Below are 56,198 nucleotides of genomic sequence, written 5' to 3'. Positions count from 1 at the left end.
CCGCCGGATTCGCGAGTCCGCCAAGGTCTCGACCCGGACCACGGTGGTGCTGTCGACGCCGTTCGAGGGCCGCTCGCCCACTCTGTGAGACGAGGGAACAGGTGGGCTTGCGCGACGCTGGTACGATAAAAGGTATGGCAACACGTAAGGTCACTCTCTCACTCGACAGTGGTGCGCTCGAGTTCGCCGAGCGGGCCGCGAAGGCACACGGGATCTCGGTCTCGTCGTGGTTGTCCAAAGCGGCCCGCAGGGAGGCCGTACGCACCGGATACACCCCGCAGCGCGCCCCGGTCGAACCGTCCGCCGAATCGGACGAGGCCGAGCTGACCGCCGCGGAGAAGGATCTGCGTGCACAGGGGTGAAGTCTGGACGTACCACCCCCCGACCGAACCGGCACGGCAGCGGACCGTCGTCCTGCTGTCCTCGGACGGGGTGAACGAATCCGAGCGGCCGTGGCTGCTCGGCGCCGAACTGCTGGACCGTGATCCGCAGGACATCCTCGGTGTCGCCGTCGACGCGCGGTACTGGGTCTCCACGTTGAACCTCACGCGCCTGTACCGGCCGTGGTTCGACGAGAAGATCGCGGAGATCGACCAAGAGGTCCAGGAGCGCATCGACATCGCGTTGCGGGCCGCCCTCGACCTCTAGCGACGGGTGATCGGACGGACGACACGCGTGTTACGTCTCCAAGCACGCGTGTCGCGTGTCTGATCACGCGACCTGCGTCCTGGTGGTGTCGGTGCATCGGATCGAGAGGCGATTCTGCCGCTTGCGTGATCGGACTGGCCGAAGGCTGACCTGCAGAGGTCGATTGCGACCCGGCTGTCCACAGGTGGCGTGCCGCGCACCCTTTGTAGCGTGGGTCCGCGCTCACCGACGAGGGCCGACTGCGGCATGAGTGTCCACAAGGGACACTTTTCGGGATGCAAGTGTCCGGTTTGGGTAGTCTGCGCGGTTTCATGAGGGGGTCGTGCATATAGATATAAACCGGACGCCGCGCAGTCAGAAAGTGTCCCTTGTGGACACTCAGGCAGGGTTGGACGCCACCTTCGCCGCCCTCGACCTCTAGCGCGAGACCTCTAGCGCGCGACCACCTCGGGCGCGGCGTGCAGTTTGCCGTCGGGTCCGGAGAGGCACGACGCGTTGCCCGCGCGCGCGGCGAGGAACTCGTTGAGGCAGTTCGCGATCTGCGCGTGGCCGTTGGCGTTGGGGTGGAAGGACTCCTGCAGCGCGTGGCTCGCACGGTCGACCTGCCCGAGGTCGCGCAGCTGGAGTGTCAGCCTGCTGAACCACTCGTTCGCCGGGTCGCTGCTGCACGCCTCACGCCCGGCGCCCGCCCGCGAGAGGTCCAGGAACCGCGCGCTGGTCGCCCTCGACGCCTGTTTGAGCCCGTCCGACAGGACGGAGACACCGTCGCGGCGCATCCACTCCAGATCCTCGGTGCGGAACGGGCAACCGTTGAGGCTGCGCAGTGCCTCGGGGATCTGAGGGCCGACGGGCGAGGCGTACGACATGAGCACGAGCTGGTAGTCCGTCGGAACGTAACCCGCCTGCGCCAACACCTTCTTGACGTCGGCGACGGCGTTGGTCACCTTCGGCACCATGGCGTCCACTTTGGACTTCCAGGTGGTGCGAAGCGCCGCGCTGCACGGCGGGTTCTGCGGGGAGAACCACGCCTTGAAGCATTCGTTGACCTGAGCGGAGAACTTCGGCTCGTCGTTCGCGCCGACCGCGATCACCACCGCGGCGACCCGGTGATCCTTGATCAGGTTCGCGAGCTGCTGCGCCTGCGACGGTTCCGTCCACTGCTTGGCTTCGCCCAGGGCGATCTGCTCCGAAGGCGCCCCCGAACACGCGAGGTTCACGCGCGCGGTGACGTCGGGGATCTTGATCTGCTCGACGAAGGCGTTGGGGGAGCGGTGGCACCAGTTGCCGCCCGGCCCGTTGGTGGCGGGCGTGTAGTCGCCCGCGCCCTCGCCGGACACGGTGCTGTCGCCGATGGAGACGACCGTCAGCGGCCCCGTCCCCGGCGGCCCTTGGCGCGGGGACGGCTGCCCTGGGCGGCTTTCCGACCCGGTAAAGGCAATGAACCCGACGAGAACCACCACGAACGTGAGCGCGAGAGCACCCCACCACCACCGGAAACGTCGCATCGTCCCCGGATTCTACGGACCCCGTGGCCCGACCGGGTGATCATGGCGGTGTGACGGTCGCGATGCCCGGTCAGCCCGCCTCCGTCAGATCCGTCCCGGCCGCCAGCTCCGTCACGATGTCGAGCACGCCGGGGAGCGCGGGCTTGTCGTTCTCCGGCGACCAGGCCATCACCGTCCGGGCGGTGTCGCCCGTCAGCGGCACGAACACCACCCCGCTCCGGCGCAGGCTGTGCGAAGACCGGGCCAGCCTCGTCACACCGATGCCGGCGGCGACGAGACCGAGCAACCCTTGCACGGTCGCGGCCCGCTGGACGACGCGCGGCGTGAACCCCGCCGCCTCGAATTCGTTGTCATAGCGGCGATGCCAGGGTTCCCAGGAACTTCGTGGCGTGAGCACCCACGGCTCGTCGGCCAGGTCCGCGAGCTTCAGCTCGGTCGCGGCGGCGAGCCGATGTCCCTCCGGGAGGACGGCGCAGACCTGCTCGGTGATCAACGTGCGGGTCTCGAACCCTTCGATCAGTGGAGGCCGGGTGAAGATCAGGTCGTAGCGGCCGGCGCCGAGCCCGTCCACGAGCGGCGCGATCTGGGTGTCGTCCGTGGTGAGGGTGAGATCGGGAAGCCGCGCGCGGACCGCGCGCACCACCGGCGGGAGCAGATAGTTGGCCGTCGTGGTGAGGAAACCGAGGTGCAGGGTGCCGATTTCGCCGCGCACCGCCCGGCCCAGCACCGACAGCGCCTCGTCGTTGCGGGCCAGGACCGCACGGGCCTCCGGCAGGAACAGCGCTCCGATCTCGGTGAGCCGGGTCCCGCGGCTGTCGCGCCGCAGCAGTCTCGTGCCGAGAACCCGTTCCAGGACGGTGATCTGCTGCGAAAGGGACTGTTGGGCGATGTGCAGGCGCCGCGCGGCCTTCGTGAAGCTCGCGTCCTCGGCGACGGCGACGAAGTAGCGCAACTGCCGCAACTCGGGGGTCACAGGCTCTGACTGTAGCCGCACCAGGAAACCGGTGTTGGCCGCACAGGCGCGATCTTCGCAGGATGGGTCGCAGGAACTTCACTGGAGGAAACAGGAATGACGAAGGAAACCGACGGCCGCGTCTGGCTGATCACCGGCTGCTCGTCCGGGTTCGGCAGGCACCTCGTCCTGGCCGCGCTCGACGCCGGCGACCGCGTGATGGCCACGGCGCGCCGTCCGGAAGCGTTGGCCGAGCTGGAAGAACTCGGCGGGGGCCGGGTGCGCACCGCGGCGCTCGACGTCACCGATCCGGCGCACGTCGAAGCGGCCGTGCGGGCGACCCTCGCCGAGTTCGGCCGGATCGACGTCGTGGTCAACAACGCCGGCCATGGTTCGGTCGGCGCGGTCGAGGAACTGGCGATGGCCGATCTGCGTTCGCTGATGGACGTGATGTTCTTCGGTGCCGTCGAGGTGACGAAAGCCGTCCTGCCACACCTGCGGGAGCAGCGAAGCGGTGCGATCGTGCAGATGAGTTCGATGGGCGGGCAGCAGAGCCCGCCCGGCTTCGGGGCTTACTGCTCGGCGAAGTTCGCGTTGGAGGCGATGTCGGAATCCTTGGCCGCCGAGGTCGCACCGTTCGGCGTGAAGGTGCTGATCGTGGAGCCCGGCGCGTTCCGGACCGAGTTCGGCGGCAGCCGGTTGCAACGCTCGAGGGTGATCGACGCCTATCGCGAATCCACGGGCGCCATCCGGGATTTCGTCGAGGGGATGGACGGCTCACAGCCCGGTGACCCGGCGAAGGCCGCCGCCGCGATCCTGAAGGTGCTGGACAGCGACAATCCGCCGCTGCGGCTCGCGCTCGGCGACGACGCTGTCGACGGGCTGCGAGCCACGCACGAGGCGAAGGCGGCGGAGCTGGCCGCCTGGGAAGAGCTGAGCCGCTCCACCGCCCTCTGAGGGGTCAGCCGAGCCAGCGCTGGATCGCGATGTCGAGCAGCTTCCGCGTGTGGCCGGGGGTGTCGTCGGGGCCGTCGGCCCAGGCGACGATCCCGTCCGGGCGCACGAAAAGACTCGGCTGCGACGCATCGGGATCGGCAACGTACGTGATCCGGCTTTCGATCCCGGCGTACCGGCCATCGGCCGAGCGGTCCACGAGCACGAAGCGGCCGTCGTGAGCGTGGTCGGCGAGCCTGGTTCCCGACCCGAGTTCGAGGTCCCCGGCGATGGAGCCGACCGGAGCGGTGGCGTCGTCGGCAGCGTCGGCGACGTCGTACCGCTGCAGGATCCCCGACGAGAGCGCGATCATGCGGTTGGTCGCGCCGGGGACCGCGAAGAGTTCGTCGCCGACGACCTCGCGCAGCCGGGCGGTCCGTTCGTCGCCGCGCATGAGCGCGACCTGGGCCCGTGTCCAGTCCAGGACCCACGCGCCGATCGGGTGCCGTTCGGCGTGGTAGGTGTCGAGCAGCCCCGCCGGAGCGTGGCCCTGGACGGTCGCGGCGAGCTTCCAGCCGAGGTTGACCGCGTCACCGATGCCGAGGTTCAGGCCCTGTGCGCTGAACGGTGAGTGCACGTGGGCGGCGTCGCCCGCCAGGAACACCCGGCCGCGGCGGTAGGCCTGTGCCTGGCGCGCGTTGTCCGACCATCGGGTCGCCCGCCCGCGCAGTCCCGTGATCGTCACCGGAACGCCGGTGACGCCCCGTACCGCGCACTGCAGCTCGTCGACGGTCACGGGAGCGTTCTTGTCCTCGGGCTGGGGCGCGAACCTGGCGACGAGGACACGCCCCGGAACCGGGCCGTAGGTGTAGATACCGTGAGGCGTCCAGTTCCACCCGCGGCGCAATTCACTCGCGTCGTCGATATCGGCGATGGCCTGATAGCCCACCAGCTCCGGGTCGGTGCCCACGAACTCGATCCCGAGCCGCTTGCGGACGACGCTCCGCCCGCCGTCGGCGGCCACGACCCAGCCGGCGCCGAAGTCGCCCGCGCTGGTCTCGACGACCACATCGGCGTCGTCGTCGAGGCCGGCGCCGGTGCTCCGCAGCCCCCGCACCTCGACACCGCGGCGGATCTTGACGCCCAGCCGCGCGCAGTGGTCGCCGAGCAGCAGCTCGAGATCGTGCTGGGGCACCATGATCCCGTTGGCCACGGCCGTATGCGCGGCGAGCACCGGATCGTCCTGGTCGACCAGATCGTGCCGGAACATGATCCCCGCGAAATGCCCGAGGACGGGGAACCGCCGGGTGGCCCGGCCCGCCGCGTTGGTCAGCTCGCGCACGGTCCGGTTCGAGCGGCCGCCGATGAAGGCTCTGGCTTCGGCCAAGCGACGGCGTTGTACCTCCTCCGCGGCGGGCAACAGGCCACGCCTGTCCAGGATCTCGGCGCTGGCGACGTTGATCGAGCCGGATTTGATCGTCGGATCCGGCTCCTCGAGCCGCTCCAGCACGGTCGTCCGCACTCCTCGCAAGGCCAGTTCGCTCGCGACGAACAGGCCGGTGGGCCCCGCCCCGACCACGATCACGTCGGTCCGTTCCATGATGACTCCAAGCTTTACTCGATAAGCTTACTTGGTAAGGTTACTGAGTAAAGGTACGCTTGTCACATGGCGAAGCGAGGAGATCGGGGCGGTGCGAAGACGCGGGCGCATATCGCCGAAGTCGCGACAGGACTGTTCGTGGAGCGCGGCTTCGACGACGTCACGGTCGCCGAGGTCGCCGCCGCCGCCGGTGTTTCGAAGGTGACGGTGTTCTCGCATTTCGAGCGCAAGGAGGACCTCGCGCTCGATCGGCTGCCCGACGCCGTCGGCATCGCGCGGGCGGTGATCCGTGATCGACCGGACGGCGTGGGCGTCGTCGAAGCGTTCCGGCGGACGGCGATCGCCCTCGCGGAGGAGCAGCATCCGTTGTCGGGGCTGAGCGAGGCGGGCGAGCCGCTCGCGCGCACCGTCGCCGGGTCGCGCGCGCTCATTTCACGGCTGCGCGAGTTCGAGCACGAGATCGAGGCCGAGGTGGCCGACGAGCTCGAAAGCGACACCCGGTTCTCGGGTGACAGTGAACTGACCGCCGCGTTGATCGTCGCGGCGTACCGGACCGTGGCGGTGACGACGACGCGGCGCCGGCTCGCCGGAGACGATCTCGCCGGTGTGATCACCGCGCACTGCGAGCGGCTGAACGCCGCCTTCGGCGCGCTGGCCAAGGCTTGGTGAAGCCTTGAGGGCGGGCGGCGGCCCGCCCTCAAGGATCAGCGTTTACGCCAGATGGAGACCTCCAGGTCGGTGATCTCGTACCGGTGCCCGTCGGCCTTGGTCAGGCTCGGCTCCGTGCCTTCCGACAGCGGTTCGAACGCATCGCCGAGGACGTTCGCGAGCTCGGCGGACGACGCCCGGGGGAGTGCCACGAGCAGCAGCCCTCCGGCGCGCAGGAAGTTCTCCGAGCCGACGAGCGGGCGCAGGTAGCCCGCCACGCCGCCGAGCCGGTCGAAGGCGTCCGCCACGACCACGCCGTCGAACGTGCCGAGCGCCGCGGGTGGGCGTCCGGGCTCGGCGAGGGTGAAGGACACGCCGCCACCTGGCGCGATCGACGGCCGCCGCGCGTGCAGCTCCCCGCGTCCCGGCACCCGGTAGCCGACGTCCCAGCCCTCGGCCAGCCGGTCCGCCGCCGCGACGAACGTCGGCCGGTCGTCCAGGCCGACGACCTCGATCGGCCGTCCGGCCAGCGCGAACGCCAGCCCGCCCGCCCCGGTGGCGAGATCCGCGACCCGCCGCAGCTCGACCCCGGCTTCATCGGCGGCCGCGAAGAACCTCCTGGCCAGCCGGTCCGGATGGGCCGCGGTCGCGGCCAGCGGATGCCCGGCCCGGCCGAAGACCTGTTCGGCGGTGCCGTACTGGCCGAGCAGGGCCCGGTCGAGTTCCGCCCGAGCCTCGCCGTCCACAGTGGACTCCGGCACGACGACCAGTCGGATTCCCGCCTGCTGCAGGAAATGCGGCCGATAGAAATGCCGAGCCCAGATGCTGCCCAGCTCGCCGGTGCTGATGTAGGCGCCACCGAGGATCAGCTGATGCTGACCGCCGTAGCTGGGCACCGAGAAGTCCTCGTAGTACGGGTGCGGGGTGAAGCCGTCGAGCGGGTTGAAGGTGTCTTCGCTCCACGCCCACAGGTTGCCGCCGGCGTCGTGCAGACCCTGCGACGTCGTCGGCGAGTGGTCGACCGGGCCTTCCGAACCCCAAGCCAGGCCCAGGTTGATGCCCGCCGCACGCAGCTGCGCACCGTCGAGCCGCATGACGACGTCGTCCGCGACACCCGGGCGTTCCGGAAGGTCGCGCAGCAGGAAGTACTCCGCTTCGGTCGGCAGCCGGTACTCCCGTCCGTCCTTTTCGGACCGCCAGGCGGCGAAGGCCTTGGCCTCGTGGTAGTTCACCACCACCGGCCAGTCCCACGGCATGTCGATCTCGTCGAACAGCGTGCGCAGCCGGAACGCGTGCAGCCCGGTCGGCCCGGTCGGCACCCAGAACCGCGGCCACTTGGTGTTGCGGAAGCGACGCCACGCCTCGCCCTCCGCCGACCACAGCTCCGGGCGCCGGTAGCCGCCGTCGGCGACGAAGCCGTGGAACTCGCCGTTGCTGACCAGGCAGCGGGCCGCCTCGAAGTCCGGCAGCTCCTGGCGGCGTGAGCCGTACGCGCTGTCCCAGCCGTAAGACGGGAAGGATTGTGGCTTGCCCAGCCGGGCCGTACGCCCGGGCACGGTGACGGTGCCGTTGGCGGGCACGGAACCCGGTTCTGGCTTGCCGGTCTCGGTGGTGCGGCGCAGCGGTGACGGCGCGGGCCACGCGGCGGGCCGCTCGACCAGGCTCGGCCGCATCTCGCGGACCAGCACCGAACTGGTCTCCAGATGGATGCGGTCGTGCTCGATCGCCAGCAGCAGGGCCCAGGCCTGGTCGTCCATCGTCACGGGACGCCCGAGATCGGGTGCGAACGGAGTGGTCTCGATGATGCCGACGACCGTTCGGTACACCTCGGCCCGGTAGTCCTTCACCTCCGAAACCGACGGCCACACCATGTCGTTCTTCGACATGTCGTCCCACGAGTTCTCGTCGACGCCCATTTCCAGGACGTGTTCGAGATAGGCGTCGATCGGCGCGTCCAGCAGCCCGGAGACCCGCAGCTTGTTGACGTACAGCGCGGTCGTGTGGCCGTAGTAGAAGATCATCGGGTGCCGCAGGTTGTGGTCCGGCGGACGGTAGAACGCTTCCGCGCCTTTCAACCCGGCGAACAGCACCTCGTGCAGGGTCCACGCGTTGTCGAAGTAGTCCAGCACCTCTTCGCGGCTGCAGACGGAGAGATCGGGCAGCGGCAGCGCTCGGATCTCGCCGGATTCGGCCACACCCGGACAACGGCCGGGTTCGGGACGGACCCCGGTGTACCACCACTGTGGATCGCGGGCTCCGTTCAGCCGCTCGTCGGAGTGCTTTACCGCGTTTCTCTCCCAAGGTTCCATGGTGACCGTCGACGTCATGTGACCTCACTTCAGTTCTGGGGCACTGGGGGCGGGTGCCGAAACCGTCGCATCTTCGAAAAGGTCATTTCCTCTCCTTTCGTGCCCTGAATCGCGCATCGGAAGAAGCCCGGCGCGAGAGCGCAAGCGGGGAGATGCCCGGTGATCGCGGCGGTGGCACCGTCGGTGTTTCCGATCCACCGGTTGAGAGGTGAACCCGTTGTCGACGAACCCCTGTGTCGTGCTCGTGGACACCTACGAAACGGCCGACCACGGGTTGCCGCAGACCGCCCGGCACATCGCGCCGACATTCCTGGCGCTGGGCGCGGACTGTGTGCGTGTGCAGAGCGCGCCCGACGCACCAGGGCAATACCGGAAGTCCTCGCCGACCATGAGCAACTACCGCGAGAACATCGTCCACGACGGCGACCTCGCGAAGACACTGGACGCGCTGGCGGCGCACCGGCCGGTCGCGGTCGTGGCCGGTGGCGAATACGCCGTCGCGTTCACCGACGAACTCAGCGAGGCGCTGGGAGTGCCGTCGAACGGCACCGCGCTTTCCCTGGCCAGGCGGGACAAGTCCGCCATGGGCGAGGCCGTCGCCACGGCAGGTTTGCCCGTCGCGCGGCAGTTGCCGACCGCGGACGAGGCCGAACTAGCCGCATGGCACCGAGAGGTGGGCGGACGGATCGTCGTCAAGCCGAACCGCAGCGCCGGCGGCGATGGTGTGTCCTTTTGCGACACTCCGGAGCAATCGGTCCGGGCGCTGCGCACGATCACCGGCCGCCAGAACGTGTTCTCCGAGGACAACGACCTCGTCATCGCGCAGGAGTACCTCGCCGGCACCGAGTACATGGTCAACACGGTGAGCATGGACGGCCTGCACCAGGTGTGCGACATCTGGAAGACGTCGCGCTTCGCCGTCAACGGAGTGTCCGACCTGCTCGGTGCCTGCCAGATCGTGCCGAGGCGCGGGCCGGGCCACGACGAACTGGTGAATTACGCGTTCGCGGTCCTCGACGCGCTGGGCATCCGGCACGGCGCCGCGCACGTCGAGATCAAGCGGACTCCACAGGGGCCACGGCTGATCGAGGCAGGTTCGCGGCTCTCTGGCGGTGACCTGCCGCATCTGGCGCGGCTCGCGATCGGCGAGTCCCAGCTGGACTGGATGGCCGACGCGGTGCTCCGGCCGGAGCGGTTCCGTGAGCGGTGGGGCGAGGACTACCGGATCCGGCGGCATTACGCCTGGTCCGCGCTGCTCTCGCCGGTCGAAGGCACGCTCCGCCGGTACACGGCGCTCGACGAGATCCGGCGGCTGGAGAGCTTCCACGAGATGTTCGTGCTGACGCAGCCGGGGAAACCGTTGCGCCGCACCATCGACGACACGACGTTTCCGGTGGTCGTCACGTTCATGCACGAGATCGAGGAGTACGTCCTGCGCGACCTCGGCACGCTGCGGTATCTCGACGGCGTGGGCTGCTACGAGCTCGAACCATGACCGCGCCGGGGTTCCTGAGGACCCGGCTCGGCGGGCTGCCGAAGTCGTTCTGGGTGCTGTGGACGGGCACGCTCGTCAACCGGCTCGGCACCATGGTCCTGCCGTTCCTGGCGCTGTACCTGACCAGTGAGCGCGGCCTTTCGGTGGCGACGGCGGGAACCGTGCTGGCGCTGCTCGGCATCGGCCAGGTGTTCTCGCAGCTGATCGGCGGGATGCTGGCCGACCGCATCGGCAGGCGGGCGACGCTGACCGGCGGGATGCTCGCGACCGGCGCCATCATGCTGGTGCTGGGGTACGTCGAACGCCTCGAACTGATCGCGGTCGCCGCGCTGCTGCTCGGGCTGGCGCTCGACGTGTTCCGCCCGGCCACCCAGTCGATCGTGGCGGATCTGGTGCCCGGCGCCGATCGCACGCGGGCGTTCGGGCTGCTGCTGTGGGCGATCAACCTGGGCTTCTCGATCGCGATGGTGCTGGGCGGCACGCTGGCCCGCGCCGGCTTCACGACGCTGTTCTGGGTGGACGCGGCGACGTGCGTGCTGTTCGGGCTGCTGGTCTGGCGGGCGGTGCCGGAGACCCGGGGCGGCGGTGGCGCCCGGGAACGGGGCGGCTTCACCGTCGTCCTGCGCGACCGGGCCATGGCCGGGCTGATGCTGGTTTCCCTGGTGGTCGCGTTCGTGTTCCTGCAGAGCCTGGCCACGTTGCCGCTGGCGATGCGCGAGGACGGTCTTTCGCCGGCGGGGTACGGGCTGGTGATGGCGGTGAACGGGATCGTCATCGTGGTCGTGCAGCCACTGGTGGGGCATCGGCTGGGACGCTGGGATCCTTCGCGGGTGCTCACGTTCGGGATCCTGCTGACGGGCTTGGGTTTCGGAGCCACGTCCTTCGCATCGACGACGCCGGCGTACGCGGCGTGCGCGGTCTTGTGGACCCTCGGCGAGATCGTGATCCAATCGGTGGGCGTCGCCATCGTGGCCGAACTCGCCCCACCGCATCTGCGCGGCCGGTACAACGGCGCTTACGGCACGGCGGCGGGCCTTGCCGCGTTCGTCGCGCCGCTCGGCGGCACGCAGCTGCTGGTACTGGGCGCACCCGTGTTGTGGACCGTCTGTCTCGGCCTGTGCCTGGCCGCGGCCGTGGGGCAGCTCCTGCTCGGCAACGCGGTCCGCCGCCGGATGGCCACCACGGCCGTTCCCGTGGCGGTCGGCTGACCCGGCTCATCCGTCCATTCTGGACGCGAGGATCGCCGCGCCGGGACCGGAAAGTTCGTCCAGTGCCACGTCCCGGCCGGCGATCGACAGCAAGAGCGCTTCGCCGGGGCCGCGGACCTCGGGTCCGGATCCGGCCGACCAGTCCAGGTCCGTGGCGACGAGCCGGAGTCCTCGTGCCCGCTTGCCCGCCTTGATCGGCGGGGCGTAGCGGGCGAAGGCCAGGGCGTGACGCAGCCGATCGGGCGGCACCTCGCGGGGAAACCCCAGCGGACGCCGGATGTCCTGGTGATGGAGGAGCCCGTCGAGCAGCGCCACCCGCCCGCCGAACGCCGAGGTCAGGCCGCGTGGTTCGAGGTGGTCCTCGATCCTCGAGATCAGCTCCTCCGGTGTCCGGCCGGGCTTTCGAGCGACGCCGAGCGCGTTCATCCGGTGCAGCCGCAGCCCGCCGCGGACGGCCTGTCCGACCACATCACGGAAGCTCTGGGTGTCGTAGTCGACGACGTGGGCGACCACCTCGCGGACCGTCCACTCCGAACACAAGGTCGGCGCGTCCCAGTGCTCCGGAGACAGTGTTCGGAGGAACGCGGCGAAATCCGCCCGTTCGTCCCTGGCGAGTCGCGCGACCGGGTTCATCGGCGGCCTCCTGTGATCATTCGTAGTCGAGCCACCCGCAAACGTAGTAGTTCGTGTCCTCGTTCCGCTCGACGTTCCAGGAATAGACGACCTCACCGGCGAGTTTGCCGGTGCGTGCGTTCCGCTGGGTGATCTTGGCCTGGACCGTCACGAACTCCTGTCCCGACGGCACGGAGTGCGGCAGCATCTCCCAGCGCTCGACGTAGTGCCCGTGGAGTTCGAACCCGAGCAGGGTCGACCTCAGGCGGGGGCAGGTCCCGCTGCGCAAGGCGGTCATGTCGCGATTGGCCAGCCCGTTCATGTAGACCTGGAACACCCGATCGATCGCCGCGGGTTCGCGGCTCGGCGCGGATGACGCAGATGGCCCAGCCGGACGCGCGAAGTCAGAGGTCTCACGCCGCCGACGCTAAGCGGCCTTCATGAAATTCTGATGATGCGTGTTCAGGCAGCGAACTCGCGTGATTGGAAGGCGAACTCGTGTGATTGGAGACGGAACACGGCCGGCTCAGCAGTTTTCGAGGAAGTGCCGCAGCACCCGCGTGCCGAAGCGCAGGCCCTCCACCGGGACCCGCTCGTCCACGCCGTGCGCCATCGCCCGGTACGGGAAACCCTCCGGCAGCAACAAGGGCGCGAAGCCATAGCAGTCGATCCCGAGGGGACTGAACGCCTTCGCGTCCGTTCCGCCGCCCATGCAGTAGGGGACGACGACGGCTTCGGGGTCCTCCGAACGCAAGGCGTCCGCCATCGCGTCGAACCACGGCGAGTCCACCGGAGCCTGGACCGGCGGCTGGTGCGCGACGAATTCGCGGGTGACGCCTTCACCGAGCATCGCGTCGATCTCGGCGAGCAACTCCGGCTCGGCGCCGGGAAGGACGCGGACGTCCACCTGGGCCTCGGCCGAAGTCGGGATCACGTTCACCTTGTAGCCGGCGTCGAGCATGGTCGGGGTCGTACTGTTGCGGACCGTCGGCACCACCAGCGCACCGGCGGGCCCGAGCCGCGCGATCGTTCCGTCCACATCGGACAGATCGACCGGGACGCCGAGCGCTTCCCCGGTGCGTTCGAGGAAGGCCTGGACGGTCGGGGTCAGCTGGACCGGCCAGCGGTGCGCGGCGATCTTCCCGAGCGCGGTGACCAGCCTGGTGACCGCGTTCTCGTCGTTGGGGCGCGAGCCGTGTCCCGCGCGGCCCTTGGCGGTCAGCCGCAGGTGCGCGGTGCCGCGCTCGGCCGTCGCCACCGGATAGAGCCGCACGCTCCGGCCGTCGGCGGCGGGGACGTGGTAGGTGTACGCGCCCGATTCGCTGATCGCGGCCGCACAGCCGTCGAACAGGTCCCGGTGCGCCGCGGCGAGCCAGTGCGCGCCGTACTCGCCCTTGTCCTCCTCGTCGGCCACGAACGCCAGGACGATGTCCCGTCGTGGCCGGACGCCGGTGGAGAGGGCGGCGAGCACCATCGCGCAGAAGTCCTTCATGTCGACGGCGCCGCGGCCCCAGAGGAATCCGTCGCGGATTTCGCCCGAGAACGGGTCCACCGACCAGTCGGCGGCGTCCGCCGGGACGACGTCGAGATGCCCCTGCACGAGCAGCGCGGGCAGGCTCGGGTCGGTGCCCGGGACCCGCGCGATCACGTTCGCACGCCGGTGCGCGGACTCGATGATCTTCGAGTCGATCCCGAGTTCCGAAAGCAGCGACGCCACGTACTCGGCGGCCTCGCGCTCGCCTTCGGAGTCCCCGTCGCCCCGGTTCGTGGTGTCGAACCGGATCAACCGCGAACAAACTTCGACGACATCCATCTCAGCGTTATCTCCGGACCCCGCGGCCGCGATCACGTCGCCAGGGCGCGGCCCCCGAAGGTCCTGCTGGTCAGCTTGAACGGCGCCCTGCCGCCGCGATAGCGGGGCCTCCGGCCTGGCGGGTTCGGTATCGAAGGGGCGGTCGTGAACCTCGCTCCGCGATTCCATGTCAGCCATAGATACCCTGCACCGCCCCGGCCGCGATCGCCGTGACGATCTTGAACGCCTTCATCGCTTCGGTCATGTCCGGCGCGTCGAAGCCGACCCGCCGCACGCCGATCTGTTCCACCGTCGGGATCACCGCCGCGGCCTGCGCGAGATGGCTCGCGTCGAACTCGACCTCGATCCGGTGGTGCGTGGTGAACCGTTCGACCCGGCCCGCCCGGTTCATCGAGTCCGCCGCGGCCGACGACAGCAGTTCGGCCGTCCTGGCCGGCGGCAGGCAGATCGCGGCGTAGCGGCTCACGCACTCCTTCACCGTGACCAGTTCTGCCTCCGGCGCGTAGTCCTGGGCGTCGTCGCAGGCCTTGTCGTCACCGGAGACGACCAGCACTGGGACGCCGTACTCGGCGGCCATCGCCGCGTTGAGCCTGCCTTCGCTCGCGGGGACGTCGTCGAGCCACACGCCGGTGATCTGGTTCTCCAGGTACGTGTGCGACAGGACGCCGTCGAACCCGGCGCCGGCGTGGTAGCCGAGGAACACGACACCGTCCACACCGGTGTCGATGCCTTGCATCATCGAGAGCGGCTTGTGCCTGCCGGTGAGCATGCGCGCCCGGCCGTCGAGGTCTTCGAGCAGAAGGTTCCGCTGGGACGAATGCGCCTCGTTGACCAGGACGTCGGTGGCGCCGGCGTCGAACAGACCGGCGATGGTGGCGTTGACGTCACCGGTGAACAGGCGGCGGAATCGTTGCCACTGCTCGGTGCCGGGGATGACGTCCTCGGTCCAGGTGACGCCGGTGGCGCCCTCCATGTCCGCCGAGATCATGATGCGCATGCGGGGCACCCTAGCCGAGGCTCTTTGCCCTCGCCGCAGGGATCAGGGCCAGGAACCGGAACGCGGGTAGACCGCCCAGGCGCGTTCCCATGCCGCGGCGCGCCGCCGGTCGAGCACCAGCCGGACGACCCGCTGCAGCAGCACTAGCGTGGCCACCACCGCGAACCAGAGCCAGAGGCCGACGAGCACGGAATCGAACACGGCCGTCGACGCGTTCCTCGGGGCCGCGGTGAGCTCGCCGCGGGTGTCGATCCAGATCGGCACGGCCGATCCGGCTGGGCTGCCGGGCGCCGCGAGGACACCGCCGGTGTGCCGGGCGCCGCGTGCGTCCGTCCAGGTCGCCTCGGTGGTGGAGTTGTCGGTCCCGACGCTCTCGCTGTCGACGATGCGGACGGGCGCGGCCTTCAGCAGGTACGCGGTCGCGGCCTGACGTCCGGTCGAGTCGGCGGCGGCCGCCTCGACCTGCCTGCCGTGGTTGGCCGAGCCGACGGCGGCCGCGACCGGGATCGCCAGCAGTGCCGCGAGGATCACGAGCTTGAGGAGGAGGGCTTCGAATCGGTCGGAGCCGCGCGCCAGTGAATTGTGACCGGGGAAGAGCCGTCGCCGGAACCGGGCGATCGGACCGCTGGACCCGTGCACGAGGAACCCCATTCCCTCAGATCGCGAAAAACCTCCATGTTCATTCTCGGTCACCGGAGCGCCGCTGTCGCGGTATGGGGACACAGACCACTCTGTGAACCCGTACACAACCTTTTATTCGTTTTACCCGCCCGCGTGCTCCCGCTACCGTCTTCGGCATGGGGATTTTCTTCACTCTGTGATTCTCGCCTTCGACGCGGCCCTGGCGTAGAGCGTTCGCTCCGCCGGGCCGCGTCCTTCCGCGTCTGCTCTTCTTCCCCGCGAGAATCAGGAGGACGCCCCTGTGCGTACCCCGCATCGAAATCCCGGAACACAACTCGTGCTCTCCGGTGTCACGAAACGCTTCGACGACCACGTCGTGCTCGACCAGATCTCCTTCACCGTCAAACCGGGGGAGAAGGCGGGCGTCATCGGCGACAACGGCTCCGGCAAGTCCACCCTGCTGAGGCTGATCGCCGGCCGCGACCGGGCGGACAACGGCACGGTGACCGTCACCGCGCCCGGCGGCGTCGGCTATCTCCCGCAGACGCTGGAACTGCCCGGCACCGCCACGGTCGGCGACGCGATCGACCTCGCGCTTGCCGACATCCGGGAGCTCGAATCCCGGCTGCGGACGGCCGAGAAGTCGCTCGAGACCCCCGAAGACCTGGCGGCCTACGGCGACCTCATGACGGCTTACGAAGCCCGCGGCGGTTATGAGGCAGAGGCCAGGGTGGAGGTCGCCCTGCACGGGCTCGGGCAGCCGGGCCTCGATCGCGGCCGACCGCTGGGCACGCTCTCCGGTGGCCAGCGGTCGCGGCTGGCGCTCGCGGCCACCCTGGCCGCGTCACCCGAACTGCTGTTGCTGGACGAGCCGACCAACGATCTCGACGACGAGGCCGTCGCCTGGCTGGAGAATCATCTTCGGCGGCATCGCGGCAGGATCGTCGCGATCACCCACGACCGGACGTTCCTCAGCCGGGTCACCACCACGATCCTCGAGGTCGACGCCGACCGCCGGACCGTGCACCGGCACGGCGACGGGTACTCGGGGTACCTCGCGGCGAAAGCGGCCGCGCGGGCCCGGTGGGTCCGGGAGTACGAGGAGTGGCGCCTGGAGAAGGCCCGTCACGAACGGCTGGCGGACGTCAACATCGACCGGTTCTCGGCGATCCCGCGCAAGGCCCCGGCGGCCTTCAGCGGGGCGGGTGCGTTCCGGGCCCGCTCCCGGGCGCACGGGGCGATGAGCCGGATCCGGTCGGCCCGCGAGCGGAGCCGGCGGCTGGAGGCGGACCGGGTCCCGCCTCCGCCGGAGCCGCTCCGGTTCACCGCGCGGATCGCCGCGGGGGAGACGGAGGCCGGTCAGTACGTGGTGAAGGTGGACGACGTGTCGGTCGACGGCCGCCTGCCGCGGACGTCGCTCAGCGTGCGTCCCGGCGAACGGATCCTCGTGACCGGACCCAACGGGGCGGGCAAGACGACCCTGATGCGGGTGCTCGCCGGTGAGCTCGCGCCGTCGACGGGATCGGCGGAGCGGGCGGGCCGGATCGGGTTCCTGCACCAGAACGGCGGGCTCGCCGCCGACGCGCGGACCGTCCTGACGGTCTTCGCCGGAGACGGTGACGCGGACGAGGCGGCCGAGAGGCTGCTGTCGCTCGGCCTGTTCCGCGCAGCGGATCTGCGCAAGCCTGTCCGGGACCTGTCGATCGGTCAGCGACGCAGGCTGGAACTGGCCAGGCTGGTGACGGCCAGGACCGACCTGCTGCTGCTCGACGAGCCGACCAACCATCTCGCCCCGGATCTGGTGGAGGAGCTGGAGCAGGCGCTCGCGGAGTACTCCGGCGCGCTCGTGGTCGTCACCCACGACCGGCGGATGCGGCGGACGTTCGAGGGCAGGAGGCTGGAATTGGTCACTTCAGCGGCATGAGCGGTCCGTCCACTTTGGCCGGGTTGAGACAACTGTTCAGTCCGTCAACGAGGGAACAGATCCCCGGACCGCGTTTGAGCCGGAAGCCCTGCGGCACGCCACCCGCCGTCACCAGACCCTGGTACGCGGGAACGGCGTCCGTGGGGCGCCGGGTCAGCGCGGGATCGGCGAGAGCGTCCACTGTGTACAGTCCGAACCGGGCACGGTAGCTGCCCCATTCGTAGTTGTCGGTGAGGCTCCAGTAGTTGTAGCCGATGAGGTTCATCCCGTCGGCCTTCGCCCGCTGGAGCCAGTACACGGTGTCGCGCACGTGATCGCCGCGCGTGTAGTCCGCGTCGCGGAGTTTCCCGTTGTCGGTCGCCATTCCGTTCTCGACGATGTAGAGGGGCAGGCGCGGGAACCGGTTGTGGTAGCTGCGCAGCGCGTAGTAGATGCCTTCGGGCTGGAGCTTCACGTCCCAGAACTTGTCGGTGGCGGCGGCGAACACGGTCCAGTTGTCGATGCTCAGGCCGTAGTAGTAGTCGATGCCGATGAAGTCGAGCTTGTCCTTGACCTGGTCGAGGAAGAACCAGTCGGCCATCCCGTTGACCCCGGTGATGTAGGCCTGGTTGCTGGTGACCTTCGAGGTCGGGTCGAGTTCGTGGATGAGGTCGTAGGCCTGGCGGTGCGCTTGGACGACGTTGGACTGCGCCGCGAAGTACCGCGTGGCGGTCAGCGCGCCGACCTTCTGCTCGTTCTTGAGGAAGATGAGCGGCTCGTTGAACGTCACCCAGAGGACGTCCTGCCCGGCGTAGCGCTGGACGATCTTCCGGCTGAACTCCAGCCACGCGTCGGCCGTCCGCGTCTCGGCCCAGCCGCCCTGATCGAGCGCCCAGCCCGGGTAGACCCAATGGTTGAGCGTGATCATCGGCGTCATGCCCGCGGCGCGGACCTGCCGGAGCACGTCGTCGTAGAAGGCCAGTTCGGTCTCGTCCCACCGGCCGGGTGAGGGTTCGACGCGGGCCCACTCGACACCGAAACGGTAGGTGTTGACGCCGAGCCCGGCCGCGAGGCGGATGTCGTCGGCGTAGCGGTGCCGGAAGTCCACGGAATCGCGGTACTCGTCGACGCCGTCCTGGCCGGCGGATCGATCCACGAACCGTTTCCAGTTGCTGTCCGGAGCGTTGCCCTCGGACTGGTATCCCGACGACGCGACACCCCAGTAGAAGTCCCTGGACCAGTCGTCATCCTGCGATGCGGACGCGTTCACAGCCGAAAGTGTCGCGCATAGTGAGACGGCGACCACCGAGGACAACACTCGGCGTAACCTTCTCCGATGCTCCGGCCACTTCGTCGATCGTTCCCCGTCGTCCGCCATCTTCCGGACGCTAACGTGGGTGAACGGCGTAAACAAGCGGCCGTCCGGGGACTTCGACGATGACGTTGGGGAGATGATCGACTTGACCGGCAGCACGGTCCGCCATGCCGTCTATCTGCCGCCTTTCGGCCCGTTCGGCGAGCCAGGAGTGCTCGTCGACCTCGCCGTGCGCGCGGAGGCGGCGGGCTGGGACGGATTCTTCCTGTGGGACCACGTGGTCGCGGACACCATGCCCATCGCGGATCCGTGGACGACGCTCGGCGCCATCGCGCACGCGACCAGCGGGCTGTTGTTCGGCCCGATGATCACGCCGCCGGCCCGGCGCCGCCCGTGGGTGGTCGCGCGGCACGCGTCGACGGTCAGCCGCCTCTCCGGCGGCAGGCTGATCCTCGGCACCGGGCTGGGCTCGGACGAATCCGGTGACTTCAGCCGATTCGGTGAGCAGACCGACCTGCTGACCCGATCGGCGATGTTCGACGAGGGCCTCGACGTCATCCGCGCGATCTGGTCCGGCAGGCGGTTCGATCACGACGGCGCGCACTACCAGGTCGCGCTCGCCGAGGCTCCGCCCGAGCCGTTCCCGATCCCGATCTGGGTGGCGAGTTCCACCGACAACCCGCGCGTCGTCCGGCGGGCGGCGTTGTGCGACGGGATCTTCCCGAACCCGGAGGACCACACGCCGACCGCCGAGGAGATCGCCGAGACCCACCGCGCGCTCGGCCTGGCCGGGCTGGAACCGGGCCGTCCCTTCGACGTCGCCGTGGCCGGGAACGCGAGCCCGGCGTGGGAGGAGCCGATCAAGGTCGACCTGCCTGCGCTGGGGCAGGCCGGGATGACGTGGTGGATGGAGTCGCTGATGCATCTCGATCCGCTGGAGCTCTCGCAGAAGATCGTGGACGCCGGTCCGCCTCGGTGGTGAAGCGGTAGTCACAGCGGCTGCGCCTTTCTATCCACAGTGGACTGACGTTCCGCCTTTCGTAGGTTTCCGTTGCTCCGAACGACTTCATCGCCCTTGTGGTGCCGCTCGCCTTTGGTAGCGTCACTGCGGCGTCCTGCGAACCAGTGACGCGAGGGGGAGGGGCCGAATGGTCGGCGAGTACCACGCGATGCGGCTGGAGACCGGGGTCATGCTGGTCAACGCGTTGACCGGGGAGCACGTCCACGGCAGGGCGAAACCGCCGCTCGATGGCCGCGATCTGGTCCGCGTCGCCACCGAAGTGCTCGGCGGGAACGGGCAGGTCGACCTGTCCACCGCGGAACGGTTGCGGGATCTCGCGTCGCGGCTGCGGGGAATCATCGAGTCGCTGTCCCGGCGGGAGCACGACGAGGCGGCGGGGCTGCTCAACCGGATGCTCGTCGACAGCAAGGCCCGCCCTTCCCTGCAGCGCCACGGCGAACAGACGTGGCACCTGCATTTCCACGGTCCCGAAGCCGACCTCGTCCAGCGGTGGACGGCCGGGCTCGCGGTGTCGGTGGCCCTGGCGTTCGGCGAGGACCTCCCGCATCACGTCGGGCTGTGCGCGGCACCGCGATGCGATCAGGTGTACATCGACGCGAGCCAGGCGCAGATCAAGCGGTTCTGCGGGCTCGCCTGCCAGAATCGGGTGAAGGCCGCCGCGTACCGCGCCCGCCGGTCAGGGTCGTGAGCCGCGCGGTGTCGCGTCGATGTACCACTCGCGGCTGAACGCGAGGCCGAAGAGCGGCGCCGGAAGCCGGGTCACGACGCGCATCAAGGGTGCCAGCCTGCCGTTTCCCGCCACCTGCGAGGAGTGGGCGGCGATCGCGGCCTGCTTCTGGCGTGCGAAGCGGCGCACGTCGAAGGCGTGCGTGATCTCCGACCGGGCGCTGTAGGCGCGGAGAAGTGCGTCGATGTCGTAGCGGAACGGGATCCGTGACAGGCGCACGATCCGCACCAGGCGTGCGACGGCGTCGCGAGGGATCGTGGCCTCCAGCAGCCGGACGTCGCCGGCGAGTTCCGCCGCCCGCCTGCCGACCTCGTGCACTTTGACGTGATCGCGGTGGCCGTAGCCGCCGTTGCGGTCGTAGCTCAGCAGTACGGACGCCTTCTCCGCGCGCAGGATCGCCACCAGCCGCGCTGCCGCTTCGTCGGTGCTCGCGCGGACGAACCGGACCCAGCCCGGTGGATCCGGGTAGAGGATCGCGCCGTGACCGCTGCCCGCGTAGCCGAGATGGACGACCCGTTCGACGCCGAGCACCTTCGCGCTCGCCTCGAGTTCGGCTCGGCGCGACGCGTCCGCGCCCCGCATGCCGATGGTGGCGACCACGAGGACGACCCGATGGCCGTCCGCGGCGGCGCGGGCGAGGGTGCCGCCGGTCAGCAGGGCTTCGTCGTCGGGGTGGGCGTGGAAGGCCACGATGGTCGTCACGCTCCGAGCATGCCCGAGGTCGTCGGAACCGTCGGTGGTCGGCTCTTGACGGTCCGTCGATCGTCTGGGTAATGTCCCCTTTACTTTCCAATAGTAAGGAAAGTTTCCTATTTAACTCCGCCGCCCTGACCGTCGGCGCGCCATCGTCGGTGCCGTCGACGCGAGAGGAGAAGCCGAATGCGTTGGGACAAGATCCGTCTCCGGGTGACGGCCGCACTGGCCGCCGGACTGCTGGCACCGGTCGGCGCCGCGAGCACCTCGATGGCGGCCGAGACCGCGGCAGGGCCCGCAACGCAGGCCGCCGCCGCGCTGCCGCCGGGGAGCCCGGCGGCGGTCAACGGACAGCTGAAGGTCTGCGGCCTCCAGCTCTGCAACTCCGCCGGCAAGCCGATCCAGCTCCGTGGCATGAGCACCCACGGGATCCAGTGGTTCAGCCAATGTGTGAAGACCGCTTCGCTCGATGCGCTGGCGAACGACTGGAAGGCCGACGTCCTCCGGATCTCGATGTACATCCAGGAAGGCGGCTACGAGACCAACCCGCGCAAGTTCACGGACATGGTGCACGGGTATATCGAAGAGGCCACCAAACGCGGGATGTACGCCCTGGTCGACTGGCACCAGCTCACCCCCGGCGACCCGAACGCGAACCTCAGCCGCGCCAAGACGTTCTTCACCGAGATCGCCCAGCGGCACAAGGACAAGACCAACATCATCTACGACATCGCCAACGAGCCCAACAACGTCAGCTGGGACCGCGTCCGCAGCTACGCGGAGCAGATGATCCCGGTCATCCGCGCCCAGGACTCCGACGGTGTCGTGCTGGTGGGCACCCACGGCTGGGGCTCGCTCGGCATCTCGGACGGCCGCGACGAGACCGACATCATCAACAACCCGGTGCGCGCCACCAACTTCATGTACACGTTCCACTTCTACGCGGCGTCGCACAAGACCGAGTACTTCAACGCGCTGAGCCGGGCCGCGAGCAAGATCCCGCTGTTCGTGACCGAGTTCGGCACCCAGACCGCCAGCGGTGACGGCGGGAACGATTTCACCAACTCCCAGAAGTACCTCGACTTCCTGGCGTCGAAGAAGATCAGCTGGACCAACTGGAACTTCTCCGACGACAGCCGCTCGGGCGCGGTGTTCAAGCCGGGCACCTGCTCGGGCAGCTCGTTCACCGGCACGGCTCCGCTGAAGCCCGCCGGTGTCTGGATCCGGGACCGTATCCGCACCGCGGACAACTTCCCGACCTCCTGAGCTCGAAAGTGGGGCGCGGGGGGGGGGGGGGGGGGGGGGGGGGGGGGGGGGGGGGGCGCGGCGCCCCCCCCCCCCCCCCCCCCCCACCCCCGGATCGTTCAAGGCGGAACTTTCGGACAGGAGACGGACGGCCCTGTCCACGGTACGGTCTGCGGCATGGGAGCTGTCGAAAGTCACCTCCGGTTTGGTCTGGACCTCTACCGGGTGCTGGCGAGCCGCGGGGAGAACGCGTGCTTCTCGCCGTACTCGATCGCGAGCGCGCTCGGCCTGGTGACCCAGGCCGCCAAGGGGAAGACCAGGGAAGAGCTGATCGCGCTGCTCGGCGACCCGGACGAGCTCGCCGACCTGCTGGGCAAGGCGTCGTCGCTGCTCGACGACGGTCCCGAACTCGCGGTCGCGAACACGCTCTGGGCCTGGGACGGGCTCCCGCTGGAGGACTCCTTCCGCGCGGAACTCGCCACCTGGCCGGGCGGGAAGGTCGAGAGCGCCCCGTTCGGCGACGATCCGGAGGCCGCGCGGCGGCTGATCAACGCCGACGTCGCCGAGGCCACCCGCGAGCTGATCCCCGAACTCCTGAAGCCGGGGACGGTCGCGGAGGACACCGTCGCCGCGATCGTCAACGCCCTGTATCTCAAAACCGCCTGGACCAACCCGTTCTCGCGTGACAACACCGCGCCCGCGGACTTCCACGCGCCGTCCGGCACCCGTACGGTGCCGACGATGTGGCTCGAAAAACAGCTCGACCACACCCACGAGGACGGCTGGCAGGTCGTCCGCCTAGGCGCCGAGGGCGGGGTGGAAGCGATCGTCCTGCTGCCGGACGGCGACCTCGACGACGCCGAACTCGACGCGGGGAAGCTGGCAGTCCTGCTGGAGAACACGCGGTCCAAGACGGTCGCGCTGTCACTGCCGAAACTCGACCTCGACGTCGACAGCCCGCTGACGGCGAAACTTCAGGATCTCGGCGTGCGCACGATGTTCACCGCCGAAGCCGACCTGACCGGGCTCGCCGACGACGACCGGCTCGAAGTGTCGGAGGTCGTCCACCAGTCCGTGCTGCGCATCGACGAGCAGGGCCTCGAAGGCGCCGCCGCGACGGCGGTGCTGATGCGGCTGACGTCGCTCATCGTCGACGAACCCCTGGAAGTCGCCGTCGATCGGCCCTTCCTTCTGCTCGTGAGGCATGCCTCGACGGGTGTGATCTACTTTCTCGCCCGCGTTGTCGAGCCGTGAGGAAGGTCAGTGAGTCTTTTCCAGGCTGAGGCGGAGGACGTGGAGGCCGGGAACACTCCCACGAGACCTCGCCGGTTCGCCGCCGCCGACGCCGCCATCATGGGCGGCTTCCTGCTGTTCGCCTTCCTGCTCTACAACGGGCTCTGGCTCGACCTCAAGGAAGGCTATCTCTGGAACAGCGCGTCGGATCAGAACCTGTGGGAGTGGTTCTTCTCCGTCACCGCGGACAACGTGCTGCATCTGAGGAACCCGCTCAGTTCGCATTTCCAGAACCATCCGCTCGGCGTGAACCTGATGGCCAACACGGCCATGCTCGGCATCGGCATCCCGCTTTCGCCGGTCACGCTCACCTTCGGCCCGACCGTCACGTGGGCCATCGCGCTCACCGGCGGTCTCGCCGGCACGGCGGCCGCTTGGTATTGGGTCTTCTCACGGCATCTGGTCACCCACCGCGTCGGCGCGGCCATCGGCGGCGCGTTCGTCGGCTTCGCCCCGCCGATGATCTCGCACGGCAACGCGCACCCGAACTTCGTCGCGTGGTTCGTCCTGCCGTTCATCGCGTTGCTGGTCTTCAAGATCGCCCGCGGCGAACGCCCGGTCCGCAACGGGATCTTCCTCGGGCTGCTGTCGGCGTACCAGATCTTCCTCGGCGAGGAACCGCTGCTGATCTTCGCGATGGCGTTCGCGATCTACGCCATCGCCTACTTCGCGACGAACTACCGCGAGTTCCCCCCGATGGCGAAACCGCTGGGGATCGGCGTCGGCATCGGGGTCCTCGTGGCGCTCGTGCTGTGCGCTTTCCCCCTGTGGTGGCAATTCTTCGGCCCGCAGAGCTATCAGGCGATCGAGCACGGCCCCGTCGGCAACGACACGGCCGCGTTCACCCGGTTCGCGACGCAGTCCGTCGCCGGGCAGCCGCAGGCGGCCGCGGACGTGTCGATGAACCGCACCGAGGAGAACGCCTTCTTCGGCTGGCCGTTGATCGTGCTGATGGTGGTCATCACGGTTTGGCTGTGGCGTGAGGTGTTCGCGCGGGCGCTGGCGATCTCGATGTTCGTGATGGCCTGGCTTTCCCTTGGTGTGGAACTGATCGTGGTGCACGAGGCGACCGGGATCCCGGGGCCGTGGAAGCTGCTTTCGGGGCTGCCGCTCTTCGAGTCGCTGCTGGAGTCGCGGCTCGCGATGGGCTGCATCCCGCTCATCGGCGCCTTGCTCGCGCTGGCGACCGAACGCGTCTACACGGTCGCGTCGAAACTCCCCGAAGTGCCGGGAGAGCGGCGATTCCCCTTGCGGCTGGTGTGGATCGGCGTCGTCATCGCGGTCCTGCTGCCGATCGCGCCGACCCAACTGATCGTGAAGGAGCGGCCGCCGACGCCCCGGTTCCTCGCCGAGGGCACCTGGCGGAGCTACGTCGCGCCCGGCGGCACCGTGGTGCCCGTGCCGTTGCCGAGTTCCGGCGAATCCGAACCGCTGCACTGGCAGATCGACGCGGGGCTCGGCTACTCGATGCCGGAAGGCTACTTCGTCGGCCCGAGCGGGCCCGAGGACAAACGCGGCCGCTACGGCGCCATCCAGCGGCCGACGTCGGTCATCTTCGACCAGATCAAGCAGACCGGCGTGCCCGCGACGATCACCGAGTCGCAGCGGGTGCAGGCGCTGGCGGATCTGCGGTACTGGAACGCCGACGTGCTCGTGCTGATCCCGCGCGAGCACCAGGACGCTTTCCGCGCCACCGTGGACCTCCTGCTGCGGAAGCCCGCCGAATTCGTCGACGGTGTCTGGGTCTGGGACGTCCGGACGATCACTCCCTGAGCTCCGCCCGGCTCGCGGACCACCGCGAGCCGGCGAACGGCTCGTCGGCGGACGCGGCCCGGTGTTCGTTGACCCGGACCGTGCCGCACCCGAGCCGCGCCGCGACTTCCGCGGCGTACTCCTCGTCCGCGCCCCACACCGATCCGCACGAGCCGGGCGCCGTGGCGTTCGCGAGCCCGACGGCTTCGTCCACTGTGGAGCATCGGACGACCGGAAGCACCGGCCCGAACTGCTCTTCGGCCACCACGCGCATCCCGTCGTGCGCCTCGGCGAGGATCGCCGGAGCGAAGAAATACCCCGGCCCGTCGAGCGGTCCGCCGGTGACGACCCGCGCGCCGCCCGCCCGCGCCTCGTCGGTGAGACCGGTGACGCGGTCGCGGCGCGGCCGGTTGTTCACCGGGCCGATCTGCGTTCCCGGCGTCCTTCCGTCGCCCACCACGACTTCCGTCGCCATGGCCGCCAGTGCCTCGACGACGCCGTCGTAGACCGGCCCGACGGCGTAGACCCGCTCGACCGCCACGCCGATCTGCCCGCAGTTGGCGAAAGCGCTCCAGAAGAGCCGTTCCGCGATGGCGGCAGGGTCGGTGCCGGGAAGGACGATCGCGGGATCGTTGCCGCCCAGCTCCAGGGTCAGCCGCCGCCACGCGGACGCGGGCGCGGCGGCCATCCGTTTCCCGGTGCCCGCCGAACCCGTGAAGTCGACCTTCCGGATCCCGGGATGGGCGACCAGAAGCTCACCGAGGGGGTCCTGGCCGGTGAGCACGGTCAGCACGCCCGGCGGCAGCACCTCGGCCAGCATCCGGCCGAGGTGCAGGGTGGTGAGCGGCGTGCGCGGCGAAGGCTTGAGCACCACCGTGTTCCCCGCGGCGAAAGCCGGTGCGAGCGTCGCGACGGCGAGTTGCACGGGGAAGTTCCACGGTGTGATCGCGGCGACCGGACCGTCGCCGGTGGCCAGGAGTTCGGGCCGCTGCCCGGCGAAGTGCCGGAAGCGCGCCGCCGCTCCGGCGAACTCGGCTTCGGCTTCGCGAAGCGGTTTCCCTTGCTCCTCGGTGAGAACGGGGGCCAGCACGGGCGCGGCCTCTTCGACGACGACGGCGCACGACATCAAGGCCGCGCGGCGGTCGGCGGCGCGCCAAGCGGGGGAAGCGACCACCGCGGCGCGTACCGCTTTGTCGACTTCGGCGGGCCCGCAGTCGGGGACGGTCGTGATCCGTTGTCCGGTGGCCGGGTCCTCGACGGCGAGCATGGTCCTCCTCGGTGGAAGGAAAAAGTGCCGATTTACCAGCGTACCTTCGATGATCGACTGGCGGTTCCGGCGAAAAGGCTAAACCGGCGGCCTTCGCAGGGTGGCGCACGTCACCGACGGTGCTGTCACGTCCGCGCGGGCCGCCTCGTCCAGTCGGTGAACGCACTCGCACGAGGAGGACACCATGCCGCGCATTCCCGCCGTGAAGACCGCCGAAGCCGGCTTCCTGCTGAAGCTGATCTACAAGTTCGCCGGAAAGCGCTTCGGCGCCGTGCCCGAGCCGATGGCCGTCTACGCGCACCACCCGGCCCTGCTCCGGGCGAACGGCATGCACGAGATGCTGGCGGAGAAGGCCAGCAAGACGCTGCCGTCGAACGTGCGCGAGCTGGCCGTGTACCGCGTCGCGACCCAGCTCGGCTGCTCGTGGTGCATCGACTTCGGGACGATGCTGCAACTGCACGAGGGGCTCGACATCGAACGGCTGAAGAACATCGACGACTACGCGAAGTCGCCCGCCTTCACCGACCAGGAACGGCTCGCGCTCGCGTACGCCGACGCGATGACCGCGAGCCCGGTGACCGTCACCGACGAGCAGGTCGCCGAGCTGGAGCGCGAGTTCGGCCGCAAGGGCGTCATCGAGCTGACCTACCAGATCGGCCTCGAGAACATGCGTGCCCGGATGAACAGCGCGCTCGACATCACCGCACAGGGCTTCACCTCGGGGGACGCCTGCAAGATCCCGCTTCCCTGAAACCCCCGCGTTTAGTCCTCTGAATGCGCTCAAAGCGCATTCAGAGGACTAAACGCGGTCAGGCGCCGACGCGGGTCCGCGCGTCGGTGAGCTTGTCCGGGTTCGCCATGTCGTAGATCGCCACGATCTTCCCGTCGCGGATGGCGAACGCGTCGACGTGCTCGTCGAGCGCCCGGTACCGCTCGGAACCGGGCTGCGGCGGGAGGTAGATCCCGAGGTCGCCGTTGACCAGCGCGAACCTCGCCTGGTCCATCCCCGCCGGGTCGTACATCCGCATGAGGCCCTGGAACAGCCGGGTGACCTTGTCGAATCCGACGACCGTGTGCACCGCCGTGCGCGCCTTGCCGCCGCCATCGCCGACGAGGACGACGTCGGGATGCAGGACCTCCGCCACCGCCTGGATGTCGCCGGTGAGCATCGCCGTCATGAACTTCTCGATGATCTGCTGCTGCTCCGCGAGCGCCGTCCGGGGCGGCGGATCGGCGTCCGCGACCGCGCGGCGGCCGCGGGAACCGTGCTGGCGCGCGGCCTCCGTCGTGCAGCCCAGGATCTCGGCGATCTCGCCGAACGGCACCGAAAACGCGTCGTGCAGGACGAACGCGACGCGCTGTTCCGGCGTCAGCCGGTCGAGGACCACCATCGCCGCCATGCGCATGCCGTCGTCGCGGACGGCGACGGTCAACGGGTCCTCCGACGACGGTGTGCCCAGCGGGCCGAGGACCGGTTCGGGCAGCCATTCGCCGACGTACCGTTCGCGGCGCACGACCGCCGACCGCAGCCGGTCGAGGCAGATCCGGCTGACGACGGTGGTCAGCCAGCCCTTCTGGTCTTCGATGGCCGAACGGCGGCGCTCGTCCAGGCCGCTGAGGCGCAGCCACGACTCTTGGACCGCGTCCTCGGCGTCGGACAGCGTGCCGGTGAGCCGGTAGGCGACCGACACCAGGTGGGGCCGCAACGCGGCGAAGTTCCCGGCGAGTTCGTCCAGGGCGGTGCTCATTCCCCGAGTGTGCCGCACAGCGTCCTGAGACGAAGAACTAGAGTGATGAGCGTGGCAGGACGGATTCGGGACAGCGACATCGCGGAGGTGCGCGAGCGCAACCGGATCGACGAGGTCATCGGTGATTACGTAGCGCTGCGCAGCGCCGGCGGGGGCAGCCTGAAGGGGCTTTGCCCGTTCCACAACGAGAAGACCCCGTCGTTCAACGTGCGCCCCACGCACGGCACCTTCCATTGCTTCGGCTGTGGCGAAGGCGGTGACGTGATCAAGTTCATCCAGAAGATGGACCTGATCTCGTTCGTGGAAGCCGTCGAGCGGCTCGCGGATCGCGTGGGATTCCGGCTGACCTACGAAGGCGGCGGCGGAAGCGTCCAGCGTGATCGCGGCACCCGCGCCCGGCTGATCGAGGCGCACCGCGCGGCCCAGGAGTTCTACGCCGAGCAGTTGCTCACCCCGGACGCGCGCGCGGCGCGGGATTTCCTGTCCGAACGGGGTTTCGACTCCGCCGCCGCGCAGACGTTCGGCTGCGGATACGCGCCGGCCGGCTGGGACAAACTCACCAAACATCTGCTCAATCGCGGGTTCGAGGTCAAGGAACTGCTCACGGCCGGGCTGGCCAAGGAGGGGCAGCGCGGGCCGATGGACCGGTTCAACCGGCGGCTGTTGTGGCCCATCCGCGACGTCGGCAACGAAGTGGTCGGGTTCGGCGCGCGGCGCCTGTACGACGACGACCGTGTCTCGGCGAAGTACCTGAACACCGCGGAGTCGCCGATCTACAAGAAGTCGCAGGTGATGTTCGGTCTCGACCTGGCCAAACGCGAGATCGCGAAGCGGCACCAGGTCGTCGTCGTCGAGGGCTACACCGACGTGATGGCGATGCACGCCGCCGGCGTCCCGACGGCCGTCGCGTCGTCGGGGACGGCGTTCGGCGAAGACCACATGAAGGTCCTCCGGCGGCTGATGATGGACGACGACGCCTTCCGCGGCGAAGTGATCTTCACCTTCGACGGTGACGAAGCCGGTCAGAAGGCGGCGTTGAAGGCTTTCGAGGGCGATCAGACGTTCGCCGGGCAGACCTACATCGCGGTCGCCCCCGACGGCATGGACCCGTGCGAACTGCGGCTCGCCAAGGGCGACACCGCGGTGCGCGACCTGGTCGCGCGGCGGATCCCGCTCTTCGAGTTCGCGATCAAGAGCATGCTCAAGGCCTTCGACCTCGACTCCGTCGACGGTCAGGTGGCGGCGTTGCAGAAGACCGTCCCGATGGTCGCGGGCATCAAGGATCGCGCCAGCCGCGACGGCTACGCGTCGAAACTCGCCTGGTGGGTCGGCTGGCAGGACGCGGCGCAGGTGGTGAACCGGGTGCGCGGCAGCGCCGGGGCGGCGGCGAAACGCTCCGCCACCGTCGAGGTCCGGCGACCGGCCACCGGGGCCACCGCTGCCGCCGCCGAGGAGGACCTGCCCAGGCCCGCGCCTGGCGATCCACGGTTCATCGCGCAGCGTGAGGCGCTCAAGGCGGCGCTGCAGCAGCCGATGCTCGCCGGAGCGGAGTACGACGCGCTGCCCGAGGACGCGTTCACCCATCCGGTTTACGTCGCCATCCACAAGGCATTGCTGTCCGCCGGGGGAGCGGGTTCCGGGCTGACGGGGCCCGCCCTGCTCGACGCGGCCACCCCGCACTGTCCACAGGGCACGGTGCGGCGAGTGCTCAGCGAGCTTTCGGTGGAACCGTTGCGCGCCAAGGGCGAGGTCGACTCGCGCTACATCTCCGCGCAGCTCGCGGCGGTGCAGGAAAGCCTGGTCGGCCGCCAGATCAACGAGATCAAGTCGAAGCTCCAGCGGCTTTCGCCGGTCGAGGCGCCGGACGACTACCGCGCGCTGTTCGGCGACCTCGTCGCGCTCGAGCAGTACCGGAAGGCGCTGAAGGAACAGGCCATCGGCGGATTGGACTGAGCATGGGCTGGCTGCGTCACCTGCTGGGTGACCGTGTCCCGGCGGATTTCGACGGCTCGCTGGACGACGGCGAGCACGTCGTCGGGAGCGCGACGGTCGAGGGCGGCGGGTATCTGCTGGTCACGCAGCTGGGGCTGTGGATCCCGGGGCCGCGCCGGGTCGGCTGGCATCTGGTCGGCAAGGCGGCGTGGTCCGCCGGGGTGCTGACCCTGACCGAGTCCGAGGAGGCGGGCATGGCGGGGGAGGCCGTGCTGCTGGCCGACAAGACCCCGGTCCGGTTCGAGCTCGCCCGGCCCGGCAAGGTGCCCATCCTGGTGCGGCAGCGCGTCGACGGCTCGGTCCGGGGCCGGTACCGCAAGGACCTCGGGACCGGGGGAGCGTGGTTCGTCGAGCGCAAGGTTCCCGGTCAGGACGGCACGGTGCTGCAGGTGCGGCCCGATCCGGGCACCGACGTCGACGTGGTCAAGGCGATCGCCGAGGAAGCGGCCCGGAAGCTGGCGAAGCCGAACGGCTAGCAGTACGCTCGTACTGTGTGGGATCCGGTCAAGTACCTCGACTACGCCGACCTGCGGGCCCGGCCGTTCCACGACCTCGTCGCGCGGATTCCGGCCGTCAAGCCCCGCCGCGTCGCGGACCTCGGCTGCGGCCCCGGGAATCTGACCGCCGGCCTGGCGGAACGCTGGCCGGGCGCGGTCATCGAGGCCAGCGACAGCTCACCCGAAATGGTCGAAGCCGCCCGTTCACGGGGTGTGGACGCGCGAGTGCTCGACGTCAACGACTGGGTGCCCGAACCGGACACCGACGTGGTCATCTCGAACGCCGTGCTCCAGTGGGTCCCGGAGCATCGTGACCTCCTCCGCCGCTGGGTGGACCTCCTGCCGTCCGGGGCGACGCTCGCGTTCCAGGTCCCGGGCAACTTCGACGCCCCGTCGCACGCCCTGGTCCGCGCCCTCGCGCGGACCGAGGAGTGGGCTCCGCGGCTCGCCGACGTCGTCCTGCGGGAGAACGAAGCCGTCGACAGCCCTCTCGGCTACGGGAACCTGCTGGCCGACGCGGGATGCGCCGTCGACGCGTGGGAGACGACGTATCTGCAGCGGCTGTCCGGGAAGGACGCCGTACTCGAATGGATCACCGGCACGTCGCTGCGACCGGTCAAAGAGGCCCTGTCAGGGCAGGACTGGGACCACTTCCGCGCGCAGATCGCCCGCGAACTGGACAAGGCCTACCCGCCGCGCGCCGACGGGACCACCTGGTTCGAGTTCCGGCGCGTCTTCGTGGTCGCCGTCGTGGGCTGAAGGGGACTTTCACCGCGTTAGACGTAGTGAAAGGGCCCTTCACCGCGTGGTACGCGGTGAAGGGCCCTTTCGGCCCAGGGTCAGCGCTGAGGCCGCCCGAACCGCTCACCGACCTTGGCGCGAGCGACCCCGGCGGCGCCCTGCACCATGGGGTGGTCGGCGATCTTGCGGTAGGTCCGCACGATCTGCTCGTACCGCCCGCGGCCGGCCTTCGCGCCCAGCACATAGCCCGCGGCCGCACCCAGCAGGAACATCTTCATCCGAGTCCACGCCTCCGTTCGATCTTGCTCCGGCTGTCATTGTCCCTCAAAACGCGAGCTTGACGAGGTGATGTCGAAAGTGGGGGGTGGGTGTGCGGCCGCCGGAGGGGATGGGCTAAAGTTCTCTCATCGGTCGGAGCGATCCGGCTGGTACGGAGCACAATCCCCTGTAGCTCAACTGGCAGAGCATTCGGCTGTTAACCGGAGGGTTCTTGGTTCGAGTCCAAGCGGGGGAGCTTAAAGCCCAGGCCTGATGGCCTGGGCTTCTTCGTTTTCCGGGGTGCGGGGGCGATCCCCGTCAGGCGGCGAAGACGGTCCGGACGACGGCCTCGTCGCCGTCGATCTCGACCAGGCCGAGAGCGCGGGCGTCTTCGAGGGTGAGTGCGCCGGCGGCGAGGCCGAGGACGCAGGCGGGCACGGCGCGGACGGTGGCGTCGAGTTCGCGGCCGTCATGCGGATCGACCTCGAAGCCGGAGCGCGTCGCGCGGAGCCGGTACGGCGGGCCACCGATTTCGAGACCGATCGTCATCGCGGAGCGGACCTTCACCCGAGCAGCGAGCAAGGTGGGGACGGCGAGAGCGAGCCACTCCGGCCGGAACGAGTCGTCGCCGGGACCTCGGGTCATCAGCGGAGTGGACCAGCGGATCAGGCTTTCGATCGGCTCACGGAGCTCGGCGCCCCACGGTGTGAGGGCGTATTCGACCACGCTGCCCGAGCCGGCCAGCCGCCGTTCGATCACGCCTGCGGCCTCAAGGTCGCGGAGCCGGTCGGCGAGCAGGTTGGTCGCGATGCCGGGCAGGCCGTCGAGCAGCGCCCGGTAGCGGGCGGGGCCGATGAGGAGCTGGCGGACGACGAGCAGATTCCACCGATCGCCCACGACTTCGAGGGAGCGGGCGAGCCCACAGTACTGGCCATAGCTACGCATCGCGTCCCTGCTTGTTTTTCTCAAGTGTGCGTGACAAGCTCAAGTCTACCGGAAGTCAGCGGAGAGGGGCCGCCATGTCGGATGTCACCGCGAACGTGAGGCCTTCCTGGGTCGACGACAGCCTGTTCCCGTTCGAGAGCCGTTTCGTCGACATCGACGGGCATACCGTCCACTACGTCGACGAGGGGACCGGCCCCGTATTCCTGTTCCTGCACGGCAATCCGACCTGGTCGTTCCTTTGGCGCGACGTGATCCGCGCGCTGCGCGACGACTTCCGGTGCGTCGCCCTCGACTATCCGGGCTTCGGGCTGTCGACACCGAAGCCCGGATACCGCTACTGGCCCGAAGAACACGCCGACGTGGTCACCGCGTTCGTCGACGCGCTCGGTCTCAAGGACGTCACTCTGGTCGGACAGGACTGGGGTGGCCTGATCGGTTTGGCCGCCGTGCAGCGCCGGGGGGAGGTCTTCACCCGGCTGGTGCTCGCCAACACCTGGGCGTGGCCGGTCAACGGCGTCTTCCACTTCGAGTACTTTTCCCGGATCTTCGGCGGCCCTCCGGGGCGTTTCCTGGCCCGCCGGCTGAACTTCGTCGTCAACATGTTCGTCCCGCTGGGGCACCGGCGGCGCAAGCCGACCGCGTCCGAGATGGCCCATTACCGGCGGCCCATGGACGACCCCGAGCGACGCAGGGCCTCCGCCGTGTTCCCCCAGCGGGTTCTCGCCAGCCGCGCCTTCTTCGCCGAGATCGAGGCCGGGCTCGCCGGCATCGCCCACTTCCCGACGCTGATCGTCTGGGGCGACGCCGACATCGCTTTCCGCCCCCAGGAACGCGAACGCCTGGAAGCGACCTTTCCCGACCACGAGACGGTGATCGTCGAAGGCGCCGGCACCTACGTGGAATCCGACGCGCCCGAGGAGTTCGTCACCGCTCTTCGCGAGTGGGCTCAGTAGACCAGGGTGTTCGCCTCAGACACGGTCGTGGAGGGTGATCTGGTAGCCGTCGGGGTCGGCGAAGGTGAATGTCCGGCCGAAGGGGCCGTCGATCGGCGCGGAGACGATGGTGCGCCCGTCGGCGACGAGAGCGTCGTGAATGGCCTGGACATCCGTGGCGTGGAGCCAGATCGCGGCACCGATGCCGGGCTGGGCGACGGAGGCGAGGTCGGTGCCGGGAATGACCTCACGCAGGGCGAAAGCGATCGGCTTCGTCTCGAAGACGACGGCGTGCGGTGGTCCGGCCGGTGAGCGGACGAGGCCGAGGTACTGCTCGTAGAACGCCTGAGAAGCATCGAGGTCGCGCGCTTGCAGCGAGATGAAGTCGGGGCCGGTGGCGGGCATGGTCATGCTCCTTTTTCGTCGTGTCAGCATCCTGACATAGATGAGCGTATGTCAGGATGCTGACACGAGTCAAGGAAGGAGCGCGATCAGTCCTCGAAATATCCCTTGAACAGGATCTCGCTGATCTTGGTGGTGGTCTCCTGGCCGGTTTCGTAACCGTTCTGGATGACCTTGGTGTTGTTCATCAAGGCGAGGGTGTACCGCTCGTGCGGCCCGACGAAGCCGACCGAGTTCATGATCCAGGAGCCGTCGTCGTTGTCGTCGGACCAGCCGTCCTTGTTGCCGGGGCGTGCGGCGGGCCCGGCGCCCCAGACGCCCCACTGCTGGTTGACGTCGACGGTGCGCATCTCGCGGACGATGTAGTCACGGTGCTGACGAGGCAGCTTCGTCAGCACGTAGTTGACCAGCCGGTCCAGGTCGTTCGCAGTGGTCAGGATCCAGCCCCAGTGATGCGGGTGCTGGTCGGTGAACCGCATGTCGGTCATCCCGTAGGACGGGAAGCGCTGGGCGAACTCCGCCTCCCCGCCGTAGCGGGTCCACAGGGTGTGGGCGGCGGCGTCGTCGCTGGAGTTGAGCATGCGGTGGATCAGGTCGCGGTCTTCGGCGGTCAGCCGGACGGCCCCGGAATCGTTGCGCAGCAACAGATCGACGACCATGGCCAGCTTCGGGGTGGAGCAGGCCCAGATGAGGGTCCCGGCGGCGGTGCTCCGGTACACGGCGCCGGTCCACCGGTCACGGAGGACGATCCCGGTGTCACCGGGCCTGCTGTCGGCGTAGGCCTGGGCACGGGCGATACGTGCCTGGAGTTCCCGGTCGAAGCGGGTCGCCGCGCCGGCGGGTGCGGCGGGTGTCAACGCGAGTACCACCAGCATCGCGGTCAGGATGGCGGTAAGTCTTTTCATGTGTTCCCCAGTTTCGGTAGCGGAGCTTCCTGAGCTACAAGGCGTTCGCGGGCACCGGAGGTTGTCACGATCCGGCGAAGGGTGACGCCGGTCACTTCCTGGCCGTCGCCTGGTCGCCGTGGGGCCCGAACAGATGCAGGATCTCCACGGCCTGCTCGTCCGCCGGGCCGAACCAGTGCGGTTCGGCGGTGTCGAACTCCGCGATCTCGCCGGGGGACAGGACGGTCTCCCGGTCTCCGATGATCAGCCGGAGCTTCCCGGCGAGGACGTAGAGCCATTCGTAGCCCTCGTGCGTGACCAGCCGTGGCTTGCGCTGACCGAGTATCTGCTTGAAGACCTGGACTCGGCCGGGGTACTGGGTCAGGGGGATCACGACGCTGCCGCGGCCCTTCCGGTGAGGCCGGAGGTGGACGCGGGGATCACCGGTCGCGGGTGCGGCGACGAGCTGGTCGAGCGCGACCCGGTGGGCGTGTGCCAGCGGGATCAGCAGATCCAGGGTGGGGCGGCGTTTCCCGCTTTCCAGCCGCGACAGGGTGCTGATCGACAGCCCGGTCTCCTCGGCCAGCGACCGCAGCGTGCGGCCGCGGTCGCGGCGCAGCCGGTGCAGGCGCGGTCCGATGCCGTCGAGGATCTCGGTCACGTCAGGGTTCATCACCCCATTTTGCGGTCTTCGCAAAAACGCTGGTCGCGGGCTGGGCGCCGGGCGCACGATCACACGCCGTCGGACCCGCCGCTTCAGCGAGGATTGGTGACTCATGACCGCGATCTCCCTGCCGCTCCCGTCCACGATGAGTACCGGCCGCCGGTGGACGGTGCTCGCCGTCTGCGCGGCGGCGATGTTCCTCGTGGGCCTGGACACCACGATCGTCAACGTCGCGCTGCCCGGGATCGGCCGGGGACTGGGCGCGGGCACCCGCGGCCTGCAGTGGGTGATCGACGCCTACACCGTGGTGTTCGCGAGCCTGCTCATCACCTCCGGCGCGCTCGCCGACCGGTTCGGCAGACGCCGCGTGTTCCAGCTCGGCCTGGTGACGTTCGGGGTCGCGTCGGTCCTGTGCGCCGTCGCGCCGTCGCTCGGTTTCCTCGTCGCGGCCAGGGTCCTGCAGGGGGCCGCCGCGTCGATGCTGAGCCCCGTCGCGCTCGGCATCGTCGTGAACGTGATGACGGATCCGCGAGAGCGGGCGAAGGCGATCGGGATCTGGGCGTCGGTGTTCGGGTTGAGCATGGCGGCCGGGCCGACCGCGGGCGGCGCGCTGCTCGCGGTCTTTGACTGGCGTGCGGTGTTCTGGATCAACGTGCCGGTGATCGTGCTCGCCGTGCTGCTCGTCGCGGTCGTCGTGCCGGAGTCACGCGGGCAGCGCGCCCGACGGCTCGACCCGCCGGGGCAGCTTCTGCTGATCGTGCTCGTCGGGCTGACCGTCGGCACGCTGATCGAAGCCCCGCACCTCGGCTGGGGCTCCGCCACCGCGATCGGGCTCTACGTTTCGATCGTGATCGTCGCGGCCGCGTTCGTGACGGTGGAGCGGCGGCGGCGTGATCCGCTGATCGATCCCGCGCTGTTCCGGGTGCCCGCTTTCACCGGCGCCGTGCTGGGCGCGATCGCGGTGTTCGTCGCGCTGAGCACGACCCTGCTGCTGACCACGTTCTCCCTGCAGGACGCCCGAGGGTGGACGCCGCTGGCCGCTGGGATGGCGGTCCTGCCGCTGGCGATCGGCGCCACCGTCTGCGCCCCGTTCGCCGGGATCCTCGTGGCCCGCACCGGCACCCGGCTCCCGCTACTGCTCGCCGGTGTCCTGATCACCGCCGGCGGATCCTGCCTGCTGCCGGTGGAGCGGCACACGAGCGTCCTCGTGCTCGGGACGGCTTATCTGCTGATCGGCGCGGGGATCGGCTTCGCCAACGCGCCCATCACGACCATCGCGGTCTCCAGCCTCCCGCCGGAACGCGCCGCCGTCGCGGGCGGGACCACGTCCACGGCGCGGCAGGTCGGCGCGTCGGTGGGCATCGCGCTCGCCGGCGGACTGGTGACCGGCGTGGCCCCGGACGCGCTCGTGGCGGCGACCCGCCCCGGCTGGCTCCTTGTCGCCTTCTGCGGGCTGGTCGTGCTCGCCACCGCGGTCACAGCGGCGGGTCGAACTTCCCGCTGATCGTGTCCATCTTCGTGCCCACCGGCGGGAACTTCGTCAGGAAGCCGTCGTTCATCCGGAAATCGATGAACTTCTGCACATCGGGCGACAGTCCCTTGTATTCGGCGTTGAGCACGAGGTGGTCCCGGATGCCGCGCTCTTCCGGATTGACGGCGTCCTTCCATTTGACCTTGTCGCTGGCGGTGACCGAGTAGTCCACCTCCAGGCCCTTGGTCTCCTGCCGGAACTGCGCCGGGGTCTTGTCGATGCCCAAAGTGTCCAGCTTCCGCTGCAGCTCCGTGTCGCTCATCTTGCCGACGGCTTCCTTCACCTGGCCGATCTTGATGTCGGCCTCCTTGAGCTTCCCCTCGAAGTTGCCCGACATCTGCGCGTTCGCCTTGCGGGACAAGGTGGTCATGTTGTCCGCGGTACCGGAACCGCCGAGCACCTGGTTCTGCAGATGTCCCTTGATGAAGTAGCCGCTGGGGTGGTCGGGTTTGTACCCGATCTTGTCGTTCGGATCGGAGGAACGCAGCTTGTCGAGCTCGGCCCGCAGGCGCGGATCGTAGTTCGCGTGACCCTTGCCGTTCAGCCCGTCGACGTCGGTGAGGTGGTTGCCCGCGGGTTCGGTACCGCCGGGGTACTCGCCCTTTCCGGAGCCGTTGAGCGTCCCCTTGCCTTCCTTGCCGCCTCCCTCCATCACCGTGCGGCCGGAATCGCCGTGCGACTTGTTGGCGTCGCCGGTGACCGGCGGTTCCCACCTGGTCGTCTTCGGCTTCTTGGCGGAACCGGCGCCGTTGCCCGCGTTGCCCACCCCCGGGTTCTGGTTCTGCGCAGGCCTCTTCGCGCCCTTGCAGGGGGCCGGGGCGTTGAAGGTCTCGTCGTCGTCGAGGAATTCGTACGGGTCTTCGGCGTAGTTGGTCTGCTTGCCCGAGTTCCTCGTCAGGCCGAGCGGGTCGGCTTCGAGGAACGGGTCGTCGACGTAGGTCAGCGGATTCGGCCCGGGGGTCAGGCCGAGCGGGTCGGGCGAGATGTAGCGGGCGTTGACCGGGTCGTAGTAGCGGAAGACGTTGAAGTACAGCCCGGTTTCCGCGTCGTGGAACTGGCCGGGGAACCGGAGCGGCGTCTCCGGGCGGGCGCCGGCGGCGACGAGGCCCCAGACGCTCGTCCGGACCGGGCTGACCCGGCCGTCCGCCGGGCCGACCAGCTCCGTCGGGGTGCCGATCTCGTCGGTGATCACCGCGGCGACCTCGGTCCGTCCGTCGGGCAGCGTGCGCGCCTGCGCCACCACCCGGTCCCCGTACGGATGGTGGATCCAGGTCAGGGTCTCCACCGGGACACCGCCGAAGGTGTGCCGGGCTTCGACGAGATCGTTGCCGTCCCAGGTGAAATCGACCCGTTCGGCGACCGCGCCCGCGAGGTCCAGCCGCTCCTTGGCCACGCGCCGGTCCAGCGCGTCGTAGCGGTACCGCCACCGGGTGCCGTCCGGCGTGCGCACGGTGACCAGATGGTCGTGCGCGTCCCAGCCGAACACCCAGGTCAGCTCGGTCCCGTCCGGCGCGGGCAGGGTCCGCCGGATCAGCCTGCCCTGCCCGTCGTGGACGTAGCGCGCCGCGCCCGCCGCGGCCAGCACGCCGCCTTCGGTGTACTGGCGTGGTCCGGTTTCGGGCCCCGGCCCCGGCGAGGAGGAGAGCAGATTGCCGAGCACGTCGTAGGCGTAGCGCTCGGCCGCGCCGTGATGGAGCGCCGCGATGACCCGGCCCGTGGTGTCGTATTCGTAGCGCACACCGCCCGCCGGATCCTCCTTCGCGGCGATGCTGCCGTCCGGCCGCCGGTGGTAGCGCTTGGTGCCGGCCGGGGTGTGCTGCGCGACGAGCCTGCCCGCCGGATCGAATTCCTGGCGCAGCAACGGGTTCGCCCCGGCGGAGAGGGCGACCGTGCGGCCGGCCGGGTCCTCGCGCAGGGTCAGCTCGGTGTCCGCGATCCGCAGCAGCTCCGCCCCGTCCCCGGTCTGTCCCCAGTGGACGTCCACACCGGACGGAGTGCGCATCGTCTTGGTGTCGGAGGAATAACCGAAGACGATGTCCCCGGCGCGGACGACCCGGCCCGCGTCGTCGTGGTCCAGCTCCAGGACACCGTCCGGGCCGGTGGCACGCACGAGACGTCCCACCGGGTCGTAACGGTAGGTCTCGGTGCCCGACGGGCCGATCCGCTCGATCGGGTTGCCGAGCAGGTCGTAACGCCACTCCACGGTCTCGCCGGCGGCGCCGACACGCCGCACCCGCTGTCCCGCGGCGTCGTAGTCGCACCTCGTGATCCGGCCCGCGAAGTCCTGCTGGGTGAGCAGCCGTCCTTCGGCGTCGTAGGTGAAATGCCAGGTCTGCCCGGCGGGGTTCGTCACGGCCACGAGCCGCAATTCGGTGTCGTAGCGCCAGCTGGTGCGCGCGCCGCCGGGATCGATCGTGGCGGTGATCGTGCCCATCGGGCCGTTCTCGGTGCGGGTCGTCCTGCCGAGTTCGTCGGTGTGGGACGTTTCCCTGCTCTCGCCGTCGAAGGTCCACTGGCGGCGGCTCCCGTTCGCGGCGACGACCTCCCGCAGGGAACCTTCCACCGTCCACGCGTACGCGGTCCGGCCGTCGGCGTCCTCGAGCGCGCGCGGCCGCCCGAAGAGATCGACCTCGAGACGGGGCACCGCGCCACCCGGGCCGGGATCGTCGCCGTAGGTGTCCTCGAGGTGCTGATCCTCGGTGACGCCGAGGGGGTCCGTGTACGGATCCGGCACGTTCGGCGCCGTGTACCGCCGCCGGAACACCCGGCCGCCGTCGGTCACTTCGATCGCGAGCTCGGTGGTGGTCCATTCCGTGAGTACCACGCGGGAGCCGTCGGCGCGGACCACCGAGCGGAGCCGCCCGTCCGCGTCGTGCTCGAACTCCGTCCGCCTGCCGAGCGGGTCGGTGCGGTTGAGCAGCACGTCACGCGGCCCGTACTCGCTCCGGGTCACGCCGCCGAGCCGGTCGATCAGCCCCGCGGTGTTCCCGTCCTCGTCGAACTCGTACACCGTGCGATGGCCGAAGGAGTCGGTGACCGTCGTGGTCCGCTCGCCGAAGCTCAGTGACGTGTCGAGGTAGCCCTGGTCTCCGACGCCCCGGACACAGCGGCCGTGCTCGTCGTAGACGTAGCGGTACCAAGCGCCGCTGTGGTCGGTCCAGCCGGTGATCCGGCCCTCGGCGTCGTGGCTGTAGCGGGCCGGATGGGGCGAGGAATTCGTGCGGGCGGCGAGATGTCCTCGCGTGTCGTAGTCGTAGCGGGCGACCGGGACTTCGGTGGCTTCCGACAGCGCGCGGATCGCGCGGATCCGGCCGTCGGCGACGTCGAAGGCGATCCAGGCGCCACCGGAGTGCCTGAGCTCCGCCGGGGCGCCGTCGTCATCGTGTTCCAGTTCGACGTAGGCGTGATCCTCGGTGCGGATCTCCTTGAGCAGGAACATGTTCGGGTCGCCGTCCGCCGGGACGAACCGGCGTTCGGTGCCGCGTCCCGGATCCGTCAGGAAGTAGTCGGCGCCCTCGCCGCGCAGACGCCGCGGCGGACCGTGCACGGCGGTGGCCTCCGTACCCGGCGCGGGCACCGGGAACCGCAGGATCATCGCGTCGGCGGTGTAGTAGGTGACGGTCCCGTTCGCGACCGTCAGCCGCTCGTCCAGCAGCGTCGCCCACGACGGGCCGAACCAGCGGCCGCCCCGGTAGGACGAGACGTGGTTGCGGACGAGGAGCTGCCCGAGCGGTCCGGGCACGACCAAATCGCTTTCGGTGACCAGCACGTCCCCGCTCTGGACGTCGATCGGGTCACCGCTGCCTTCCTTGCAGCCGGGTTCCTTGGTCTCGGACGTATTCCGTTTGCCGCCATCGCCGTTCGCGCCGGAGGCCGTGGTCGAACCGCCGCCAGGGCCGTCCAGGCCACGCGAGTTGTCCGATGGCGGGTCGTTCTTCGGCGGATCGTTCCTGGGCGGCGGGTCGTTCTTGGGCGGGTCGTTCTTCGGGGAAGAGTGGTCGCCCGACGGCGTGGTGGAGTCGTCGCCGTCCTTGTCCTTGTCTTTGGGCGGTCCCTTGGGCTTCGTGTCCAGATCCTTCGGCTTTCCCGAAGGAGTGACCTTGCCGCCTTTGAGGTTCTTCAACGCCTTCGCCGCGTCGTCGAACAGGTCCCCGGCCTTCTTCAACAGCGGGACCAGCGCCTTGAGCGCCTTCACCAGCTTGGTCGTGAGGTCGGTGATCTTCGCCGCCGTCTTCGCCACGGCCGCCACCACCTGCGGTACCACCCAGGTCAGCCCGATGCCGAGGGTGAACACCACCTGCAACGCCCACGAGATCAGGTGCCCGATCAGCTCGGCGATGATGTCGCGCACCAGGGTCCGCACCGCGGCGACGACCTCGCCCGCGGTCTTCACACCGGACGAGGCGCCTTCGGATCCCTTCTGCGCGGACTGGATCACGGTGGCGGTGTCGGTCGCCTGTTTGCGGTAGGCGTCCGCCGCCTCGCCCTTCCACGTCTCGAGGTCCTTCTTGACCAGGCCGGTCAATTCCTCGCTGACGTCACCCAGTTCCTTCGCCACGTTCGCCCACGTCTGCGACTGCGCCTGGATCTCGTCCGCGTTGCCGGCCAGCGCGTCCAGCGCGTCCTTGAGCGGACCGACGTGCTCCATCAGCCACGACACCCCGGCCGCGAGGATCGCCCCGAACGGGTCCAGCGCCATCGACAGGGCGTCCAGCGCGGTCCCGACCGCGCCCATCGCGACGCTCGCCCAGTCCCCGGACTCGATCGCCGTCTTCAGCCCGTCCGCGGTCTCCAGCAACGAGACGCCGGTGAACCACTTCGTCGAATCCTGCGTGGGCGCGACCAACGGATTCGACACGTGACTTGCCTCGCTTCAAGGTGATCCGGACTGGGTGACAACCTTGTCATTCAATCATCAAGAGCCCGTCGGGATCAGGCGGCCTGTGGCGGGATCCTCGGTGGGACGGAACAAGTCTGCCCGAAGGGGCAAGCGGCCCGGACGTCCGAAACCGCACCATCCGGTCAAAGGGGGAGTGGCGACACGGAACCGGTCTTGCGCACCAGTGCCGCGCCGAGGGTGCGGGCGGTGCGGCCGACGGGCTCGGACAGCGCGGCGGGTGGCTGTGCCGGCGCGAGCACGGCCGCGATCGAACCGACCGCCCGGCCGGTCGGCAATCTGACGGCCGCTTCGACGGCGACGAGTTCGTGTTCCGCTTGCCAGACCGGGCAGAACCGGCCGATGCGCCGCGGCACGGTCGATCCGGGCCGGAAAAGGAGGTGGTCTTCCGGCCGGGCGAGGCTGGCGGCCGCGATCAGCAGGTGACCGTCACACGGTACGGCGAGCACCGAACTGGCTCGTGTGGCCGCGGTCAAGCGCCGGAGTTCGCCGCGGGCCAGGTCCAGCAGCCGTGGATAGGGTTGCCACGATTGACCGAGCCGGAATGCCTGCGCGCCGACGCGATAGCGGTTTTCGCTGCGCTGGACAACCTCCAATTCGGTCAATTGCTCGAGTAATCGGTGTGCCGTCGCTTTCGGTAGCGAGCAGGAATTCGCCAGCTGGGTCAAGCCCGCTTCACCTTGATGCCGTACCAAAGCATCCAATAGGGTGAAAGCGCCTTCGAGGACGCTTCTCGGTCTTCTCTTGGTCTCCATTGAAAATCCCCTCGCGCGGTCCACTGGACGGAATCCTTGCTGACAAGGCCATCCCGTCGGTGTCAGGGTGGAACGGTCCCGGTGCGTATCTTCGGTCAAAAAGCGCGGGCTGGGAAGAGTGCATCCACCGAACGGAAAGAGGTTCGAGCAAAATGCGAAGATCCATTCGGCTGGGGACGGCGCTGGCCGGTCTGCTCGCCGGTCTGCTCGTGACGCCGGCGGCGGCCGCGGACGAGGGCGATCTCGGTATCGCCGCCTCGCCCCCGTCGCAGAAGACCGCCGCGGATTTCGACGGCGACGGGTTCGCGGACAAGGCGGTTTGGCGCCCTGGTAACGGTATCTGGTATGTGATCCGCAGTAGCAACGGCAGTGTGGTCACCCAGCAGTGGGGTGTTTCGGGTGACGTGCCGGTGGCCGCGGACTACGACGGCGACCATCGGGCGGATTTCGCCGTGTGGCGGCCGAGCAACGGAATTTGGTACATCATCCAGAGCAGCACCGGCGCGGTGGTGACCCAGCAGTGGGGCGTGGCGGGCGACGTTCCGGTGACGGGCGATTTCAATGGTGACGGCCGCTCCGATTTCGCCGTCTGGCGGCCGAGTAATGGGACCTGGTACGTACTGGGTATCGCCACGGTGCAATGGGGCGTGGCCGGTGACGTTCCGGTGGGAGGGGATTTCAACGCGGACGGGCGAGCCGACTTCACCGTTTGGCGGCCCAGCGACGGCGTCTGGTACGTGCGGGGAATCGCGAACCAGCAATGGGGTACCGCGGGCGACATTCCGGTGGCGGGCGATTTCAACGCGGACGGCCGCGCCGATTTCGCCGTTTGGCGGCCGGGTAACGGTGTCTGGTACGTGCTCGGTATCGCGACCCAGCAATGGGGTGTGGCGGGCGACGTGCCCATGGCGGGCAATTTCGGCGGAGACCCGCGGGCGGATTTCGTGGTGTGGCGCCCGTCGAACGGGACCTGGTACGGCCTGAACCTGTTCACCACCCAGTGGGGGACATCGGGCGACATCCCGGTCTGAGTGACCTGTCCGGTCAAGAAGTGACCGTCGCGTCGCGGAGATCGGGCATGTCCCTCAGCTGCCTGCGCGAGGTGATGCCGAGCTTGCGGAAAATGTTGCGAAGGTGGGCGTCCACCGTGCGGGGACTGAGGAACAGGCGCGTGGCCACCTCCTTCGAGGTCGCGCCCGCGGCGACCTGGCGCGCGATATGCGTCTCCTGCATGGTCAGGTGGTCGTGGGAATGTCCGGTGCGGCTGCGCGCGACCTCCCCGGTCGCGCGCAGCTCGTCGGCGGCCCGCCGGGTGAACGCCTCCAGCCCGATGTCCGAAAGCCGTTCGTGTGCGGTGCGCAGATGTTCACGTGCCTCGCGACGGCGGCCCTCACGGCGAAGCCATTCGCCGTACCGCAGATGCGTCCGCGCGAGGTGCACCGCGAGCGGACTGTTCGCCAGGTGCCCGAGTGCTTCCAGGTGGTCGGCTTCCGCGTCGCTGACCAAGGCCCGCGCGGCCGCCGCGATGCCGAGGGCGAAGGCGGTTCCGGCGGGCTCCGTGCGTTCGGTCAACGACTCCAGCGCCGACCGGGCGACGGCGTCCTCCCCGCACCGGACCGCGGCTTCCACGAGTTCGGGCAGCGCGATGCCGGTGAGGAAGAGATCGCCGCTCGCCACGGCACGGGTCGCCGCGTCCAGCGCGGCCGGGTAATCGGCGAGACCGTTGTGCAGCACGGCCGTCGCCCAGTGGGCGTTCGCGGTCAGCTGGCCGTTGCCCCGGGTCGTCGCCTGGGCGAACAGGTCGAGCACTTCCTCACGACGGCCGCGCAGGGCCGCCAGATGCACTCGCGGGTAGAGCTGCGGCGCGTCGCCGACGGCGTCGGCGATCGCCTCCTCTTCGGCGACCGCGGCCATCGCGCGGCCGAAGTTCCCGGTGAGCACCGCGTGCAGCGCCACCTGGGAGAGGCCGAGCCGGATGGTCATCGGCGATCCGGTGTCCCGCCCGGTCCGCACGAGCCAGTCGACGATCGTCGCGTGCAGCTCGATGTCCCACAGTTCGCCCGCGAGCACGGTGGCCAGGGCCGGTGTCCTGGTCCAGCCGTCGTCGCCGGTGAGGGCGCGGCGAAGAGCGGGCACCCCGGCATGGTGTCCCTCGGTGGTCAGCCGCACCAGCGCGTCGAGGAGGTCTGGCGGCCCTGGAGGCGCCGAGCGGGCCGCGTCGAGAACCCGGTCCAGCACTCCCGCGGCCCTGCCGACGACGAGCCCCATTTCCAGTGCGGCGACGAAGAACTCGCGCGACCGTTCCGGATCGACGGCGGCGAGCCGTTGTGCCGCCCGCAAAATGATCTCCGGGCCACGGACGGCCCCTTCCGCGCCCTGCACGAAGGCGATTTGCCCGCGTAGCAGTTCGACGGAAGCGTGCTGAGGGATATCCAGTGTCTCGGTGTCGACGCTGGCCAGCAGATCCGCCGCCGCGTCCGTGCCGCCCGCTTCGAGCGTCGTGCGCGCGGCTGCGAGGGTGCGTTCGATCTGCTTGGCGGGATCGAGCGAAAGCGCCGCCGCACGCTCGAGGAACGCGGCGGCGGCCGCCACCCCGCCGCGCGCCTGCGCACGCGACGCCGACAATTCCAGCTCCGCCGCGACCTGTTCGTCCGGCCCGGTGGTGGCCTGGGCACGGTGCCAGGCCCGCCGGTCCCCGGCGGTTTCCGGGTCGGTGGCCTCGGCGAGCGCCCGATGGGCCGCGTGCCGCGGCTCAGATTCGGCCGCACGGTACGCGGCGGAACGCGCCAGCGGATGGCAGAACCGCGCCCGCGTGTCGAAGCGGATCAGCCCGGACGCCTCGGCGGCGGCGCTCGCGGCGGGCACGTCGATGTCCAGCCGCCGCGCGGCCGCCCACAACAGGCCGGGGTCGCCGGTGGGATCGGCGCTCGCGAGGATCAGCAGCCGGCGCGCGTCCACGGGCAGTTCCGCCATCCTGGCCCGGAAACTGCGCTCGATCCGGCTCGCGATCGGCGACGGCGCCGGCAGCGCGAAGCCACCCGCTTTCGGCAGCTCGATCAGCGCGAGCGGGTTGCCGCGTGCCTCGGCGAGCAGCCGGTCGCGCACCCGCTCGTCCAGCGTCACGGTCTTCTCCGCGGCCAGCAAGGCGCGCGCGTGCGCGTCGCTCAGGCCGCCGACCGTCAGCCCTGGCAGTTCGTCCAGCCCGCGGACCGGATCGCGGTCGCGGGCGGCGAACACCATCGCGATCGGCTCGGCCGCGATCCGCCTCGCCAGGAACGTCAACGCCCTCGCCGACGCGGTGTCCAGCCAGTGAGCGTCGTCGACGACGCACAGCATCGGCCGCGCTCCGGCGGCGGTCGCCAGCAGTTCGAGCGCGGCGAGGCCGGCCCGGAACGGATCCGGCGCGCCGTCGGCCAGCCCGAAAGCGACGAGGAGGGACTCGCGGTACGGAGCCGACAGCGTGTCGAGGTGCGCCAGCGCCGGAACGCACAGCTGATGCAGCGCCGCGAACGGCAGTTCCCCCTCGAACTCCGACCCGGACGCGCGGATGAGCTGGAAATCCGCCGCGGCCGCTTGCTCGACGTGGTCGAGCAGCGCGCTCTTGCCGATCCCCGGCTCGCCACGGAGGACGAGCACCCCACCCTCGCCCCGGCCCGCCGCGTGGACCAGGGCGAGGAGGCGAGAGATCTCTTCTCGCCTGCCGACGAGCGGACGGGAGGACGTCGTGGGCATGGTCTGAACCCTAGCGAGGCGATCTAGGCGATTCTCGCCGACGCGAGCGGAGGCGTCCCCGAGCGATCGTTACGGCATGACAGTTCGGGAGACGAAACGGATCTCGCGCGGGGTGGCGATGATCGGCCTGGCGAGCGCCATGTTCCTGGTCATCCTCGACGCCGCGATGGTCAACCTCGCCGGATCCACGATCCGGCAGGGCTTGGGGCTCACCGCCGCCGAGCTCACGGTGGTCGTGGACGGCTATCTGGTGACCTTCGCCGGCCTGCTGCTGCTCGGCGGCCGTCTCGCCGACGTGCTCGGGGCCAGGAAGGTGTTCCTGACCGGAATGGCGGCCTACCTCGCGGCGACGGCGTTCTGCGCGTTCGCCACCGGCGGCGGGATGCTGGTCGCCGGCCGGATCGGGCAGGGGATCGGTGCGGCGATCCTGATGCCCGCCGCGCTTTCGCTCGTGCTCGGCCTCTACTTGTCTCCCGCGGAACGCACCCGGGCGATGGGGCTCTGGGGCGCGGTCGCGGGGGCGGGCAGCCTCGTGGGTGTCTTCCTCGGCGGAACGCTGACCGAACTGCTCGGCTGGCAGGCGGTGTTCGTGACCCCGGTGCCGTTCGGGGTCCTCGGCGCGTTCGTCGTGTGGCGCGCCGTGCCGCCGGTGCCCGGAAGACCGGGCCGGTTCGACGCGCTGGGCGCCGTCACGATCACCCTCGGGATCTCCGGGCTCGCGCTGGGCATGGTCTCCGCCTCGGACGCCGGCTGGACCACGCCCGGCACGGTCGTCGGGCTCGCGGTGGGTCTCGTTTCCCTGGCGGCGTTCGTGGCCGTCGAGCGGCGCTCCGCGCGTCCCCTGGTCCCGCTGGGCGTGTTCCGCCGGAAACCGGTGGTCACCGCGAACCTGGTGATGGTGCTGATCGGCGGGACCCTGACGAGCCTGTTCTTCTTCCTGCCCCAATATCAGCAGGACGTACTCGGGATGAGCCCGCTGGCGACCGGGATGACCCAGCTCCCGCTCGCCCTCATGATCATCGTGGGCAGCGTCCTCGCGCCGATGCTGGCGAAACGTGTCGGGCCCGGCCGCGCACTGCCGACCGCTCTCGCCGTCCTGCTCGCCGGTTTCCTTTGGCTGGCCTGGGATCCGACGACCAGCGGCTTCTCCGTCAGCCTGCTGGGCGCGTTCCTGCTCATCGGCGCCGGACTCGGGCTGGGCGCCGTCAACGCCACCGCGATGGCGGTCCGCGACAGTGCGGACGGTGAAGCGGGGCTGCTCAGCGGACTGGTGAACGCCGCGCAGCAACTGGGCGGCGCCGTCGGTCTCGCCGCGCTCGCCGGAATCGCCATCGGCGCCGCCGGAACCCACGGCGACATCTCTTTCACGACCGCGTTCCTCGGCGAAGCCGCCTTCGTCGCCATAGCCCTCGCGGCGCCGCTCTTCTCCCGGCGCTGACCTCCCACCGGAAAGGACACTCCACAATGGACACCGTATTGGTCACCGGCGCGACCGGAACCGTCGGATCCGCACTGATCCCCGCCCTGCGAGCCCGCGGAGTCACCGTCCGCGCCATGACCAGGGACCCCGGCCGCTCCGTTCCCGGCGCCGAAACCGTCGTCGCCGATCTGCGTGATCCGGAATCCGTCGCCGCGGCACTGAACGGCGTCGACGCGGCCTTCCTCAACAGCCCTTCCGCGCCCGACGCCGCCGCACACCAGATGCGGTTCGCCGACCTCGCCCGGGACGCCGGCGTGAACCGGCTCGTGCTGCTCTCGCAGTACGCGGCAGAGGCCGGCTCGCCGGTACGATTCCTGCGCTGGCACGCCGAAGTCGAGGCACACGTCCAAAAACTCGGGATCGACCACACCGTGCTGCGCCCCAACCTGTACCTGCAGGCGCTGCTCGCCTTCGCCGGCACCATCGCGCAGGGCTTCTTCGCCGCACCTATCGGTGACGCCGCCGTCAGCGCCATCGACACCAGGGACATCGCGGACGCCGCCGCGGCCGTGCTGGCGGGTACGGGACACACCGGCCGGACCTACACGCTGACCGGCCCCCGCGCCGTGACCCACACCGAGATCGCCCACGCGATCTCAGACGCCACGGGGCGGAGCGTCGTCTTCCACGACACCTCCGCCGATCAATTCGCCGCCGCGCTGACCGGTTTGCTCCCGCCATGGCAGATCGACGGTCTCATCGAGGACTACGCCCACTACGCCCGAGGCGAAGCCGCCGAAGTGCACACGTCCGTCGCCGACCTGACCGGGAAACCCGCACGCGACGTCACCGACTTCGCCCGCGATCACGCCGCACTGCTCGCTGTGTGAAAGGAAAGCCGATGATCTACCACTGCATTCGGTTCACTCTCAAATCCGGGGTGTCCGAAGAGGACAAGGCGGCGGGGCTCGCGCGGATGGGCGAGCACATCCACGCGATTCCCGCGATCAAAGCACGCGTCGTCGGCCCCGATTTCGGCGGTGAATTCGACTATGGCGCCGTCACCGTCCTCGAAGACATCGCGGGTTACGAGGAGTACATGAATCATCCGGCGCATCTCGCGATGGACAGGGCGGGATTGCCGCTGATCGACAAGTTCGTGTCGTACGACGTCACCGACGACCCGGATCCGGAGATCGGCGCGAAGATCACGGAGGTGCATCGGCGGCGGTTCGAGGAGGTGCCGGATGTGGCTGAGCTGGTCGTGGGGCTTGGTGAGTACACGGGTAGTGCGGCGCCGGGCAGGCATGGGAAGTGAGGGGTTGGCCGGGTTCTCGATCTGGGTTGCCGAATTCGCTAATGGTGATTGATTTTCGAGGCAGGTTCATCCTTCAGTGTTGTTTGAGCATTTCGCCAGTCGCTCAAAATTACGAACACATGTTCGACAGGATTGTGGTATTATGGGGACGTGTCCGAGACCTTCCTTCCCGAACTGCCGCAGGAACTGTGGCGCGCTGGCAAGCTGGAGCTTGCCCAGGGCGTGCAGCAGTCCTTGCAGGTGATTCGGATGGCGACCGCTGGGTTGGGGCAGTTCCTGGCGGAGATCGACTCTCGGGGCGCGAAAGACTTGTACGGCTATGGCCGGACGGCTGCTTGGTTCGCGGATGTGGCGGGATTGTCGGCCGCTGAGGCGAGTGCCGTGGTCAAACGGGCCCTTGCCCTGAACCCGACGCGTGCGTTGGACGGCACCGAGCTTCCGCCCGTGGCTCCCGCGACCGCCGCGGTCGCCGCGGAGGGGCTGGTCGGGAACGAACGGATCGATCAGATCCTGGAGATCTTGAAAAGACTTCCCGCTGACACCTCTGCTGAGGATCGGGAAACTGCGGAGAAGATCCTCGCCGACCTGGCACCGCACGCCGGTCCCCGCCAACTCGCCGACGCCGAAGCGAACCTGCTGGGCTGGCTCGATCCCGACGGCAAGGAGCCCAAGGATCCCGAGCCGAAGGAGCCGCGCCGGGAGATCACCCTGGAGCGCCGTAAGGACGGGTTCTGGAAACTCACCGGTCTGCTCGATGACGAGACCGGGGCCCGCACCGCCGCCGTCCTCGAGGCCTACGCCCAACCACGCCCGGTCGACGAGTTCGGCCAGGCGGATCTGCGGATGAAATGCGAACGCATGGGCGACGCCTGGGTCGACGTCCTCGATCTGGCGATCGCCTGCCCGGACCAGCCGGGCACCAGCGGCTACCGCACCTTGGTGCATGTCACCATCGGACTCGACGAACTCAAATCCGGTCTCGGGACCGCGTGTCTGGATTTCGTCGGGACGATGACCGCCCGGGAAGCGCGGCTCGCCGCCTGCGACTGCCTGATGTTGCCGGTCGTGATGAGTGCGGCGGGTGAACCACTGGATGTGGGGCGGCTGCGACGGTTCGTCACTCCGGGCCAGCGACGGGCGTTGAACATTCGGGACGGGGGTTGTGCGTTCCCGGGATGTCATCGGAAGCCGAAGAATTGCCACGCTCATCACATTCACCATTGGGCGGATGGTGGGCCCACGGATCTTCGGAATCTCGTGCTGCTGTGCGGTTTCCACCATAGGTTGATTCACCATGGTGACTGGGAAGTACGGATGGCGGCCGATGGGCTACCGGAGTTCATTCCACCTCAATACCGGGATCCGCTCCGACAACCCCGGCGCAACACCCTGCATCACGTCTGAACCCCGAGGAGCCCGCCAGCCACCCCAGGCGACGGGCCCCTCGGCATGCCCGCGGTCGCTGGCCGCCGACGGCTTACCGGAGTTCACCTACCCGATACCGGGATCCGCTCCGAAGACCTCGACGTAACACCCTGCACGGCGTCTGACCACCGAGAAGCACACCGGCGACGGCCCTCTCGAGAACCCGGCCACGGCCACTCCGGAACCGGAAGAGATCGCCGTTCCGTTCACCGGAAGCACGGATGGCGGGTCACCGGAGTTCATCCCACCCCAGTACCGGGGCCCGCTCCGACGAACCCCGCCGCAACACCCTCAACCACGTCGGAACACAGAGAAGCCCGCCAGCGACGAGCGCCGCGACCACTCCGGAACCGGCAGAAATCTCCGCTCCATTCTGCCGGGAAAGCTGCCTGGACCCGAGCGTCACAGCGGCTTAGGTTCGTGTCAGTTGCTCAGCGGCGACACGGAACCGCCTGAGTCGCGACGTCAGACGCGCACGCCGAGGTCGGCGGGGATACCGGCCTTGCGGCGATCGGCCGGTGCCCCCCAATCCCCAGCCGGCCTCGGCGTGCCACCCGGTTCCCGAGGTCACCGGAGGCCGCCGAGCCGGTCGCAGAGGCTCCTCGCCCGTTCCCGGTCCGCGCGGGCCGACTCCGGATCGCTCCTTTCTTCGGACAGGTCCGCTCTTTCGCGGAGTGTGTCGATTTGGGCCTGCGTCAGTCCGATGCGTTCGTAGAGCTCCTCGGCCTCGGACAAGCGGCGGTACGCGTTCGCGTGATCGCCCTGGCGGCGCATCAACTTCCCGGATTCCTGGAGCGCGCGGGCCTGGCCCATGGCCGCGCCGTGGTGGCGGAAGAGGCCGAGTGCGGTTTCGCAGTGGGTGAGCGCCCGGTCGGGCGAGTCGAGCGCGGCCAGATTCTGGGCCGAACGCAGCAGCACGTACGCGTAATTGGTGTCGTCCACCGGAGTGCGCGAGCCGCCGGGTTCCGGCGCGAAGTAGCGGACGCAGGCGTCGAACTCTTCGGCGGCGTCGTCGAACCGGCCGTTCCGGTACCAGTACGAAGCCCGCATCGTCCGTGCCACATGGACTCCGAGCGGGTATTCGGCCTCCTCGAACAGGCGCGCCGCCTCGTCGAAGAGTTTCGGGCACGTCGTGCGGTCGGTGCCGCGGGCATAAGCGCTCGTCAGGTACACCCGCGCCCAGCCCTGTTCGCGCCGATCGCCCGCCGCCACCGCGGCGTCCCAGGCCAGCTGGGCCGTCCGGACGGCCGCTTCGGTCTGATCGCACAGGGAAGCCTGCACCCAGGACAGATAGTTCCGGTGCACCGCCTCGTCCCGTGCGCTGCCGAGCGCGATGGCCGCGCTCACGGCGAGTTCGAACACGTCGTACCAGGTGCTCGCGGTCCCGCCGATCTCCGAATACCAGTGCATGGACTCGGCCAGGTCGAGCACCGGCCGATGGTCACCGCGAGCGGCGACGTGCTTGACCGAGGCGAGCCAGTTCTTCAGTTCGACCTCGAGCCACCTGCCCGCTTCGGTGTGGTCGCCGAACCACGGCGTCGCCATCGGGAGCGGGCTGACTCCGTCAGTCGGGTGGAAGTAGCGGCCCGCCGCCGTCGCGGTGCGCACCAGCCAGCCGGTCAGCCGGTTTTCGGCCGCCTCGACGACATCGGGGGTCTCCTCGCGGGCGAGCCGTTCGGTCGCGAAGACCCGCAGGAGGTCGTGGAACTGGTACCGGCCGTTCTCCTGCGACGTCTGCAGCAGGCTCGCGTCTGCCAGCTCCTCCAGGAAGACGGCGGCGTCGTCCTCGTCGGGGGCTTCGACGAGCGTCATCGCGGCCCCTGCCGAGAAGTCCGCGGCCGGGACGAGCGACAGCCGCCGGAACACGGCGGCGGCGTTCGGGCTGAGCTGGCGGTAGGACAGTTCGAACACGCTGCGCACGTCGAGATCGCCGGCGGTCAGCGTGGTCAGCCGTCTGCCTCGGTCCCGGAGCTGCTCCACCAGGCGCGACAGCGGCCAGGCGGGGCGGCTCGCCAGCCGGTTGCCCGCGATCCGCAAGGCCAGCGGCAGCCGTCCGCACAGTCCGACCAGTTCGAGCGCCGCCTGCCGTTCGCGCGCGACCCGATCCGCCCCGATGATGGCCGACAGCAGGGCGACAGCGTCGTCCTCGTCGAAGACGTCGACCGGGAGCCTGCTCGCGCCTTCCAGCCCCACCAGCATCTGACGGCCGGTGACCAGGGTGAGGCAGCGCGGCCCGCCGACCAGCAGCGGGCGGACCTGGGCTTCGTCGGCCGCGTCGTCCAGGACGATCAGGGTGGCGCGATCCCGCAGGAGGGAACGGCACAGTCCCGCCCGGTCCTCCGGATCGGCGGGTATACGGACGGCGTCGACGCCCAGTGAGCGCAGGATCAGGTGCAGCACGTCCGCCGGATTCGCCGGCTCGGCGGACATGCCGCGCAGCTTCAGGAAAAGCCTTCCGTCGGGGAACTCCCCGGCGAGGTTGTGCGCCGCGCGGACCGCGAGGGTGGTTTTGCCGGTCCCGGGCGGCCCGCTCAGGATCGCGACCCGCCCCGATCGGCGGCGGGCGTCGCGCAGATCCACGGACAGGGCACGCAGCGTGTCGAGATCGCTTTCGCGGCCGGTGAGGTCGTCGACGTCCGCGGGCAGGACGCCGATCGGGTGCCAGCCGGGGAATCCGGCCGGTGCTGGCGCGGGGGAGCGGCCTTGCCGGGCGGCCTTCTGCAGGCCGGTCAGCTCCTCGTCGGTCAAGGACAGCGGCGCGGCGAGCGCTTCGATCGTCCGGCGTTGCGGGCTTTTGGCGATTCCGCGCTCCATGTCGCTGATCGCGCGGACGCTCACCCCCGACCCCTCGGCGAGTTCCTCCTGCGTGAGGCCGGCTCGGACGCGATAGCCCTTCAGCAACGCCTTGAAAGTGGAGATCCTTCCCGGGGCGGCGTTCGTCATGGCCGGATTATCCCGCCCCGTCCGGCGGGCTCGGCTTGACTTTGGTCTCACCGGCGTAGCGGGCGGTGATCGCCTCGGCCCGGTCACGCAGGGAAACGCGTAACCAAGGCGGGGCAACGGCTTCCGCGTCCGCGGCGAGCTGCCACAACGCCCATTCGGCGTGCCGGGCGTCTTGGAAGGTCACCTCCATCCGCAGCCTGCCGTCTTCGTCGGTTTCCTCCGCGAGGACGGCCAGCGCGGTGCTTACCAGCTGGTCGCGCCGGGCCGGATCCACCCGCACCTCGACCGCGACCTGGTCCCCGCCGGCCCGGAACCGCGTGCTGCGTTCCTGCCACGTCCGGCCGAGGTCGACCCGGTCCGGACGTTCGGCGGGTTCGGGAAGTTCTTCGGCTGCTCGCAGTCGGGACAGCCGGTAAGTACGGTCCTCGCCGGACCTCGTGGCCAGCAGATAACCCTGATCCCGGACGGTGACCAGGCCGATCGGGTCCACCGTGCGCCACCGCGGTGCCTGACCCGAGGCCGCGTAATGGATGCGCAGCTTGTGCCCGGCGAACACCGCGCGCCGGACCTCGGCGACGATGGCGTCGGGGACCTCCTCGGCCGCCACCCGGCGCGAGAGGAGATCGATCTCCGGATCGATGAGCAGTCGCCTGGCCGCACCCGCCGCGGTGTCCCGCTGCCCTTCCGGCAGCGCGTCGACCACCTTGAGCATGGCCGACGCGAGCGCGGAACCGAGGCCGAACGCCTGCGCGCCGCGCCGTGACCCGGCGATCAGCAGAGCGAGCGCCTCGTCGTGGTTCAGCCCGGTGAGTTCCGTCTGGAAACCGGGCAGCAACGCGAAACCGCCGTGCCTGCCGCGTTCGGCGTAGACCGGGACACCCGCCGCCGACAACGCTTCGATGTCGCGCAGCACGGTGCGGGTGGACACCTCCAGCTCGCGGGCGAGCGTGGTCGCGGACAGCCTGCCGCGGTGCCGCAACAGCAGCACCAGGGAGACCAGCCGGTCGGCGCGCACGCGGAAACTCTAGCGGAATACACGACACAGGATGTCGTGTATTCGCTGCGAAGCTCATCCCCATGACAAGCAGGACTGTGGCCACTGAGCCGAACGATCTGGGCAGGTTCTTCATCGAACGGGGCAACGCGGGCGATGTCGACGGGCTGGTGGCGTTGTACGAACCGGACGCCGTGCTGGCGTTCCCGCCGGGCAACATCGCGAAAGGGCACGCTGAGATCCGCAAGGTGTACGAGGAGTTCGTCGCGGCCGCGCCGGAACTCCTGCCGGGCAGGCAGCATCCGGCGCTGGCGGGCGGCGACCTGGCGCTCACGGCGACCACGCTGACCACCGGTGAGTCGACCATCGAGGTCGCTCGCCGCCAGCCCGACGGATCCTGGCTCTGGGCGCTGGACCAGCCGGTGTTCGTGCCGTGACGGGAACGGCCTGCCGGTGACGGGCTCCGTCGCCGGCAGGCCGTGCGCGGCGTCAGGCCGTGCAGTTCCTGGCGGAACCCGTGTTCACCTTGGCGCCGGTGAACTCCTCGATGATCGCGACGTTCTCCGGGGCGTAGTTCTTGGCGACGATCTTCGCCACGTCCGCACTGCCGAGTTTGGCGGCGTGAGGCGCGGATTGATCCAGCCAGTAGGCCGTCCGGAGGAATTCGGTGAGCACGAATTCGCGCAATTCGGGCTGGGCCTTGATCTTGGCCCAGTAATCGGGATGGTTCGTCTTGGCGACGCGCAGGTAGAGCTGGAGGTAGCGCAGGTTCGTGGCCGCGATGTCGCGGGAATTGCTCGCGCCCACTCCTTGGATGTATTCGGCGACGACGGTCGCCGCGGGCAACCCCATGAGCCCGGCGTTGAGTTCCGCGATGACCCCTTGGATCCGGTACGACCCCTGCTGCTGGTCGCGCAGGTAGATGTCGTCCATCGAACGCGTGAGGTCGTCCGTGATCAGCGGCAGTATTTCGCGGCGGGGGAATCCGCCGTGGATCGGGACCTTCATCGCCTTGCGGGAAGCGTCGATCCACGCGGAGACGTACACGTCCCACGAGGTTCTCGACGGATCCAGATCCCACATGTGGGTTTCTTCGTGGATCGCCACCATCAGGGACTCGGCGAGCGCGTTGAAGCTGTTCTTGTTCACGAACTGGCTGAAGTACTTGTCCTTGGCCTGGGCGATCGCGAGGCCTTCGCCGCTGGGCCAGCGCCGCTTGTAGACGGCTTGGATCGTCTGAAGCCATTTCGCGGACTGGAAACCGGCCTTTATGTCACTTACATCGGCTTTCGGTTGGACGGGTTCTTCATAACAGAAGGGAGCCGCAGCCTCTTGAGCGGCGGCGGCGACGGGAAATGGGGTGAGGGACAGGACGAGGCACGCGGTCAGCACGGTAATGCGATTTCGGCGCATGAAGACCTCGGTTCACGGTAGGGTTTTCCGTGGGTCGGAGCGAAGTGTCCCCTATCGATCACCGTCACTTCAATGATCCGGCTCGGACTGCGGCTGGACAGGCTAGGAATTATGGCGGCGAACGGGCTATTCCGCGGCGAGCCGGGATCG

50 protein-coding genes and 1 tRNA gene (2 of these 51 only partly in view) are annotated in these 56,198 nt (G+C 69.4%); 26 read left to right on the top strand and 25 right to left on the bottom strand.

Annotated elements, in window-relative coordinates; translation table 11 throughout:
- The 3 genes in view from ACIRGA_RS15465 to ACIRGA_RS15455 are tightly spaced (at most 46 nt apart) and all read left to right on the top strand, a layout consistent with a single transcriptional unit that may run on beyond the window.
- A protein-coding gene (locus ACIRGA_RS15465; RefSeq protein WP_125787729.1) for an Lrp/AsnC family transcriptional regulator crosses the window boundary here: on the top strand, positions 1–88 show its 3' end. It extends 365 nt beyond the left edge of the window; 88 of the gene's 453 nt are visible here — the last part of the coding sequence; its start codon lies off the left edge, out of view; it ends in the stop codon at positions 86–88.
- A gap of 46 nt (positions 89–134) precedes the next feature.
- On the top strand, positions 135–362 hold the full coding sequence (locus ACIRGA_RS15460) for a hypothetical protein (RefSeq protein WP_007035425.1): 228 nt from the start codon (positions 135–137) through the stop codon (positions 360–362).
- The gene (locus ACIRGA_RS15455; RefSeq protein ID WP_400941338.1) at positions 349–648 is read left to right on the top strand and encodes a hypothetical protein; all 300 of its coding nucleotides are present in this window, start codon (positions 349–351) and stop codon (positions 646–648) included. Before ACIRGA_RS15460 ends, ACIRGA_RS15455 begins: the two co-directional genes overlap by 14 nt.
- 431 nt (positions 649–1,079) lie before the next feature.
- Here ACIRGA_RS15455 and ACIRGA_RS15450 read toward each other — a convergent pair whose 3' ends face one another.
- The gene (locus ACIRGA_RS15450) at positions 1,080–2,153 is read right to left on the bottom strand and encodes a GDSL-type esterase/lipase family protein (protein ID WP_400941336.1); all 1,074 of its coding nucleotides are present in this window, start codon (positions 2,151–2,153) and stop codon (positions 1,080–1,082) included.
- A gap of 70 nt (positions 2,154–2,223) precedes the next feature.
- Entirely contained in the window at positions 2,224–3,126 is a 903-nt protein-coding gene (locus ACIRGA_RS15445; RefSeq protein ID WP_400941333.1) for a LysR family transcriptional regulator, read from the bottom strand.
- A gap of 96 nt (positions 3,127–3,222) precedes the next feature.
- On the opposite strand from ACIRGA_RS15445, the gene ACIRGA_RS15440 reads away from it, so the two are divergent.
- Entirely contained in the window at positions 3,223–4,062 is an 840-nt protein-coding gene (locus ACIRGA_RS15440) for an oxidoreductase (protein WP_400941331.1), read from the top strand.
- A gap of 4 nt (positions 4,063–4,066) precedes the next feature.
- Here the strand turns inward: ACIRGA_RS15440 and ACIRGA_RS15435 are convergent, their stop codons facing one another.
- The gene (locus ACIRGA_RS15435; RefSeq protein ID WP_400941329.1) at positions 4,067–5,638 is read right to left on the bottom strand and encodes an FAD-dependent oxidoreductase; all 1,572 of its coding nucleotides are present in this window, start codon (positions 5,636–5,638) and stop codon (positions 4,067–4,069) included.
- A 66-nt stretch (positions 5,639–5,704) separates the two neighbouring features.
- Here ACIRGA_RS15435 and ACIRGA_RS15430 point away from each other — a divergent pair, with 66 nt between their 5' ends.
- Positions 5,705–6,307, top strand: a complete 603-nt coding sequence (locus ACIRGA_RS15430; RefSeq protein WP_400941326.1) for a TetR family transcriptional regulator — start codon at positions 5,705–5,707, stop codon at positions 6,305–6,307.
- Between the two features lie 35 nt (positions 6,308–6,342).
- On the opposite strand, the gene ovoA is transcribed toward ACIRGA_RS15430, so the two are convergent.
- Positions 6,343–8,613 carry a 5-histidylcysteine sulfoxide synthase gene (ovoA, locus tag ACIRGA_RS15425; protein ID WP_400941323.1) on the bottom strand — a complete coding sequence of 757 codons (2,271 nt, stop codon included), beginning with the start codon at positions 8,611–8,613 and terminating at the stop codon, positions 6,343–6,345.
- A 199-nt stretch (positions 8,614–8,812) separates the two neighbouring features.
- Here ovoA and ACIRGA_RS15420 point away from each other — a divergent pair, with 199 nt between their 5' ends.
- Complete coding sequence (locus ACIRGA_RS15420) at positions 8,813–10,090, top strand: ATP-grasp domain-containing protein (RefSeq protein WP_400941322.1); 1,278 nt, start codon at positions 8,813–8,815, stop codon at positions 10,088–10,090.
- Entirely contained in the window at positions 10,087–11,298 is a 1,212-nt protein-coding gene (locus ACIRGA_RS15415; RefSeq protein ID WP_400941319.1) for an MDR family MFS transporter, read from the top strand. The genes ACIRGA_RS15420 and ACIRGA_RS15415 overlap by 4 nt, the downstream gene beginning before the upstream one ends.
- A gap of 6 nt (positions 11,299–11,304) precedes the next feature.
- On the opposite strand, the gene ACIRGA_RS15410 is transcribed toward ACIRGA_RS15415, so the two are convergent.
- From ACIRGA_RS15410 to ACIRGA_RS15390, 5 genes are all read right to left on the bottom strand, one after another.
- The gene (locus ACIRGA_RS15410; protein WP_400941316.1) at positions 11,305–11,931 is read right to left on the bottom strand and encodes a maleylpyruvate isomerase family mycothiol-dependent enzyme; all 627 of its coding nucleotides are present in this window, start codon (positions 11,929–11,931) and stop codon (positions 11,305–11,307) included.
- A 16-nt stretch (positions 11,932–11,947) separates the two neighbouring features.
- Positions 11,948–12,247 carry a hypothetical protein gene (locus ACIRGA_RS15405; RefSeq protein WP_400941314.1) on the bottom strand — a complete coding sequence of 100 codons (300 nt, stop codon included), beginning with the start codon at positions 12,245–12,247 and terminating at the stop codon, positions 11,948–11,950.
- Between the two features lie 189 nt (positions 12,248–12,436).
- Positions 12,437–13,723 (bottom strand): M20/M25/M40 family metallo-hydrolase, encoded by a 1,287-nt coding sequence (locus ACIRGA_RS15400; protein ID WP_400941312.1) that lies wholly within the window; start codon positions 13,721–13,723, stop codon positions 12,437–12,439.
- A gap of 169 nt (positions 13,724–13,892) precedes the next feature.
- Positions 13,893–14,720: a M55 family metallopeptidase gene (locus ACIRGA_RS15395; protein WP_400941310.1), complete on the bottom strand. Its 828-nt coding sequence runs from the start codon at positions 14,718–14,720 to the stop codon at positions 13,893–13,895.
- A gap of 42 nt (positions 14,721–14,762) precedes the next feature.
- Positions 14,763–15,359, bottom strand: a complete 597-nt coding sequence (locus ACIRGA_RS15390; protein ID WP_400941308.1) for a hypothetical protein — start codon at positions 15,357–15,359, stop codon at positions 14,763–14,765.
- Between the two features lie 283 nt (positions 15,360–15,642).
- Between ACIRGA_RS15390 and abc-f the strand changes: the two genes are divergently transcribed.
- Entirely contained in the window at positions 15,643–17,265 is a 1,623-nt protein-coding gene (gene abc-f / locus ACIRGA_RS15385; protein WP_400941306.1) for a ribosomal protection-like ABC-F family protein, read from the top strand.
- Here abc-f and ACIRGA_RS15380 read toward each other — a convergent pair.
- A complete protein-coding gene (locus ACIRGA_RS15380) occupies positions 17,249–18,514 on the bottom strand; it encodes a family 1 glycosylhydrolase (RefSeq protein WP_400941304.1) in 1,266 nt (421 codons plus the stop codon). The genes abc-f and ACIRGA_RS15380 overlap by 17 nt on opposite strands.
- 181 nt (positions 18,515–18,695) lie before the next feature.
- Between ACIRGA_RS15380 and ACIRGA_RS15375 the strand changes: the two genes are divergently transcribed.
- Together ACIRGA_RS15375 and ACIRGA_RS15370 are read left to right on the top strand one after the other, a co-directional pair.
- Positions 18,696–19,541, top strand: a complete 846-nt coding sequence (locus tag ACIRGA_RS15375) for an LLM class flavin-dependent oxidoreductase (protein ID WP_400941303.1) — start codon at positions 18,696–18,698, stop codon at positions 19,539–19,541.
- Positions 19,542–19,707: 166 nt separating this feature from the next.
- Positions 19,708–20,268, top strand: a complete 561-nt coding sequence (locus ACIRGA_RS15370) for a CGNR zinc finger domain-containing protein (protein WP_400941300.1) — start codon at positions 19,708–19,710, stop codon at positions 20,266–20,268.
- Here the strand turns inward: ACIRGA_RS15370 and ACIRGA_RS15365 are convergent.
- Positions 20,257–21,009 (bottom strand): PIG-L deacetylase family protein, encoded by a 753-nt coding sequence (locus ACIRGA_RS15365; protein WP_400941298.1) that lies wholly within the window; start codon positions 21,007–21,009, stop codon positions 20,257–20,259. The genes ACIRGA_RS15370 and ACIRGA_RS15365 overlap by 12 nt on opposite strands.
- Positions 21,010–21,186: 177 nt before the next feature.
- Between ACIRGA_RS15365 and ACIRGA_RS15360 the strand changes: the two genes are divergently transcribed.
- From ACIRGA_RS15360 to ACIRGA_RS15350, 3 genes are all read left to right on the top strand, one after another.
- Positions 21,187–22,266, top strand: a complete 1,080-nt coding sequence (locus tag ACIRGA_RS15360) for a glycoside hydrolase family 5 protein (protein ID WP_400941296.1) — start codon at positions 21,187–21,189, stop codon at positions 22,264–22,266.
- Between the two features lie 156 nt (positions 22,267–22,422).
- The gene (locus tag ACIRGA_RS15355) at positions 22,423–23,499 is read left to right on the top strand and encodes a serpin family protein (RefSeq protein ID WP_400941294.1); all 1,077 of its coding nucleotides are present in this window, start codon (positions 22,423–22,425) and stop codon (positions 23,497–23,499) included.
- A gap of 9 nt (positions 23,500–23,508) precedes the next feature.
- A complete protein-coding gene (locus ACIRGA_RS15350) occupies positions 23,509–25,311 on the top strand; it encodes a glycosyl transferase (protein WP_400941292.1) in 1,803 nt (600 codons plus the stop codon).
- On the opposite strand, the gene ACIRGA_RS15345 is transcribed toward ACIRGA_RS15350, so the two are convergent.
- A complete protein-coding gene (locus ACIRGA_RS15345; protein WP_400941290.1) occupies positions 25,301–26,557 on the bottom strand; it encodes an aldehyde dehydrogenase family protein in 1,257 nt (418 codons plus the stop codon). The genes ACIRGA_RS15350 and ACIRGA_RS15345 overlap by 11 nt on opposite strands.
- A gap of 184 nt (positions 26,558–26,741) precedes the next feature.
- Between ACIRGA_RS15345 and ACIRGA_RS15340 the strand changes: the two genes are divergently transcribed.
- The gene (locus ACIRGA_RS15340; RefSeq protein WP_400941288.1) at positions 26,742–27,308 is read left to right on the top strand and encodes a carboxymuconolactone decarboxylase family protein; all 567 of its coding nucleotides are present in this window, start codon (positions 26,742–26,744) and stop codon (positions 27,306–27,308) included.
- 58 nt (positions 27,309–27,366) lie between these two features.
- On the opposite strand, the gene ACIRGA_RS15335 is transcribed toward ACIRGA_RS15340, so the two are convergent.
- Positions 27,367–28,305 (bottom strand): sigma-70 family RNA polymerase sigma factor, encoded by a 939-nt coding sequence (locus ACIRGA_RS15335; protein WP_400941286.1) that lies wholly within the window; start codon positions 28,303–28,305, stop codon positions 27,367–27,369.
- Between the two features lie 45 nt (positions 28,306–28,350).
- Between ACIRGA_RS15335 and dnaG the strand changes: the two genes are divergently transcribed.
- The 3 genes from dnaG to ACIRGA_RS15320 are packed head-to-tail and all read left to right on the top strand — an operon-like array spanning position 28,351 to position 31,553.
- Entirely contained in the window at positions 28,351–30,258 is a 1,908-nt protein-coding gene (dnaG, locus tag ACIRGA_RS15330; RefSeq protein WP_400941284.1) for a DNA primase, read from the top strand.
- A gap of 2 nt (positions 30,259–30,260) precedes the next feature.
- Positions 30,261–30,773 carry a hypothetical protein gene (locus ACIRGA_RS15325; protein ID WP_400941282.1) on the top strand — a complete coding sequence of 171 codons (513 nt, stop codon included), beginning with the start codon at positions 30,261–30,263 and terminating at the stop codon, positions 30,771–30,773.
- A 15-nt stretch (positions 30,774–30,788) separates the two neighbouring features.
- On the top strand, positions 30,789–31,553 hold the full coding sequence (locus ACIRGA_RS15320) for a trans-aconitate 2-methyltransferase (protein ID WP_400941280.1): 765 nt from the start codon (positions 30,789–30,791) through the stop codon (positions 31,551–31,553).
- Positions 31,554–31,633: 80 nt separating this feature from the next.
- Here the strand turns inward: ACIRGA_RS15320 and ACIRGA_RS15315 are convergent, their stop codons facing one another.
- Positions 31,634–31,813, bottom strand: coding sequence for a hypothetical protein (locus tag ACIRGA_RS15315; protein WP_007031230.1), 180 nt, complete (start codon positions 31,811–31,813; stop codon positions 31,634–31,636).
- A 163-nt stretch (positions 31,814–31,976) separates the two neighbouring features.
- Here ACIRGA_RS15315 and ACIRGA_RS15310 point away from each other — a divergent pair.
- Positions 31,977–32,049 (top strand) — tRNA-Asn (locus ACIRGA_RS15310).
- Between the two features lie 62 nt (positions 32,050–32,111).
- On the opposite strand, the gene ACIRGA_RS15305 is transcribed toward ACIRGA_RS15310, so the two are convergent.
- Positions 32,112–32,738, bottom strand: coding sequence for a winged helix-turn-helix transcriptional regulator (locus tag ACIRGA_RS15305; RefSeq protein WP_400941276.1), 627 nt, complete (start codon positions 32,736–32,738; stop codon positions 32,112–32,114).
- A 74-nt stretch (positions 32,739–32,812) separates the two neighbouring features.
- Between ACIRGA_RS15305 and ACIRGA_RS15300 the strand changes: the two genes are divergently transcribed.
- Complete coding sequence (locus ACIRGA_RS15300) at positions 32,813–33,691, top strand: alpha/beta fold hydrolase (protein WP_400941274.1); 879 nt, start codon at positions 32,813–32,815, stop codon at positions 33,689–33,691.
- A gap of 15 nt (positions 33,692–33,706) precedes the next feature.
- On the opposite strand, the gene ACIRGA_RS15295 is transcribed toward ACIRGA_RS15300, so the two are convergent.
- The 3 genes from ACIRGA_RS15295 to ACIRGA_RS15285 all read right to left on the bottom strand — a co-directional run bounded on the left by ACIRGA_RS15295 (position 33,707) and on the right by ACIRGA_RS15285 (position 35,629).
- A complete protein-coding gene (locus ACIRGA_RS15295) occupies positions 33,707–34,075 on the bottom strand; it encodes a VOC family protein (protein ID WP_400941271.1) in 369 nt (122 codons plus the stop codon).
- 86 nt (positions 34,076–34,161) lie between these two features.
- Complete coding sequence (locus tag ACIRGA_RS15290; protein ID WP_400941268.1) at positions 34,162–34,977, bottom strand: serine hydrolase; 816 nt, start codon at positions 34,975–34,977, stop codon at positions 34,162–34,164.
- 91 nt (positions 34,978–35,068) lie between these two features.
- Positions 35,069–35,629 carry a helix-turn-helix domain-containing protein gene (locus tag ACIRGA_RS15285; RefSeq protein ID WP_400941266.1) on the bottom strand — a complete coding sequence of 187 codons (561 nt, stop codon included), beginning with the start codon at positions 35,627–35,629 and terminating at the stop codon, positions 35,069–35,071.
- Between the two features lie 103 nt (positions 35,630–35,732).
- Here ACIRGA_RS15285 and ACIRGA_RS15280 point away from each other — a divergent pair, with 103 nt between their 5' ends.
- Positions 35,733–37,124 carry an MFS transporter gene (locus ACIRGA_RS15280; protein ID WP_400941263.1) on the top strand — a complete coding sequence of 464 codons (1,392 nt, stop codon included), beginning with the start codon at positions 35,733–35,735 and terminating at the stop codon, positions 37,122–37,124.
- Here ACIRGA_RS15280 and ACIRGA_RS15275 read toward each other — a convergent pair.
- On the bottom strand, positions 37,096–42,009 hold the full coding sequence (locus tag ACIRGA_RS15275; protein ID WP_400941262.1) for an RHS repeat-associated core domain-containing protein: 4,914 nt from the start codon (positions 42,007–42,009) through the stop codon (positions 37,096–37,098). The two genes, ACIRGA_RS15280 and ACIRGA_RS15275, sit on opposite strands and share 29 nt — an antisense overlap.
- Before the next feature lie 164 nt (positions 42,010–42,173).
- On the bottom strand, positions 42,174–42,803 hold the full coding sequence (locus ACIRGA_RS15270; protein ID WP_400941259.1) for a helix-turn-helix domain-containing protein: 630 nt from the start codon (positions 42,801–42,803) through the stop codon (positions 42,174–42,176).
- Positions 42,804–42,955: 152 nt separating this feature from the next.
- Here ACIRGA_RS15270 and ACIRGA_RS15265 point away from each other — a divergent pair, with 152 nt between their 5' ends.
- Positions 42,956–43,834, top strand: coding sequence for an FG-GAP repeat domain-containing protein (locus ACIRGA_RS15265; protein ID WP_400941257.1), 879 nt, complete (start codon positions 42,956–42,958; stop codon positions 43,832–43,834).
- Positions 43,835–43,847: 13 nt separating this feature from the next.
- Here the strand turns inward: ACIRGA_RS15265 and ACIRGA_RS15260 are convergent, their stop codons facing one another.
- Positions 43,848–46,535: an AAA family ATPase gene (locus ACIRGA_RS15260; RefSeq protein ID WP_400941255.1), complete on the bottom strand. Its 2,688-nt coding sequence runs from the start codon at positions 46,533–46,535 to the stop codon at positions 43,848–43,850.
- A gap of 76 nt (positions 46,536–46,611) precedes the next feature.
- Here ACIRGA_RS15260 and ACIRGA_RS15255 point away from each other — a divergent pair, with 76 nt between their 5' ends.
- From ACIRGA_RS15255 to ACIRGA_RS15240, 4 genes are all read left to right on the top strand, one after another.
- Entirely contained in the window at positions 46,612–47,973 is a 1,362-nt protein-coding gene (locus tag ACIRGA_RS15255) for an MFS transporter (RefSeq protein WP_400941253.1), read from the top strand.
- Positions 47,974–47,999: 26 nt separating this feature from the next.
- Entirely contained in the window at positions 48,000–48,845 is an 846-nt protein-coding gene (locus ACIRGA_RS15250; protein WP_400941250.1) for an NmrA family NAD(P)-binding protein, read from the top strand.
- Between the two features lie 11 nt (positions 48,846–48,856).
- Positions 48,857–49,273 carry a Dabb family protein gene (locus ACIRGA_RS15245; protein WP_400941248.1) on the top strand — a complete coding sequence of 139 codons (417 nt, stop codon included), beginning with the start codon at positions 48,857–48,859 and terminating at the stop codon, positions 49,271–49,273.
- 150 nt (positions 49,274–49,423) lie between these two features.
- The gene (locus tag ACIRGA_RS15240; protein ID WP_400941245.1) at positions 49,424–50,677 is read left to right on the top strand and encodes a DUF222 domain-containing protein; all 1,254 of its coding nucleotides are present in this window, start codon (positions 49,424–49,426) and stop codon (positions 50,675–50,677) included.
- 588 nt (positions 50,678–51,265) lie between these two features.
- Here ACIRGA_RS15240 and ACIRGA_RS15235 read toward each other — a convergent pair.
- Positions 51,266–53,641, bottom strand: coding sequence for an NB-ARC domain-containing protein (locus tag ACIRGA_RS15235; protein ID WP_400941243.1), 2,376 nt, complete (start codon positions 53,639–53,641; stop codon positions 51,266–51,268).
- Between the two features lie 7 nt (positions 53,642–53,648).
- Positions 53,649–54,656, bottom strand: a complete 1,008-nt coding sequence (locus tag ACIRGA_RS15230) for a helix-turn-helix transcriptional regulator (protein WP_400941240.1) — start codon at positions 54,654–54,656, stop codon at positions 53,649–53,651.
- A gap of 77 nt (positions 54,657–54,733) precedes the next feature.
- Here ACIRGA_RS15230 and ACIRGA_RS15225 point away from each other — a divergent pair, with 77 nt between their 5' ends.
- On the top strand, positions 54,734–55,072 hold the full coding sequence (locus ACIRGA_RS15225; protein ID WP_400941432.1) for a YybH family protein: 339 nt from the start codon (positions 54,734–54,736) through the stop codon (positions 55,070–55,072).
- A 52-nt stretch (positions 55,073–55,124) separates the two neighbouring features.
- Here the strand turns inward: ACIRGA_RS15225 and ACIRGA_RS15220 are convergent, their stop codons facing one another.
- Both ACIRGA_RS15220 and ACIRGA_RS15215 read right to left on the bottom strand, forming a co-directional pair.
- Positions 55,125–56,048: a hypothetical protein gene (locus tag ACIRGA_RS15220; RefSeq protein ID WP_400941237.1), complete on the bottom strand. Its 924-nt coding sequence runs from the start codon at positions 56,046–56,048 to the stop codon at positions 55,125–55,127.
- Positions 56,049–56,174: 126 nt separating this feature from the next.
- Positions 56,175–56,198: the 3' end of an amino acid permease gene (locus tag ACIRGA_RS15215; RefSeq protein ID WP_400941234.1), read on the bottom strand. Its footprint extends 1,374 nt past the window's final position; only the last 24 of its 1,398 coding nucleotides appear in the window; its start codon lies off the right edge, out of view; it ends in the stop codon at positions 56,175–56,177.

Source organism: Amycolatopsis sp. NPDC102389 (genome assembly GCF_044765885.1).
Classification (GTDB): Bacteria; Actinomycetota; Actinomycetes; order Mycobacteriales; family Pseudonocardiaceae; genus Amycolatopsis.
Note: the sequence above shows the minus strand (reverse complement) of the source record. Positions and strands in the feature narration are given on the sequence as shown.

Coding starts and splice junctions, on each gene's coding strand:
- ACIRGA_RS15460 (WP_007035425.1), top strand. CDS start 135: ATGGCAACACGTAAGGTCACTCTCTCACTCGACAGTGGTGCGCTCGAG.
- ACIRGA_RS15450 (WP_400941336.1), bottom strand. CDS start 2,153: ATGCGACGTTTCCGGTGGTGGTGGGGTGCTCTCGCGCTCACGTTCGTG.
- ACIRGA_RS15440 (WP_400941331.1), top strand. CDS start 3,223: ATGACGAAGGAAACCGACGGCCGCGTCTGGCTGATCACCGGCTGCTCG.
- ACIRGA_RS15435 (WP_400941329.1), bottom strand. CDS start 5,638: ATGGAACGGACCGACGTGATCGTGGTCGGGGCGGGGCCCACCGGCCTG.
- ACIRGA_RS15430 (WP_400941326.1), top strand. CDS start 5,705: ATGGCGAAGCGAGGAGATCGGGGCGGTGCGAAGACGCGGGCGCATATC.
- ovoA (WP_400941323.1), bottom strand. CDS start 8,613: ATGACGTCGACGGTCACCATGGAACCTTGGGAGAGAAACGCGGTAAAG.
- ACIRGA_RS15415 (WP_400941319.1), top strand. CDS start 10,087: ATGACCGCGCCGGGGTTCCTGAGGACCCGGCTCGGCGGGCTGCCGAAG.
- ACIRGA_RS15410 (WP_400941316.1), bottom strand. CDS start 11,931: ATGAACCCGGTCGCGCGACTCGCCAGGGACGAACGGGCGGATTTCGCC.
- ACIRGA_RS15400 (WP_400941312.1), bottom strand. CDS start 13,723: ATGGATGTCGTCGAAGTTTGTTCGCGGTTGATCCGGTTCGACACCACG.
- ACIRGA_RS15395 (WP_400941310.1), bottom strand. CDS start 14,720: ATGCGCATCATGATCTCGGCGGACATGGAGGGCGCCACCGGCGTCACC.
- ACIRGA_RS15375 (WP_400941303.1), top strand. CDS start 18,696: ATGATCGACTTGACCGGCAGCACGGTCCGCCATGCCGTCTATCTGCCG.
- ACIRGA_RS15370 (WP_400941300.1), top strand. CDS start 19,708: ATGGTCGGCGAGTACCACGCGATGCGGCTGGAGACCGGGGTCATGCTG.
- ACIRGA_RS15360 (WP_400941296.1), top strand. CDS start 21,187: ATGCGTTGGGACAAGATCCGTCTCCGGGTGACGGCCGCACTGGCCGCC.
- ACIRGA_RS15355 (WP_400941294.1), top strand. CDS start 22,423: ATGGGAGCTGTCGAAAGTCACCTCCGGTTTGGTCTGGACCTCTACCGG.
- ACIRGA_RS15345 (WP_400941290.1), bottom strand. CDS start 26,557: ATGCTCGCCGTCGAGGACCCGGCCACCGGACAACGGATCACGACCGTC.
- ACIRGA_RS15340 (WP_400941288.1), top strand. CDS start 26,742: ATGCCGCGCATTCCCGCCGTGAAGACCGCCGAAGCCGGCTTCCTGCTG.
- ACIRGA_RS15335 (WP_400941286.1), bottom strand. CDS start 28,305: ATGAGCACCGCCCTGGACGAACTCGCCGGGAACTTCGCCGCGTTGCGG.
- dnaG (WP_400941284.1), top strand. CDS start 28,351: ATGAGCGTGGCAGGACGGATTCGGGACAGCGACATCGCGGAGGTGCGC.
- ACIRGA_RS15325 (WP_400941282.1), top strand. CDS start 30,261: ATGGGCTGGCTGCGTCACCTGCTGGGTGACCGTGTCCCGGCGGATTTC.
- ACIRGA_RS15315 (WP_007031230.1), bottom strand. CDS start 31,813: ATGAAGATGTTCCTGCTGGGTGCGGCCGCGGGCTATGTGCTGGGCGCG.
- ACIRGA_RS15305 (WP_400941276.1), bottom strand. CDS start 32,738: ATGCGTAGCTATGGCCAGTACTGTGGGCTCGCCCGCTCCCTCGAAGTC.
- ACIRGA_RS15300 (WP_400941274.1), top strand. CDS start 32,813: ATGTCGGATGTCACCGCGAACGTGAGGCCTTCCTGGGTCGACGACAGC.
- ACIRGA_RS15295 (WP_400941271.1), bottom strand. CDS start 34,075: ATGCCCGCCACCGGCCCCGACTTCATCTCGCTGCAAGCGCGCGACCTC.
- ACIRGA_RS15290 (WP_400941268.1), bottom strand. CDS start 34,977: ATGAAAAGACTTACCGCCATCCTGACCGCGATGCTGGTGGTACTCGCG.
- ACIRGA_RS15285 (WP_400941266.1), bottom strand. CDS start 35,629: ATGAACCCTGACGTGACCGAGATCCTCGACGGCATCGGACCGCGCCTG.
- ACIRGA_RS15280 (WP_400941263.1), top strand. CDS start 35,733: ATGACCGCGATCTCCCTGCCGCTCCCGTCCACGATGAGTACCGGCCGC.
- ACIRGA_RS15270 (WP_400941259.1), bottom strand. CDS start 42,803: ATGGAGACCAAGAGAAGACCGAGAAGCGTCCTCGAAGGCGCTTTCACC.
- ACIRGA_RS15265 (WP_400941257.1), top strand. CDS start 42,956: ATGCGAAGATCCATTCGGCTGGGGACGGCGCTGGCCGGTCTGCTCGCC.
- ACIRGA_RS15260 (WP_400941255.1), bottom strand. CDS start 46,535: ATGCCCACGACGTCCTCCCGTCCGCTCGTCGGCAGGCGAGAAGAGATC.
- ACIRGA_RS15255 (WP_400941253.1), top strand. CDS start 46,612: ATGACAGTTCGGGAGACGAAACGGATCTCGCGCGGGGTGGCGATGATC.
- ACIRGA_RS15250 (WP_400941250.1), top strand. CDS start 48,000: ATGGACACCGTATTGGTCACCGGCGCGACCGGAACCGTCGGATCCGCA.
- ACIRGA_RS15245 (WP_400941248.1), top strand. CDS start 48,857: ATGATCTACCACTGCATTCGGTTCACTCTCAAATCCGGGGTGTCCGAA.
- ACIRGA_RS15235 (WP_400941243.1), bottom strand. CDS start 53,641: ATGACGAACGCCGCCCCGGGAAGGATCTCCACTTTCAAGGCGTTGCTG.
- ACIRGA_RS15220 (WP_400941237.1), bottom strand. CDS start 56,048: ATGCGCCGAAATCGCATTACCGTGCTGACCGCGTGCCTCGTCCTGTCC.